Source organism: Bacillus sp. MZGC1 (genome assembly GCF_002998605.1).
Classification (GTDB): Bacteria; Bacillota; Bacilli; order Bacillales; family Bacillaceae; genus Bacillus.
Genome location: NZ_PVRE01000001.1, coordinates 862,782 through 919,989, shown reverse-complemented (window position 1 = coordinate 919,989; position 57,208 = coordinate 862,782). Strand labels below are relative to the sequence as shown.

The following is a 57,208-nucleotide window of genomic DNA, read 5'->3' as shown; positions in this document are numbered from 1 at the left end:
AATAATGTTGATTTTCTGTTCAAAATCATCCCACAATTCCTCTTGGCTCGGCAGCCTATCAGCGGCTGGTCGTGCAGGCAGTCTCTTCTCCCAAAATACCACATCCTCTTTTTTGACTTCAGGAATTGGCTCTGGTACAAATACATTGACCTGAAACAGGCGAGTTGTCAGCTGTTTGACCTGTCTGATCTGCTGCCTCAAATTGTCAGGCTGCACATATCCACTTGCCAAACTGCCAAGTCCCCCGTACTGTGAAACAGCGGCTGCCAGCTGCGATGTCACGGCTCCTCCTGCCATTGGCGCTTGAATAATTCCATATTTGATTTGCAGTAATTTCGTGATATCTCCCATTTATTTCCCCCATCTCTTATTCGTTTGAAGACACCTGTATATAAAAATGGCGATGTCTCGGCCCGTCAAACTCACAGAAATAGATTCCCTGCCATGTGCCAAGTACAAGATCACCATGATTGATGAGAACATGCTGCGTAGCACCCATATAGCTCGCTTTCATATGTGCGGCTGTATTTCCTTCCATATGGCGGTCCTTCGGATGTTCCCACGGAAAGACTTCGTCAAGCCGGCGGAGCATATCTCGTTTCACATCTGGGTCCGCATTTTCATTAATGGTCATCCCTGCTGTCGTGTGAGGACAGTAGATAATGACGGTTCCGTTTTGAATACCTGTTTCCTTGACATATTGATGGATCTCGTTCGTCACGTCGATCATCTCATCGCGTCTGTCTGTTTGTACATTGATTTTTTTCATATGAGCGGCTCCTTTTTGTCATTTCTATAAAACCATACCCTTTTTATGTGAAATAAATCACTGCTTATCGGCAGAAGGCATTCTCTTACCTAAAGTTTACCAACTAAAAAAACCTCGTCAAGTGTTACGAGGTTTTTAGAAAAAGTGAACCTTTTTGATTTCAATGGTCCGAATATGATGGTCTTCTGCATCTATGATGGTAAATTCACAGCCTTCTGCTTCAATCGTATCTCCAATCTCAAAATCAAATTTATGTGTCATCATCCAGCCAGCAATTGTATCAACATCATCATTCTCAATGGCTAAATCCAATAAATCATTTACTTCATCAATCAAGGCTTTCCCATCCATTACATAGTGGAAGTCACCTTTTTTGACGATATGAGGTGTTTCATCTTGATCATATTCATCCCGAATTTCGCCCACGATTTCTTCTAAAATGTCCTCTACTGTGACAAGTCCGGCTGTTCCTCCATATTCGTCTACGAGCACTGACATATGAATTCGTTCCTTTTGCATCAAAATGAGCAATTCTTGAACAGGAGTACTTTCAATCACCCGAATCACCGGACGCATTAAGTCTTCAATCGTCACATCTTGATTCAGGAAGCTCGCCTTAAACACATCTTTGCTATTGATGACACCAATCACATGATCTTTGTCTTCTTTAATAACAGGGTAGCGTGTGTATCTTTCGTTCAGCATATAATGCGTCATGTCTTCAAGCGTCTGTTCAACCTCTATGGCTGAAATTTCTGTACGAGGGATCATGATCTCTCTCGCCACCCGGTTATCAAATTCAAAAATTTTATTCACATATTTGTACTCAGATTGGTTAATTTCGCCCTTCTCATAGCTTTCAGATAAAATGAGACGCAATTCTTCCTCACTGATCGCCACTTCATGTTCTTTGACAGAATGAAAACCGAATAATTTCACAATGCCTCGTGCCGCCCCATTTAATGCTTTAATAAACGGGTACATGACTTTATAGAAAAAGATGAGTGGCTTTGCTGTCACAAGGCTGACGGCCTCTGCCTTTTGAATGGCAATCGTTTTAGGCGCCAGTTCTCCCACAACGACATGTAAAAACGTAATGATCACAAATGCGATGATAAACGATAGGATGTCGGTTAATGCGGAATGAAGCCCTAATTCCTCAAACAGCGGATGCAGAAAATGCTCCACCGTCGGCTCGCCCAGCCACCCTAAGCCTAAAGCGGTGATGGTAATTCCGAGTTGACAGGCGGATAAATATTCGTCGAGATTTGATATGAGCTTTTGTACGTGGATGGCTCTCTTATCACCGCTTTCAATCAGCTGATTGATTTTAGAGCCTCTAATTTTCACAATCGCAAATTCAGTGACAACAAAAAATGCTGTCGCAGCAATGAGTAATATGACTAAAAATACGTTTAAAATATACAAAAAAACCCTTACCTAACAATGGTAAGGGCTCACCTCCTCTGGCATCAATTAATCATTACGGCCATTTAGGAAGATCATTACAAAACGGAGCAATTCAAACAAGGAAACAAGGGCCGCTGCGACGTACGTAAGAGCTGCAGCATTTAACACCTTGTTCACGCCTCTTTCTTCACTGCTTCTAATGATTCCTTCTGAAACAATGATATCTTTTGCACGAGAACTTGCATTAAACTCGACAGGCAATGTCACAAGCTGAAAAAACACAGCCGCTGAGAACAAAATGATCCCAAGCCCGATTAAGTTAAGGCTGCCAAGCAAGATTCCTCCAAGGAAAAGAAGCGGGGCAACACCAGATGCAAAGTTCACGACAGGAAAGATCTTATGTCTCAAAACAAGCGCACCATAGGATTCCTGATGCTGCAAGGCATGTCCAACCTCGTGTGATGCGACTGAAATGGCCGATATGGAATGGCCGTAGTACACAGGTTCAGATAAGCGAACCACACGCTGCGTAGGGTCGTAATGATCAGTCAAAGTTCCTCTTACCGGTTCAACAGGCACGTCGTATAACCCGTTGCGATCTAAAATATATCGAGCGGTTTCCGCACCTGTTTTCATACTGGATGCTTCAACCTTTGAATACTTTTCAAAATTATTCTTTACTTTAAATTGTGCCCAAAATGACAATCCCAATGCGGCAAATGTTAAAAAATAAAAAAACAGCATGCTCATCAGCTTCCTTTTTATTTTATATATTTATTTACAATTTTAATGACTTTTATGTAACGTGTACAGAAAAAAGCACTAGGTCTTTTTAAGGGGAACAACTGCGCCAATAAAAAAGAAGAACACACCTAAGCATGCTGTATAAAAGGTCACCGTTCCGTATAGGTCTTGAAAAAAGTGCAGCCAAGAAAAATCACTCATAAAATGATTCACAGCATTTAAGTCAAACACGAGCAAGATCACAGCTGATGATAAAAAGTGCGCACCGATAAAAAGAAGTACGGTCTTTTGAACGAACGACATTCGCATTCCCTCCTTCTTCTCTCTTATTTTAAGATATGGGATCTGTTTCAATACATGACGAAGATGAAAAAATGTTCCTCAATCGGGCATACTGACATTAGCAGTCTCCTGAAAGGAAGAGTCCGATGAAATCAAATCGTATCTTTATCGCTTGGCTAAGGTGGCCACTCTATCTTCGAATTGCCATCATCATCTGTTTCTTGCTTCTTTTTTTTGGACAATTAATCGTTTTGCTTGAACCGAAGCAGTATCATACGATCTTTGATGGGATCTGGTGGGCGCTCATTACAGTCTCTACGGTAGGCTATGGTGATTTTGTGCCGCAAACCATGCCTGGACAAGTAGCGGGTATGGCTCTGATTTTGATCGGCGCAAGCTTTGTCACAGCTTATTTCGCCACGCTTGCCGCCGCTGTGTTCAGCAAGCAGCACCATTATGTAGAAGGAAAGGTCGCCTTTAAAGGGAAAGGACATCTCATTATCGTCGGCTGGAATGAGAAAACGAACAAACTGCTTCAGTCGTTTCAAACAATTGATCCAACTATGCCGATTGTGCTGATTGATGACTCCTTGAAGGAAGGGCCACTTTTAGAGAATGTTCATTTTATTAAAGGGCATGGCACCGAAGATGTCACACTTCGCAAAGCCAATATTACCGGTGCAGATGCACTGATGATTACCGCAGATCAGCACGAAAATGAAGTGACAGCTGATATGCAGAGTGTTTTAACATTACTTGCAGCAAAAGGATTAAACCCTTCGCTATACTGTTTAATTGAAATCTTAACAGATCGTTACGTAAAAAATGCCGAGCGTGCTGGAGCCAATCAAGTCATTCATACCTCTGACGCAGTCAATCATTTAATGGTCGAACATTTTCTTCTAAAGGAACAGTTCAAAGTGTTAAAGAAAAAAAGCCATATGACCTTGCATAAACACGTCACCATCATACCGGTTCCAGCTTCGTTAGCCGGAGAAACATTCTTAACAGTGCTCCATCACTTTTTAGAGCATCATGTGATCATTGTCGGTGTACAAAAAAAAGAAGGACCCATGATGAATCCTCCCTTTGGATATGAGCTTCATCCAGAGGATGAACTGATCAGCCTTTAAAGCAGTGCGTCTTCTAATTCCTTGACGAGTGAAAAGCCAATCTCAGTATAAGCTTTTGATACATCTCCATCTTTCTCTTTTGGTTCTTGGAATTGATTAAAGGATGCTCCCACATTTCCAACCATCGCATGATCATCTAACTTATCTTGATATACATGCTTTAAGAGAAATGGATCTCCCATTTTCACCACAACGCCTGGCTGATCCAGCTGGCCTTTTTCGGCTGTAAAAGGAACTCTGAGAAAAGTATAGCCATCACGGTTATCAATTTTATAATCAAAGTACCCGTGATCATAATCCCAGTTGCCATTAATGACATAACCGAGCGGCTTCATGGTCTCTTCTAAATGGTAAAGTGAAAAGCTTTCACCGGGCAGCCTGGATGGTACATGAATCATACGAAACCCTCCTTTTTGTATAATAGGGTTCGTTAAAGAGAGGAATTCATACATTGCCCCTCGTGATTTGTACATTGTTTGTAAAAGCAGCATCAAATAAGCTTTGATTGGATAATTGATTCGTCTCGTTCACACTGCCAGCACATTCAGTATCTTTGACAGCACTCATAGAACAAATACGTCCGACATTGCCAAAGTTGACGATTGCCTGGCCAGAAATATCGTGAATGTAAATATGATTCGTTCTCATGTTTCACTCTCCTCTACTCATTATTCTATGTACAGAGCATGAGAAAGCTTGCACAGGAACCATGAGAAAACAAAAAAGGCACACCCTTATCAAAAGGTGTGCTTTTTCATTCTTACGATTGTTTTAGACGGCTTTCAAGCTCGGCTTTTTTCTCTTCGAAGCCTGGTTTTCCTAATAAAGCAAACATATTCACTTTATAAGCTTCTACTCCAGGCTGGTCGAATGGATTGACGCCTAGTAGATATCCAGACATCGCACATGCTTTCTCAAAGAAGTAAACGAGGTATCCGAATGTATAAGCATCCATCTCAGGAATTGTGACGATAAGATTCGGTACTTTTCCATCTGTATGAGCAAGCATCGTTCCTTCAAATGCTTTTTTATTAACGAAATCAACCGTTTTTCCTGCTAGATAGTTCAAGCCATCAAGGTCTTGTTCTTCTGCTTCAATGACAAGCTCATGGCGAGGTTTGTCTACATTGACGATTGTTTCAAACAAGTCTCTTCTTCCTTCTTGAACATATTGACCAAGTGAATGAAGATCTGTTGAGAAGTTCGCAGATGAAGGATAAATTCCTTTTTCATCTTTTCCTTCACTTTCACCGAATAATTGCTTCCACCATTCTGCAAAGTATTGCAGGCCTGGCTCATAGTTAATCAGCATTTCAATCGTTCTGCCTTTATTGTAAAGGACATTACGGACGACAGCATATTGGTATGCCGCATTCTCAGAAAGCTCAGATGAAGCGAAGTCTTCGCTTGCTTTTGCCGCGCCTTCCATCATCTGATCAATGTCTGCACCGCTCACAGCGATTGGCAATAGACCAACTGCTGTTAATACAGAATAGCGTCCACCTACATCATCAGGGATGATAAATGATTCGTAGCCTTCTTCCGTTGCTAATGTTTTCAGTGCACCGCGTGCCTTGTCAGTTGTCGCATAAATACGTTTTTTCGCTTCTTCAGCACCGTATTTTTCAATGAGGAGCTTTTTAAAGATGCGGAACGCAATCGCTGGCTCTGTTGTTGTTCCAGATTTTGAAATGACGTTAATAGAGAAATCTGCATCTTCCAATAGATCCATCACATCTGTTAAATAAGAAGAACTGATGTTGTTTCCAATAAAGATGATTTGCGGCGTCTTGCGTTTGCCTTTTGGCAGCGTGTTATAGAAAGAGTGGTTCAAAAATTCAATCGCCGCACGTGCGCCGAGATAAGAGCCGCCGATTCCGACAACAAGCAAGACATCAGAGTCAGACTTAATTTTATCTGCACTTTTTTTAATGCGGGCAAATTCTTCGCGATCATATTGCTTCGGTAAGTCAACCCAGCCTAAATAATCACTGCCTGCACCCGTTTGTTCATGAATATTATGATGGGCCACCTTCACAAAATCTTTTAAATATGTAAGCTCATGTTCTTGAAAGAAAGGTAACGCTTTCGAGTAGTCAAATTGAATATGTGTCATCGCTTGTAAGCCCTCCATTACGTTAGTTCTGTCCCTTTCACTTTAGCGGAACTAGCTATTGAAATCAAGTGATCGTCACTGGCATAGCAAAAAGCCGTTTCTCTCTATGAGAAACGGCAAGCAGGATTATAAAGAAGCTTTCAAAATAGAAAGAATGTCATCACGACCAAGTTTCATAAAGTTACCAAAACCACCGTATTCCATTTCTTTCGCCGCAATGTCGGCAATTTTGTCCAGCTGATCTTCACCAATGTCATAATCCGCTAAACGACTTGGTGCACCGAGGCTTGTCCAGAAGGCTGACAGCTTGTCGATGCCTTCTAATGCGATATCACGATCTGATTTTCCTTCTGTCTCGATGTCAAACATGTTCAGCATGAGGTTTTTAAAGCGTTCCACATTGTGATCGAGTGTATGACGCATCCAATTTGGGAAGAGGATGGCAAGTCCGCCTGCATGCGGAATGTCATAGACAGCCGATACCGCATGCTCAATCGTATGGGACGCCCAGTCTCCAAAGTAGCCCATTTGCAGCGTGCCATTTAAAGCGATCGTTCCTGCATAAAGGATCGTTTCACGGTGCTCATAGTTTTGTAAGTCTTCAAGCAGTTTTGGTGCTGTCTCGATGACTGTTTGAAGAACAGCAAAACACATTCGATCCTGTAGCGGCGTGTTTTTTACATTATGGAAGTATTGCTCGAAGACGTGGCTCATCATATCGACCATGCCGTACACCGTCTGGTTTTCTGGCACAGAATATGTATGCTCAGGGTCTAGAATGGAAAAAGCAGGATGAGTGACTGAACTGCCCCACACATATTTTTCATTTGTTTCCCAGTTTGTGATGACAGAGTCTGGATTCATTTCTGAACCGGTTGCTGCAAGTGTCAGTACTGTGCCAAATGGCAATGCTTTTTGAGCGGTTGTTTTCTTAGAGATAATGTCCCACACATCTCCGTCATACTCTGCTCCGGCTGCAATCGCTTTTGTACAGTCAATCACACTGCCGCCGCCAACAGCTAATAAGAAATCAATTTTTTCATTTTGGCAGATGTCGATTCCCTTTTCCACTGTGGTAAGGCGCGGGTTTGGTTCAACACCTGACAGCTCAAATACTTCAGCTTCTGCTTCATTTAACGCGCTGATCACATTGTCATAAAGACCATTTTTCTTAATGCTGCCTCCGCCATATACAAGTAACACTCGTTTTCCATAACGAGCGAGTTCGCTCTTTAGTCCTTCTAGTTGTCCTTTTCCAAACATTAATTTCGTTGGATTATAGTAAATAAAATTTTCCATCTGTTGATACATCTCCTTACAGCGTATATATCCAAAAACATGAAAGACTACTTTAACATATGTACACGTCGAACTCAAAAAAAGATAACTGCTCGAAAGCAGCTATCTTTTGGTTGGTCGATTATAAAGAAGCATTCAAAATGGCTAGAACATCTTCTTTGTTTAGCTTTTTAAATTGACCAAATTCACCGCGTGCCATTGCACGGTCTGCAATTAAATCAATTTTCTCATCGTTGATATCATAGTCCGCTAAACGGCTTGGTGCACCAAGACTTGTCCAGAAAGCTGACAATTTGTCGATTCCTTCTAAGCCCACTTCTTCGTCTGTTTTGCCCGCAGGGTCCACATCGAATACACGTACCGCTAATTGTTTAAAGCGGCCTGGGTTTTCCTGAATGACATGCTTCATCCAGTTAGGGAACAAGATCGCAAGTCCGCCGGCATGAGGGATATCATAAACAGCAGATACCGCATGCTCAATGTTATGAGAAGCCCAATCACCGCGTGCCCCCATTGACAGCATTCCATTAAGGGCAATGGTGCCAGTGAATAAGATGGTTTCACGCAGCTCATAGTTCTCTAGATCGTTGATCAGCTTCGGTGCTGTTTCAATGACCGTACGAAGAAGCCCTTCACACATACGGTCTTGATAAGGTGTATTTTCCGTGTGATGGAAATATTGCTCGAACACATGTGACATCATGTCAACCATGCCATAAATCGTATGGTTTTTTGGCACAGTGAATGTGTTCACTGGATCAAGAATAGAGAATTTAGGGAAGACTGCTGGACTTCCCCAGCCATATTTCTCATTTGTTTCCCAGTTTGTGATCACTGATCCAGAGTTCATTTCAGAACCTGTTGCAGCAAGTGTTAACACAGTACCGAACGGAATAGCTTCCATTGGGACATGCTTACGCGTCACGATATCCCAAGCATCTCCATCGTACTTCGCTCCAGCTGCGATCGCTTTCGTTGCATCAATGACACTGCCGCCGCCGACTGCCAAAATAAAATCAACGTTGTTCTCTTTGCAAAGCTCAACCCCTTTTCTTACTGTTGTTAAGCGCGGGTTTGGCTCAACACCAGCAAGTTCAGTGATTGCAGCTCCTGATTCTTTTAGGATGCTGACAACTTGGTCATAAAGGCCGTTTCGTTTAATACTGCCTCCACCATATACAAGTAATACGTTTTTTCCGTAGTGTTTGAGTTCATCTGAAAGGGCTGATACTTCTCCCTTTCCAAACATTAATTTCGTTGGGTTCCAATAAGTAAATCGATCCATTTGATCTCCTCCTCGCGCTACATTATGCGCCTCAATCATTCCAAAAGTAAAGTAATTTGCTTTAATCCATTTTCTTACGCATAGTTTGGCTGAAAATCTGCAAAATATAAATGTATTGATGCTGTAGCGAAAGGAGGAATCACGATGAGTGCTATTCAGCGTATTGCCCTCGTGCTCACGATTATCGGTGCTATTAACTGGGGACTAATCGGCTTTTTTCAATTTGACTTAGTAGCAGCGATCTTTGGCGGACAAGGCTCTGCATTATCACGTATTATTTATGGTCTTGTTGGAATTGCAGGTCTTGTTAACCTTGGTCTATTGTTCAAGCCAAGCGAAGAAGCTGTTCGCCGTGACGAGCCGAATCCAGAGGTTCGCTAAACAAAAAGACATAAAAAAGGCCGCCTATACGAGGCAGCCTAAGGCACCGTTTGAAGCGGTGCTTTTTTTATTTCTTGATAAGATCTTTACGGTTAGATTGCTCAATCCACTCTTCAAGTTTATCTTTAAGTGTATTGAAACCTTGTGGTGCAGCAGCTTCTTCTTTCACTTGCTGTGGTCTTTGTTTCTTTGGTTTGCTTTCTTTTCTTTCAGGTGCATCTTGTGTAGCACGGATAGAAAGGCTGATTTTACCTGCTTTTTCATCAACAGAAAGAACTTTTACTTGTACTTCGTCACCAATTGAAAGGTGCTCGTTGATGTCTTTTACAAAGCCATGTGTTACTTCAGAAATATGCACAAGTCCTTGAGTTTCTTCATCTAATGCAACAAACGCACCATACGCTTGTAATCCTGTTACTTTACCAGTGTAAACACTGCCTACTTCAAACTTTGTCGCCATGATAACAACTCCTAAATAAATGTTTTAATATTCGTTTATACGCAATTAAAAACTATATCATAGAACGGTCAGTTACGCAAAATATTTTTTAATTGGGTTTAGATCAGTTCAAAAGGGGGAATACCTGAAAACAAGAATGCTTTCTAGTATTCCCCCCTAATTTGAGAGGCATGAGTCCTAATGGATTGATGCCTTTTTTTATTTTATGATGACAGGTGCTTCTTCTTTCACTTGTCGTTCCTGCAAAAAGCGCTGGATTCTTGAAAGTGATTCCTGAAGATGGTCAAGAGACGAAGCATATGAACAGCGAATATGACCTTCACCACTCGGCCCGAAGACATTACCAGGGACAACAGCTACTTTTTCACTCAGGAGCAGCTCCTCGGCAAATTGTTCTGACGTCATGCCCGTCGTTTTAATGGACGGGAAAGCGTAAAATGCGCCGTTTGGCTGGTGGCATGTCAGCCCCAGTTCATTCAAAGAGCCGACAAACAAATTACGGCGCCTTCTGTAGCTTTTCTTCATTTTCTCTACATCTTCAAGCCCATTTTTCAAAGCTTCTTCTGCTGCATATTGTGCCATAGCGGGCGCACACATCATAGAATATTGGTGTATTTTCAGCATAGCATCGCGCAGTACAGGTGGTGCTGCCACATATCCTAAGCGCCAGCCTGTCATTGCAAACCCTTTTGAAAAGCCTGAAATCAGGATCGTTCTTTCCTTCATATCTTGAATTGCCGCTACGCTTGTAAAAGCTTCATCATACGTCAGCTCTGCGTAAATCTCATCCGTGATAATGAGAAGGTCATGCTCTTTTGCAAATTGAGCAATATCTTCAAGCTCTTCCTTTGAATAGACAGAGCCAGTTGGATTTGATGGTGAGCAAAGCAGGATCGCTTTTGTCTTAGGCGTCAGCTTCGTGCGTAGATCCGCCGAGTCTGCTTTGAAATCTTTTTCAGCCGAGGTACTTAAATAAACAGGTACTCCGCCTGCAAGTGTCGTAAGGGCCCCATATGCTACGAAACAAGGCTCTGGAATGATCACTTCATCCCCGCTGTTTAAAATCGCACGAAAGGCCAAATCAAGTGCCTGGCTTCCGCCAACTGTGATAATAAGTTCTTCTTCAGGACTGTAGTCAATGTGAAACCGCTTATATAAATAGTGACTCAGTTCTTTTCGCAAAGATAACAACCCTGCGTTCGCCGTATAAGAGGTAAGCCCTTGTTCTAATGACATAATACTTGCTTCTCTGACATTCCAAGCTGTCACGAAATCTGGCTCGCCGACACCAAGGGAAATGACCCCTTCCATTGTAGCTGCCAAATCAAAGAATTTCCGAATACCTGACGGCTGAATGCTTTGTACCGTTTCAGATAAATAAGACTTTTTCATTTAAGGAGACACCACGATTCTTTTGTCATCGTCTCCTGTTTCAAACACTTTCCCATCATGTTTATATCTCTTCAAAATAAAGTGGGTAGTTGTTGAAACCACGGAATCAAGTGTCGATAATTTTTCAGACACGAAGCGGGCAATATCAGACATAGATCTTCCGCGGATCACAACAGATAGATCATAAACACCTGACATGAGATAGACAGACTCCACTTCCTGAAAGCGATAAATACGTTCAGCAATTTCATCAAATCCGACGCCTCTTTTTGGTGTCACTTTTACATCAATCATTGCTGTGACGCCTTCATGACCATCCACTTTACGCCAGTCAATCATGGTTGAATAATCAATAATGACTTTTTGATCTTCTAGTTTTTGAATAATGGCTTCTGCTTCTTCTGTTGTCACGCCTGCCATTTTTGCAATTGTATTTAAATCGGCACGGCTGTTTTCATCTAAAATCTCTAATATTTCAGTTTCTTTTTCTGTTAGTTTCATTTGATTTCACACCTCAGATTGTAAAAGCTAGTTTTAAAAAATCTTCTGAACATTATAGCACGTTTTTCCCATTATGCTAAGCAGGGAAAAGATGCTAACCATAGCTTAAAATCCACTTTTTAGGGTACAATACAGTCACCTAACAGAGAGAGTATCAAGTATCGGAGTGATGAGTGTGGACTTTGTTCAGCCAGCTTATATGAAAAGTAAATTCGGTTTAGATATCTATTATGAGCACTATCCAAATAAGGGGAAGAAAACATTGATCTTAATTCACGGACTCTTCTCTTCTACCTTCAGCTATCGAAAGCTCATCCCGCTTCTGAAACAAGACTTCAATTTAATTGCAATCGATCTGCCGCCGTTTGGACAGTCCGAGAAGTCGAATACGTTTATTTACAGCTATCGCAACATGGGAAAGATCATTATTGAGCTAGCTGGTTACTTGCAGATTCAGCATGCGATCCTAGTGGGTCATTCGATGGGCGGCCAAATTGCTTTATACGCTGCATCTGAACGGCCAGACCTATTTGAAAAGGCGGTACTTTTGTGCAGCTCAGGGTATTTAAATAAATCAAAGAGATCGCTTGTTTACAGCACATATATTCCTTATTTTTATCTCTATCTTAAAAGAAAGCTCTTGAAGCAAGGCATAATGAAAAATTTAACCGCTGTTGTACATGATCATTCCATCATTGATCAAGAGATGGTGGACGGATATTTAAAGCCTTTTTCTGATGATCAAATTTTCCGAGGAATTTTCCGCTTGATTCGGCACCGGGAAGGCGATTTGACCTCGGATGTCCTAAAGAAAATGGAGACACCAGTGCTGCTCATTTGGGGTGAGGAAGATCGGATCGTTCCCATTCAAATAGGAGAAAGACTGCACAAGGATCTGCCAAACTCGACCTTGCATGCATTAAAAAAAACCGGGCACCTCGTTCCTGAGGAAAATCCGGTCTTTGTGTCTGATCAAATCGGACATTTCAGCCTGTCTTAGCGTGTGCAGGAGCTGCTGTCTCGTATGACGAAAAGCTGATTCGCTATATGTTGACAGCTTTCGAAAGGCAGGAGCTGCTCAAATGAGTGATGATAAATGGCTTGAATGTCTTTTGCTAAAGATAAAGAGTCTTCTGCGTCGTATAATGCACTGATGACGTCAGCAGGCTCCGTTTCATAAAAGTCCTCTCCATATTGAAAAGGGTCCCATGCCTTAATAAGTTGAATCATCTCTTCTACAGCTTGACTATCTTTCATCGGTATCACCGCTTATAATAAATTTTGTGATGTTTATTTTAGCACAACCAACAATGGTTGAAAAACGGCTAGAGGTGGGTTTCATGAATTTCGACGAACAGATCATACGTAAAGGTTCAAAATCAGTGAAATGGGACCAAGCAGAGTCTTTGTTCCTGACAACAGATGCGCTGCCGATGTGGGTGGCAGATATGGATTTTAAAGCGCCGCAGGTCGTCCTTGATGCATTGAAAGAGCGATTGGATCATGGCGTATTTGGCTATGCCTTTCAAGACCAGGATACGCAGCAGGCAGTAGCCGAATGGCTCAAAAGAAGACACGGGTGGTCGATTCAGACAGAAGCCGTCACCTTCACACCAGGGATCGTCACGGCACTTAGTTTTGCTGTCCAAGCCTTTACAGCACCGAATGACGAAGTGGTCATACAGTCACCAGTGTATACGCCTTTTTATCAAATGATTGAGCGAAATGGACGTACAGTCTCAACCAACCCTTTAAAAATAGAAAACAACCGCTATCTTATGGATTTTGATGATTTAGAGAAAAAACTGAGCAGACCAGAAGCGAAGCTCATGTTCCTATGTCATCCGCATAATCCGTCCGGAAGAGCGTGGACAAAAGAAGAATTAAAGCGAGTAGGAGACTTATGTGTCAAGCATGGTGTCACAGTCGTTTCAGATGAGATTCATTCTGATTTGATGCTATACGGAAAGCCGCATGTGCCATTTGCTAGTCTTTCTGACGACATAGCACATATCACAGTGACGTGTATTGCACCAAGTAAAACATTTAATTTAGCTGGCCTCCAAGCATCTGCCATTATCATTTCCGATGAAGAAAAAAGAACCCTTTTCACCAATCAATTGCAAAGAAACGGACTAGCCAAACTGAATGCATTTGCGATTCCTGCGATGGAAGCAGCATACCGCCACGGGGATGAGTGGCTCGATGCACTTGTTCTTTATCTCGAAAGCAATATGAAAATGGCGATGGACTATATTGACGAACACCTTCCAAATATGCGTTATATGAAACCAGATGCTTCTTATTTATTGTGGCTGGACATTCGGGATTATCAATTCAGTCAAGCGGAATTGAAACGGAATCTGCTGAAAAAGGGCAAAGTGATCCTAGAGCTTGGTCACGTGTATGGACACGAAGGAGACGGCTTTATTCGGATGAATCTCGGCTGTCCTGCTTCAACAGTCAAAGAAGGATTGAAACGCCTTCATCAAGCGTTCACGCGATCATCTGAATAAGCCCTATACGATCGAAAGAACATCCTAACGGGTGTTCTTTTTAAAGAAAAAAACCCTCCTTTTATCATATCTACTTTGTACATGAGATGATATAATGAGAGGAATTACAATTATTTACGAGGAGAGCATTTAAATGGAAATGTTCAAGGATTTTCTGCTCCATGTATCTTTTATTCTATTTCCAATCTTTTTATATCATGCGCTATGGCTAAGCCGGACCCCTGCTCATTTCCCAAAAACGAATAAACTGCTCATCACAGTATTCGCATCCATCTCTTCAGCACTATGTATTATATATCCAGTTGGTTCGATTTTAGATTTGCAGACTGGGCTTCAATCCATCCCTCTTGTACTTGCCATTTTATACGGAGGGTACACTGCTGGGATCGTCGCCATCTTGATAAGTTCCATGGTCAAATTCGTGATGTATGGCTCCTTCTTATGGGTTGGAATCATTGTTGTTCCGATTTACTTTTTCATCCCATTTCTGTTCTACCGGAAATGGCGTCAATATTCGAAGCTGAAAAAGCTGATGTATGGAGTGCTTATCGGTTTATCCAAAGGATTCTTTATTTACATTGGACTGTTTGCGGTCAGCTTAATGGAATACAGCCCAGCCTTTATTATGCAGCAAAAGTTACTTGAGTTATTTTTCTCAACCCTTTACTACATATTCTTTCTTGTGCTAAGTATCTATTCCATTGAATTCGTCAAAGAAAATGCGCAAATGAGAACACAGCTCGTCCAGTCAGAAAAGCTGACCATTGTAAGTGAACTCGCTGCAAGCGTTGCCCATGAAGTACGCAATCCGCTGACAGTGGTGAGAGGCTTTATCCAATTGCTCTTTTCTAGTGACAATACAAAAGAGCCGTCAACCAATAAAGATTATAAAAATCTCGTTCTGTCAGAGTTAGACCGGGCGCAGGATATTATCACGAGTTATCTTGACATTGCGAAACAAAATTATTATCAAATTGAATCTCTCAATCTATCTAAATTACTAGAGGAATGTGCATCACTGATGACATCCTATGCGAATTTCAAATCGGTCACGATTCATCAATCCATTGAACCAGACTTATACATTCAAGGGGATGAAACGAAGATCAAGCAAGTCATGATTAATTTAATCAAAAATGCGATTGAAGCAGCCCCAGAACACGAAGGGGAAATTGAACTTTTTGCTTCAAAAGAAAATCATAAAATATGCCTTTATTTCGTGGATAACGGTGTAGGAATGACAGAAAGCCAAATGAAAAAGCTTGGCGAACCATATTACACCCTGAAAAATAAAGGGACTGGACTTGGGCTGACAGTGACATTTTCTATCATTGAAAATCACCATGGAACCATTCGTTTCAAAAGCTCGCTGCAGTCTGGTACAACCGTCACCGTGAAGTTTCCTGAAGATACAAGAAGAAAATGATCAATCCATTTTTTTTGTCCTTTTTTCATCTATCCGCTCCTGCTTCTTAGACGCACGAACGATCAGACGAAAGCAAATAAATGCAGCAATAAAGAAAATCACCGTGGTGATTGCCGCTGGGATGTACTCCCTTTTATCTTCAGGAAAATACAGTAGAAAGAGTGCGATGAACGACAGCATTCGCCATTCCCCCTTTTGCTCGTTTACTTCACTATATTGGCTAAAAGAAATGAAATACCTTCCTGCGAGAAGGAAATGGAGGAATTTCACATGACAGACATTCAAATTGGACAAGTTGTGAAAGGATTTTACAAAACAGGTGTTTACGTTGGGGAAGTGACAGCAGTGAAACCATCGACCTTTCTCGTTCAAGTAAAAGCCGTTCTGACACATCCCACTCAAGGCGACCTGCATCACCCAAAAGAAGCAGACGTGCCTTTTTTCCAAGAGAGACGGGCTTTGGCCTATCGTGAACAGACGAATATCCCTCATCATATGGTGAAGCCTTATGATGGCGGTATACCAGATTATCAAGTATCACTAAAAGAAGCTGTAGATAAATTAAAACAAACGCTCCATGCGGATGATTCCAAATGGGCTGAAAAATCAAGAGCATGCCTATCTTCTCTCGAAAAAGATTATTTTCCAGAAGACGCCCGCTAATCAGCCGAATCAAAAAAGTGTGAGAAATCGATCAGCTCACCAATTTTGGTTGTTTGCGGATTTTCCACATAGGCTCTGTCTTTTTCAAAAAGGGTTAACAGCTGATAAGTCGTCATGGCATCATCAAGTGCTTTATGATGCTTACCAGCTTCTTCACTGCCGTATTCCTTTGCCGCTTTGCGAAGCCCTGTCAGTGTACGATCACCAAAAAAGGTTTTATACTCAAAGGCGAGGTCCCTCAGCTTTCCCTTAAAAGGAAAGGCGATGTGATTGAGCATACAGTTTTGCTTCAGCACCTTCATGTCCATATTGCCCCATGTAATAATCTCACAATCCTCTCCCTCATCAAGCGACACGAGCTTCTCGATAAACGCCTCAAAGGAAATTCCGCTCTCTACATCCTGCTGCGTAATGCCGAGGAACGATTTACAGCGTTTCGTCAGCTTCGGAAACTTTTTCGGTTTGACGTAGCTAGAGAACGTGTCTATAATCGTTTCACTTGCCGCTTTCACTACCCCAGCTTCAATAATTTCAGGAAAAAAATTTTGTGGATGATACTTTCCATCAGGCATCGTAAATTCAAAATCGACCACAAGCACCGCCTTCTGTTCCACCAGTCTCACCTCACTTTCTCGTCAGTTTTTCATCCTGATATCATTATATTAAGACGGACCTTGAAATCACTTCATTTTCTTGAAAATAATGCAGATTCACTATGCCCAACCTATCATCAGATGAAAGATCGTTTATTTTCCTTTATAATTATTAAGGAACACGAAATAAATAAAGAAGGTGGTCTCTATCACAAACAGGAAGAAAAACTTGTACATCATGTGGTTTGTGAACTTTTTTGTATCTGCCAGCATTACAATGATCGTCCCTTTTTTATCACTTTACATAGAATCTCTTGATAGCAGCTATTCAAATGAATTTGTCCAAAGGTGGAGCGGCTATGTCTTTGGGGTCACGTTTTTAACGGCCTTTCTGATTTCTCCGATTTGGGGACGGATTGGTGACCGTCATGGTTATAAAAAGATTTTGCTCATTAACGGAATTGGGATTGCAACAAGTATTCTATTAATGGGGCTTGTGCAAACCGTTTATCAGCTATTCGCACTGCGGCTCTTCATGGGGCTTGTCACAGGCTTTATCTCGACTTCAATGGCACTGATCTCTGCACAGACGGAAAAGGCAACTGCAGGTAAAACCCTTGGAACGATGCAGATGAGTAATGTCGCCGGGGGGTTGTTTGGTCCATTAATGGGCGGCTTCATGGCAGACAGCGTCGGATTTATTTATACGTTTTTCCTCACAGCGACTGTCATTTATGTGTCAGCTATTGTGATTATTTTCGGAGTGAAAGAACAGCCCATCCGTTCAAAAGAAGCAAAGCGCGTTTCTTACTCACGGAAGGATGTGCTCGTTCATATTTTCAAACAGCCTTTGCTTGTGGTCACGATGCTTTTAACGTTTATTACACAAGTAGGGAACTTTAGCATTCAGCCACTTTTGGCTTTATACATTCATGATTTACACGGTCCTGTTAATCTCGCATTTTATGCGGGTCTTGCGTTCTCTGCAACTGGACTTGGCAATCTGCTCTTTACACGAAAATGGGGAGATCTCGGAGATCGAATTGGTCACGACAAGGTGCTGCTTGCCCTTCTCATCCTCTCCTCTATTTTATTCATCCCGCAAGCGATGGCGGATTCCTATGTGATGTTAGTACTTTTCCGTTTTCTATATGGGATGGCACTTGGCGGGATTATTCCGTGTACGACGGCGTATATTCGGATCAAAGCACCTGCCTCTATGCAAGGGGAAGTGCTCGGATACAATGTCAGCTTCCGCTTTCTTGGGAATGTCGTCGGTCCGGTGATTGGCGGCATTGTGGCGAGTCATTACGGGATTCCAGCTGTCTTTTATGTCACCGCCGGAATTTTTCTGTTTGGCGCGTTATTTTTATGGGCGGTCCGCTCGCATGCGAAGACAAAAGAAAGGAGTGTCTGATCCAGCATCAGGTACTCTTTTTTCTTGTGTAGAAGCCTTATTCACTAGACTTCAAGCCCATTCTTTTCTAAAAATAACCTTCTCGTATTCGCAAAAGAATGGTACGATATGGCTAGAAAATTGAAGAAAGTGAGTGACCTCATGTTTCGTGCAATCATTGGTTGGTTATTACTTGCTGCCCTCATTCCATTATTTGTTCTGACTTTTTATCTATCAAAGGAAGAAGCTGCAAGTGTCAAGCCTGTTAACGAAGTGCTTGATCAAAAAATCAAGCTGGAAAAGATAGATTTTTCCCAAAACAGTTATATGTATGATCGGGATGGTTCTCTCATCTCCGAGATCGTATCAAACGATGAAAACCGAGTGTTCGTGACGTATGATAAAATTCCTGATTCTGTGAAGGAGCTGTTCCTCCGCTCAGAGGACCGGAACTTTTATGACCATAAAGGCATTGACTTTATGGGGGTTGTTCGTGCCCTTGCCTCAAATGTCAAAAACCATGGCATCAGCCAAGGAGCGAGTACGATCACACAGCAATTATCCCGTAACTTATATTTAAGCCATGAACGTTCGTTCACCCGAAAGTTTACAGAGCTTCTCTATTCCTATGAATTAGAGCGGAAATTCTCGAAAGATGAAATTCTCGAAAGCTATTTAAATACGATTTATTTCAGTAATGGTGTTTACGGTGTCGGTTCTGCGGCTAATTACTATTTTGATAAGCCGCTTAGTTCTTTAACGCTTGCACAGATGGCATTTATCTCTGCGATTCCAAACAACCCAACACTGTATGACCCATTGAAACAATTCAAGCACACGAAGAAACGCCAGGAACGACTGCTTGGTATTTTAAAGAAAGACGGTGTCATCACCAAAAAGCAATACAAAAAAGCCGTCAAAGAAAAAATCAGCCTGTCCTTAAGTGAAAAGAAAAACCTTTACCCTGACTATGTGACATATACCAATGAGGAATTCACCGATCTTGTGTCAGATCAGGAAGGCTTTACAAACCGCTTGAAGAAAGCCAAAACAGATGGAGCAAAAAAAGCCATTCAAAAAGAATTATCTGAAAAAGTTAGTGCCCTGCTTCAGGATGGTATCAAAATTTATACGGCACTTGATCCTTCCTTACAGCAACGAGCCGTCTATCAGCTCAATGCGCAACTCCCTTACCAAGGTGTAGAAGGCGGATCAGCGGTCATTAATCATGAAACGCATCAAATTGTCGCACTTGCTGGCGGAAAAAACTATAAGAAGTTTGATTTCAACTACGCCTATCAAGCGCAAAGACAGCCTGGTTCTGCAATTAAGCCGCTTTTAGACTATGGTCCTTACATCGACCAAACCGGTGCAACAGCTTCAAGCAAAATCAGTGCCGGCAAGTTTTGCAGCAGCGGATACTGTCCGCAGAACTATAATCATAAAACGTATGGAACTGTCACACTTGAAACAGCCTTTAAGAACTCTTACAATACACCTGCGATCCGAATGCTGGATACAGTCGGTGTCAAAAAAGGCTTCAGCTATTTAGAGAAATTCTCATTCGAACATATCGTAGCGGATGATTATCGCCTTCCTTCTGCACTTGGCGGATTTACGAAGGGGTTCTCGCCGCTAGAAATAACAGATGCGTATACCGTCTTTGGCAATCAAGGCAGTTACACACAAAGTCATTCGATCACAAAGGTAACAGACTTAAACGGTAAGACCCTTTACAAGTGGAAAGAGTCACCGAAGCAAGTGTATTCTCAGCGTACAAATGACACAATGCGTAAACTGCTTGCCTCCGTTGTAAAAAGCGGAACAGGGAAAAAAGCGAATTTCAGTTCCCCTTACATTGGTGGTAAAACAGGGACATCCAATGACTACAAAGACATTTGGTTTGTTGGACTGACAGATCAATATACAATGGGTGTATGGGTTGGAAGAGATAGAGGAACGGTTGAATCGATTTACAGCTCCAGCCCGCACTTACGTATTTGGAAAAATACGATGCAATACGCCAGATAAACAGGAGGTTTGATTGCGATGCATTCAACACATCCACCCCATTTAATTTTATTTGACGGTGTCTGCAACGTGTGCAGCGGTGCTGTTCAGTTTGTGATTAAGCGTGATCCAGATGAGCGAATGATGTTTGCTTCATTACAATCAGATACAGGGCAGCGCATTTTAAAAGAAAACGGTTTGCCTTTAGATGAGTTCAATTCATTCATTTATATTGAAAAAGGCACCCTTTATACGAAGTCGACAGGCATCTTAAAAGCCACGCGGCATTTAAAAGGGATCTACAAATGGAGTTATTTACTCATTGCCATTCCCCGCCCTATCCGTGATTGGTTTTATGAGCGGATGGCGAAAAATCGCTACAAATGGTTTGGTCAAAAAACATCTTGTATGATGCCTACACCCGATATTCAAAAACGGTTTCTTTCATAAAAAAGCATCCTCCGATGTTGGAGGATGCTCACATTGTTGACAAAGGGCTAAAATGATTTTTATTTTAGCCCTTTGTCTTCTTTTCAGCGTGACCTGAAAACCTTTGCAGTCTAGGAAGGACGAGTACCGGAGCGGAGCGAATTGAACATTCGTGAGCACCGGAACGCAGCCCTGACACCGAATGCGAGGGTTTGTCTACACGCTGAGCATCCTCCGATGGTGGAGGATGCTTTCTTTGTCTGTTTAAGAAGGCAGACTCGCCATAACACTGTTATAAAGCTTAATAAATAAGTACAAAATGCCGATTAAAAACGTTGCCCAAAACAGAAGAATAAAAATCATAAATCCAATTAAATTCAGCATGGAAAGCGATTGATAAATGCGAACCACAACCCAGATAAAATAGACAAGACTTGCTAAAACAAACAGTCCGACAAGCAGAATCAGCTGCTGCGTCAACAGAAATGCAAGCAAGCTGGCAAATAAATAAACAACGGATGCAATCCGAATTTTCTTTAAGTTCTCCCCTTCAGGATCTTTCGCGAAAAAGAGTAGTGCCAGCTCTAACACCGTATCTGCAATCAGTTTCAAGGCAGATAAAATCATAAAATAAACAAGTGCAAAAGCAGCAAAAAGAGCAAGCCTGATGCCCTGTTCCGAGAAAAATTCCAGCATTCCTTTTAAAATACCTGCTTGAGTCAAGAAATCAGTCGTGATACCTACTGTGAAAATCGAAAAAGCAGAGCTGAATAGTAAAATCGAAATCAGCGGAAAATATCCAGTCAAATATGTATTTTTCATAAATAGATCCTTTCTCATAAGCTCACATTTATTATGGCTCACTTAAAACGGATTGACAAGATGCTTTCAAAGTAAACTGGCAGCAAAATCAAATTTGTGATTTTGCACGTACATTCCTTCACAAACTTACATTTTCCCGTTAAAGTATTACTATTACGAAAAAATCGTGCGTTAGGGGTATACTCGTGAAAAAAACATTAAGACTGCAAACACGGCTGACGATTTTTGTTTGTATCGTTGTCCTGATCTCCCTTTGTATCACATTCTTTACGATCTGGTCGGAAACAGCTAAGAACATTCATCAGCAGGAACGTGACATCGCCCTCTCCACTGCCAAAATGGTCGCAGAGGCTCCGATCACAGCGAAATCATTAGAAGAAAATCGATCATATTCAGCATTGCGTCAATATACAACAAGTGTTCAGCGAATCACCAAAACCGAATTCGTTGTCGTGATGGATATGAACGGTATTCGAAAAACCCATCCAAATCCGCAGAAGATCGGGAAGCGGTTTGCTGGCGGTGATGAAAAACCAGCATTACAGGGTAAAGAACATATTAGTACGGCTTCTGGAACACTTGGCAGATCCATGCGTGCTTTTGTTCCTGTTTATGATCAAGATGGAAAGCAGCTCGGGGCTGTGGCAGTAGGGATTACGTTAAAGGAAATTGACTTGATTATTCATCAAAGCTTACTTCCGCTCTACTTCGTCATATCGCTCAGTCTTCTTTCTGGTATCATCGGAGCACTCATTGTGGCACGAAAAGTGAAGAAGATTATGTTTGGACTAGAGCCAGATGAGATCGCCACACTATTAAAAGAACGAAGCGCCATGCTAGAATCAACAAAAGAAGGGATTCTTGCCGTCGATCAGCACGGTAAAATCAAGCTAGCCAATGCTGAAGCCAAACGGCTCTTTCATAATATGGGCATTATGGTTGACCCTAGAGAACAAGATGTTCAGGCTCTCCTCCCTTCAAGCGGTTTAAAGCAAGTCATTGAAACACGCAAGCCGCTGCTTGACCGCGACGTGAGAATGAACGGACTGGAGCTTGTCTTTAACGAGGTCCCGATTACGGTAAAAGGCGAGATTGTCGGGGCAATCGCCACCTTCCGTGACAAAACAGAAGTCAAACACTTGGCTGAGCAGCTGAGCGGGGTCAAAATGTATGCAAATGCCCTCCGTGCCCAGTCACATGAATTTATGAACAAGCTTCATGTCATTTTAGGATTGGTTCAGCTCAAAAACTACGATGACCTTGGCACCTATATCAAAGATATTGCGATATATCAGCAAACGGAAACAAATGAAATCATCAACCATGTGAAAAACTCTGTTTTAGCAGGATTTTTACTAGGAAAACAAAGCTACATCAGGGAACAAGGCGCGACCTTAGAAGTCATATGCAGCACACAAGTCCCAAATTCAGAGGACCCAGCAGTGACGCATGATCTCATTACCGTGATTGGCAACCTGTTAAATAACGCACTCGATGCTGTTTCTCATACTGAGACGAAAAACATCTCAATCTCATTCCGATACGTCCAGGAGCAGCTTCATATTGAGATTACGGACACAGGTGTTGGTCTCACAAAAGATGAACAAGACATCATGTTTGATCAAGGCTTTTCAACTAAAGGAGAAGACAGAGGATTCGGTCTCTACTTTGTTGACCAAAGCATCAAAAAATTGAACGGACACCTGATTGTCACGAGTGAAAAAGGAGAAGGAACGACCTTTAGTCTCCGCATTCCGTATAAACAAAAGGAGGATTCACATGATTAATGTGTTAATAGTAGAAGATGACCCAATGGTTGGGGAGCTGAACAAACGCTACCTGACCCAAATCGACGGCTTTGAATTAAAAGGGATTGCCACCTCTTTTCAGCAGGCACTGGACATCTTAAAAACAGAAGCCATTCACCTTGTACTGCTCGATATTTATATGCCTGGACAAAATGGACTGGTCCTATTATCAGAAATACGCAAGCAAAATCATTCTGTTGATGTCATTGTCATTTCAGCTGCCAATGAAGTCGACGTGATCCAGCAAACGATGCGAAACGGGGCCGTTGATTATTTAATCAAGCCATTTGAGTTTGAACGTTTCCAATCAGCGCTCTCAGAGTATAAACGTAAACACGCCTTGTACCAAACGATGAACAGCATCTCGCAAAATGATTTAGATGCGAAGCTCTTTCATAAAAAAGCAGAGACAGAAAAAGTCCTTCTGCCAAAAGGCCTGACCAAAAGCACACTCAAACTCATCTGGACAAGTATTCAATCATTCGGTCATCAAGCTTTCACGACCGAAGACCTAGCGAATCATACAGAAATCTCTCAAGTCTCCATTAGAAAATACTTGAAATTCCTTGAGGACATCGAAGTAGTTGATGTCGAAATGGCATACGGGACAATTGGACGTCCTGTTTTCCAATATAAACTCAGTACAACAAATATGAATTTGATTCAGCAATATCTATAATTTGACACATCTGACCTTTTACAGAGGCCAGATGTTTTTTTATGGCACACGATGTCACAAACCCCTTGATATCAGCGGTTCCACTGTAGTAGAGCACATCACAAAAGCGGCATTATATCATATTTCAGCAGATAAAAAGACATCGAATTTAGCCTTTTAACATTTTTTTAAAAATAAAACAAATTTCTATTTATTTATTCGATTGGAAATGATAAATTATGATTGATTAGTTCAACGAGATATAAGTCTGATGTCTTACATCTTCTCTCCTTCCCTCCATAAGTTTCAGGAGAAAGCAGGATAAAATACCCTATTCAGAAGGGTGAGAAGAGGTAGAACGGTCTTTTTTCGCGAGACTTTTCTGAAACTTTTAAATTTTATAGGGGGTTATGTTTTGAAGAAGCGCAAAATTGGACTAGCATTGTCCTTAGTCGTAGCAGCAGGAACCATCCTTGGAGCATGCGGCAACTCTGGCTCAAACAGCGGTGAAAGCAAAAAAGATAAAGATCAATTCACTGTTGCAATGGTAACTGATGTCGGTGGTGTCGATGACAAATCGTTTAACCAATCAGCTTGGGAAGGTTTACAAGCTTTTGGGAAAGACAACAATTTAAAAAAAGGTAAAAACGGCTTTGATTACTTACAATCTAAATCAGACGCTGACTATACAACGAACTTAAACACACTTGCTCGTGAGAAATTCGACCTGATTTATGGAATTGGTTTCTTAATGCAAGATTCTATTAGTGAAATCGCAGATCAACGTAAAAATAATCACTTTGGTATTGTTGATGCAGTTGTGAAAAAAGACAACGTAGCCAGCATTATGTTTAACGAAAATGAAGGATCATTCCTTGTAGGTGTTGCGGCTGCTCTTTCTACAAAATCGAACAAAATCGGTTTTGTTGGCGGCGTTGACTCTGAATTAATCAGAAAATTCGAAGTTGGATTCCGCGCAGGCGTTGAAGCAGCTAACCCGAAAGCAAAAGTGGAAGTGAAATATGCTGGTGCATTCGATAAAGCAGACATCGGTAAAGCAACAGCTGAAAGCATGTACAAATCTGGCGTCGACATCATTTATCACGCAGCTGGCGGTACTGGAACTGGTGTCTTCACAGAAGCAAAAAACCTGAAAAAAGCTGATCCTAACCGTAAAGTTTGGGTTATTGGTGTAGATAAAGACCAGTATGACGAAGGAAAAGTACCTGGAACAAAACAAAGTGTCACTCTTACTTCTATGATTAAGAAAGTAGACACAGCGGTACAAGACTTAACGACGAAAGCAAAAGAAGGTAAATTCCCTGGCGGCGAAGTGATCACATACGGTCTGAAAGAAGGCGCTGTTGACATTTCTCCATCTCAGGACAACCTTGACAAAGATGTATTGAAGAAAGTAGAAGAATGGAAACAAAAAATCATCAAGGGTGAAGTCAAAATCCCTGCAACACGTGATGAACTAAAAGATTTTAAAGCTTAATTTGAGCATCGGGATAAGCGCGCCTTATCCCCTTGCCTCTCCTTTACCTCCTCTTTATTCGTAAAAGGTGGTAAAAGAAAAGCTGCAGCCTCGTTTTGCAGCTTTTCTTTTGCTAGTTTTTATCTTCATCAGCACCCTAAAAAAGGAGCGGTTAAACCTGTGGATTATGTCATTGAAATGTTGAATATACGCAAAGAATTCCCTGGCATTGTAGCAAACGACAACATTACGCTGCAGCTGAAAAAGGGCGAAATTCATGCGCTGCTTGGTGAAAACGGCGCTGGAAAATCAACGCTTATGAACGTGCTTTTCGGTCTTTACCAGCCTGAAAAAGGTGAAATCAAGGTTCACGGAAAACCTGTAACCATTTCTAGCCCAAATGATGCAAGTGATTTAGGCATCGGTATGGTGCATCAACACTTTATGCTTGTCGATACATTCACCGTCGCTGAAAACATCATCTTAGGAAAAGAGCCTAAGAAGTTTGGAAAGATCGACAAAGAACAAGCCATACAGCAAGTACAAGAGCTTTCTGACCGCTATGGTTTAAAAATAGACCCTGCCGCAAAAGTATCTGACATCTCTGTCGGCATGCAGCAGCGTGCAGAAATCTTAAAAACACTTTACCGCGGCGCTGACATTTTGATCTTCGACGAACCAACAGCCGTCTTAACACCTCAAGAAATCAAAGAACTCATACAAATTATGAAAAACTTAATCAATGAAGGCAAATCCATTATTTTAATTACCCATAAGCTGAAAGAAATTATGGATGCCTGTCACCGTGTGACCATTATCCGAAAAGGCCAAGGCATTCGTACACTTGATGTGGAAAGCACAAATAAAGATGAACTTGCGAGCCTCATGGTCGGTCGTGAAGTTTCATTTAAAACAGACAAAAAAGACGCCTCCCCTGCTGAGGAAGTGCTTCAAATTCAAGACCTTACGGTAAAAGACGCGCGAGGAATTGAGGCAGTCAAACATCTCAACCTCTCAGTGAAGGCTGGCGAAATTGTCGGAATTGCTGGAGTAGATGGCAATGGTCAATCTGAATTAATTGAAGCCATTACTGGTCTAAAAAAATCAGAGTCTGGCACGATCATGCTAAACGGGAAAGCCATTCAAAACCTTCCGCCTCGGAAGGTGACCGAATCTGGAATTGGACATATTCCTCAAGACCGTCATAAACACGGACTGGTGCTTGATTTTTCAATTGGAGAAAATATTTCCTTACAAACGTATTATCAGCGCCCATACTCAAAATTTGGCTTGATGAATATGAAAAATATTTACCAAAAAGCAAAACGAATCATTGCGGAGTATGACGTAAGAACACCGAGTGAATATACAGAGGCACGCGCCCTGTCAGGCGGGAACCAGCAAAAAGCCATTATTGGCCGAGAAGTTGACCGCAATCCTGATTTATTAATTGCCGCTCAGCCGACACGAGGACTTGATGTTGGTGCAATTGAATTTGTTCATAAGCGTCTGATTGAGCAAAGGGACTCAGGGAAAGCCGTCCTGCTCATCTCCTTTGAGCTTGATGAAATTATCAATGTCAGTGATAAGATCGCTGTTATTTTCGAAGGCAGCATTATTGCCATCGTTGATCCAAAAGAAACAACAGAGCAAGAGCTTGGTCTATTAATGGCTGGAAGTACGCAACAGGAAGTGGGGAACGAAGCAAATGTCTAATCGCTTAACAAATCTGCTAATTCCGCTTATAGCCATTGTACTTGGTCTTTTTGTTGGGGCCATTATTATGCTGGCAAGCGGTTATAGTGTCATCGAAGGCTATGGCGCCCTTTGGAATGGCGTCTTCGGTGAAACCTATTATATGGGAGAAACCATCAGACAAGTTACACCTTACATTTTATCAGGACTTGCTGTTGCTTTTGCATTTCGGACTGGTCTCTTTAATATCGGTGTAGAAGGTCAAATGCTGATTGGCTGGGTAGCTGCTGTATGGATCGGTACAACTGTCCATGCACCTATGTATATCCATCTGCCGCTTGCCCTCATCACCGCAGCTGCTGCTGGTGCATTATGGGGCTTTATTCCTGGGTTTTTAAAGGCTCGTTTTTATGTTCATGAAGTGATTGTCACGATCATGATGAACTACATTGCCCTTCATGTTACAAATTATCTGATCTCAAATGTCTTAACAAATAATAAAGATAAAACAGAAAAAATCGATGCCACTGCCTCGCTTCGCTCTGGTTTTTTTGAACAAATCACCGATTTCTCCCGGATGCATAATGGTATTTTTGTTGCCATTATTGCTGCGGTCGTGATGTGGGTCATTATTCAAAAAACCTCTAAAGGCTTTGAATTGCGGGCTGTTGGAATGAACCAGCAGGCCTCCCATTATGCCGGTATGAACGTTCGCCGCAATATCATTTATGCGATGCTCATTTCAGGTGCTTTTGCAGGTCTTGCAGGCGCAATGGAAGGTCTTGGTACATTTGAATATGCTTCAATTAAAGGCTCTTTTACCGGTGTAGGTTTTGATGGAATCGCCGTCGCTTTATTAGGTGGAAATACTGCTGTTGGTGTTGTTCTTGCTGCGCTGCTGCTTGGTGGATTGAAGGTCGGTGCTTTAAATATGCCGCTTGAATCTGGCGTACCGACTGAGGTCGTTGATATTGTCATAGCGATCATTATTCTTTTCGTCGCCTCAAGCTATATTATCCGTCTTGTGATGAACCAAATGAAGAAAAAGGGGGGAAAATAAGTGGGATTTCTGCAAATTCTTGAAATCATCGTCCCAGCAACACTTGTCTATGCTGCACCACTTATTTTAACCGCTCTTGGAGGCGTCTTTTCAGAAAGATCAGGTGTTGTGAATATCGGTCTTGAAGGTTTGATGGTCGTCGGAGCATTTTCTAGTATTATCTTTAACTTATTTTATGCTGATACGTTTGGGGCCTTGACCCCGTGGCTTGGGCTCCTCGTCGGTATGGCAATTGGCGGATTGTTCTCTTTGATTCATGCAGTTGCGACCATTACATTCCGGGCTGATCAAACGGTCAGTGGTGTTGCTATTAACATGCTGGCACTTGGCGCTACACTGTTTGTCGTGAAACTCATTTACGGGAAAGCACAAACAGATAAAATTACAGAGCCTTTCTATAAAGGTGATATTCCCCTTTTAAGTGACATTCCGATAATTGGCGATATATTCTTTAAAGATGTTTATTATACGTCCATACTGGCATTAGCGCTTGCGGTTGTTGCTTGGTTTGTTTTATTTAAAATGCCGTTTGGTCTTCGTCTTCGTGCAGTCGGAGAACATCCAATGGCTGCTGATACAATGGGAATCAAAGTGTACCGGATGCGCTATATCGGCGTCTTTATTAGTGGACTGTTTGGTGGTCTTGGCGGAGCTGTTTATGCGTCGACCATCGCACTTGATTTCTCACATGCTACCATTACTGGACAAGGCTTCATCGCACTAGCTGCGCTTGTCTTCGGTAAATGGCACCCATTCGGCGCAATGGGCGCTGCTTTATTCTTTGGATTTGCTCAAAGTTTAAGCATCATTGGCTCTCTCCTGCCGCTATTCCAAGATATACCGAACGTGTATATGCTTATTGCACCATATGTGCTTACCATCCTAGCACTCACTGGCTTCATCGGCCGGGCAGATGCACCGAAAGCACTTGGGACCCCTTATTTAAAAGGAAAACGATAAATACGATGTATGATCAATCCTCTGAAGGACAAACTACCTTCAGGGGATTTTTGTATGATAAAAACATAAAAACTCCTGTTTATTTTACTTTTATTATACTTAATTTAGTTTAATAAATAGATGAGTGTCACAGAATCTTCTACAATTGAGTCAAATAGCATTTGGGGGTGTTTATGTGGCTAATACACAACAATTGAAATCGATTACAGACGATTCTGACAATAATAAAAGCGTTTTCCGTAAGATCATGTCTTGGAAAATTGGTGTTATTGACTTACCTGTGTATTTAGTACTTGCAGCGATTATTTTAACTGCCGCTTATTTTAATAAAATTCCAGCAAATATGCTTGGTGGTTTCGCTGTTATTATGATTTTGGGGATTTTCCTTGGAGATATAGGACAACGTATTCCGATCTTAAAAGATATTGGTGGACCGGCGATTCTTTCTTTATTCGTACCATCGTTCCTGGTCTTTTTTCATGTTCTGAATCCGAACTCGTTGGAAGCGGTTACGTCTCTTATGAAAACGTCAAACTTCCTTTACTTCTATATTTCTGCTCTTGTAGTAGGTAGTATTCTTGGGATGCAGCGAACTGTTTTAGTACAAGGCCTTATTCGTATGTTTGTTCCTCTTGTTGCAGGTACAATTGCAGCTGTGACTGCTGGAATTCTTGTTGGTCTTTTAGTTGGTTACACACCGCATCATTCGTTCTTCTTTATTATTGTTCCGATTATTGCCGGTGGTGTTGGTGAAGGAATTTTGCCATTATCTATTGCTTATTCACAAATTCTTGGTGTATCAGCAGAGTCATTAATTTCTCAATTAATTCCTGCTGCCGTCATTGGGAACGTCATTGCCATTATCTGTGCTGGCGCAATGAAGAAGCTTGGTGAAAAACGTCCTGAACTAAACGGGAATGGCCGTCTTGTAAAATCAAAAGAGGCAAATGAAATTTTTGAACAGCCTGATATGGATCCAAAAGTTGATTTCGGGTTAATGGGTGCTGGTGTACTCGTTGCTTGTACAACGTTCATTTTTGGTGGTTTGTTAGAAAGCTTTGTTCATATTCCAGGTCCAATCTTAATGATTGTTCTTGCCGCTTTAATCAAATACTTAAACGTGATGCCTCAGCATCTGCAAGATGGCTCACAGCAGTTCTACAAGTTTGTATCAAGAAGCTTTACATGGCCGCTTATGGTCGGTCTAGGGATTCTATACATTCCACTTGATGATGTTGCAACAGTGATTTCTATTCCATTTGTTTGTGTATGTATCGCTGTCGTTCTTGGAATGGTTGGTTCAGGTTACTTCGTTGGGAAATTGATGAACATGTACCCAGTAGAATCTGCGATTGTGACAGGCTGTCACAGCGGACTTGGCGGTACTGGTGACGTTGCGATCCTTTCAGCTTCTGGAAGAATGGGTCTGATGCCTTTCGCACAAGTATCTACACGTCTTGGCGGAGCAGCAACTGTGATCTGCGCAACAATCTTACTTAGAATGTTTACTTAATCAAACAATAAAAAGCATGGGCTCTATTACGGGCACATGCTTTTTTTATATTTCTTTTCTCCTATAAGGGTTTTATTCTTCGGCAGAGACCACGCGTATATATTCTCTTGGCTGGAATGGATATTGTCTTGCCTCTTGATAGGTCATATAGAGAAGATGTTCTGAAAACAACGGCCATTCACTTTCCGCCTGCCACCTTTTTTGATCATTTCGTTCTATGAAGAATGCTCCTCCTAAAATCGTGCAGAATATGCTTAAGCTGATGCCCGCTTTTAGTTTCATGTAATCAGCTCCTTTAAGAAAAGCATGTACGAAATACAAAACAATATACAATGAGTTTCATTTTTGATAAAATATTTTTTGTGGTCAAAAGAACTCAAAACAAATACAGTTTACTGTAAATCAGTTCAAACCAATGCACTATGTCTGTATTTACGCTATAATTTTATTTACCAGTTCTTTAGAACGTGAATTTATATTGATTGAAGGAGGTTTATTTTCTTGCAGCTTATTCACTTCGCCATCCTATCGCCTTTTTTGCTTGCGTTTGTTGTGCCTTTTCTTTTTAAATACGTAAAGCGTATACATACAGGGTGGTTTGTTCTTATCTTGCCTATTCTATTATTTAGCTATTTTGTCCAGATGATTACGATGACATCAAATGGACGAACGTTATTTTCACAGGTCGAATGGATTCCTTCTCTAGGAATGAATTTCACTGTGTATGTAGACGGTCTTAGTTTGTTATTTGCGCTATTGATTACAGGTATTGGCGCACTTGTCGTCTTGTACAGTATTTTCTACTTATCAAAAGAAAAAGAACAGCTTGGCTCTTTCTATACGTATTTGTTAATGTTTATGACCGCTATGCTCGGTGTCGTTCTATCTGACAACATGGTGGTTCTTTACTTGTTTTGGGAGCTGACGAGTATTTCTTCCTTCCTCTTAATTGGGTATTGGTATAAGCGGGAACGCTCTAGATATGGAGCAACCAAATCACTGCTGATTACCGTTTTTGGCGGATTAGCTATGCTCGGTGGTTTTATCCTCCTCTATTTGATTACTGATTCATTTAGTATTCGTGAAGCAGTCAATCAGCTTCAGCTCATTATGGCATCACCTTACTTTATCCCTGCCATGATTCTGATCTTACTTGGTGCCTTTACGAAATCAGCGCAGTTCCCATTTTATATCTGGCTGCCTGATGCAATGGAAGCACCTACCCCTGTGAGCAGTTATCTGCATTCTGCTACGATGGTGAAAGCTGGTATTTATCTTGTTGCCCGCTTCAGTCCAATCTTTGCTATTTCAGAGGTGTGGTTTTGGACCATATCCATCGTTGGACTTGTGACATTATTTTGGGGATCATTCCACGCCGTTCGTCAAAACGATTTAAAAGCCATTCTTGCCTTTTCTACCGTTAGTCAGCTCGGGATGATTATGCTTATGCTGGGTGTAGGAGCAGCTGCAATCCATGAAAACAACTCCGCCTTTTTCGGCGCGGCCGTTCTCGCTGCGATCTTCCATTTAATTAATCATGCCACGTTTAAAGGCAGTCTCTTTATGGCGGCTGGTATCATTGATCACGAAACAGGCACTCGTGACATTCGGAAATTAGGCGGTTTAATGACCATCATGCCGATTACCTTTACGATTACGTTAATCGGTACATTCTCAATGGCTGGACTCCCGCCATTTAACGGCTTCTTAAGTAAAGAGCTGTTTTTCACAAGTATGCTGCGCATTTCTGAGTTCAGCTTTACTGACATTTCAACATGGGGCGCTATTTTCCCAGCGATTGCTTGGCTCGCTAGTGTCTTTACGTTCATTTACAGTATGATGCTTCTCTTTAAAACATTTAGAGGCAATCTTCAGTTAGATCAATTAGAAAAAAAGCCGCATGAAGCACCGATTGGTATGCTCATCCCGCCAATTATCCTTGCTGCACTTGTGGTCACCTTTTTCTTCTTCCCAAATATTCTAGCTTATTCTGTCATTGAACCTGCGATTGCAGCCATTATTCCCGATGCGATTGATCCAGGAAAACGGTTTGTTGTCAAAATTGAAGCATGGCACGGCTTTCAGCCAGAGCTTTATATGACAATAGGTGTTGTAGCTTTAGGGATTATCGGATATTTGACGTTGTCGAAATGGCGTCCAATGTACAACATATTTAAGGAGAAATGGTCATTTAACTCCTTATATGACCGTTCACTGATCGGCTTAGAAAAAGGCTCCTATCGCCTGACGAACAGTTATATGACCGGTTTCCTTCGTGATTACCTTGTCTATGTGTTTGGGTTCATGATTATCGTGCTTGGGAGTGTCATGTTTTATCAGAATGCCTTCTCATTTAATATGGAGCATGCTGCTCCAATCGGCACGTACGAGGTCATTCTGTCATTAGTGATGATAGCAGCAACCCTCACGACTGTGTTTGCTCGTTCTCGCTTAACAGCCATTATCGGGCTAGGTGTCATGGGGTATACGCTGTCACTATTTTTTGTTATTTTCAGGGCACCTGACCTTGCCCTCACCCAGTTAATTATTGAAACAATTTCTGTGGCACTGTTTTTACTTTGCTTCTATCACTTGCCAAAGCTGAGCATGAAGCAAAAAACAAGGAAATTTAAAATGACCAATCTCATTATTTCAGTAGGTGTTGGTGTCATTGTGACATGCCTTGCTTTCGCTTCAACAAGCAATCAGTCACTTGATACGATTGCGTCTTACTTTATTGAAAACAGCTACAAGCTTGCAGGCGGAGACAACATTGTCAATGTCATCCTTGTTGATTTTAGGGGCTTTGATACACTCTTTGAAATTACCGTACTTGCCATTGCGGCACTCGGTATTTATGGATTATTAAAGGCACAAGGAAAACGGAAGAGAGGCGTGCGGCGATGAGGAAGATTGATACGAATGATATGCTCTTACAAGTCACAACAAAAATCACAGCATTCATCATCCTGCTTTTTTCCCTTCACTTATTTCTTGCGGGACATAACAATCCTGGCGGGGGGTTCATTGGCGGCCTGATGAGTGCTGGGGCTGTCGTTCTTCTGCTTTTAGCCTATGATCTGAAAACAGTGAGACGTATTCTGCCCTTTAACTTTATTTATGTTGCAGCGACCGGGCTGCTCGTCGCGATCCTGACGGGTATGGGATCATTTCTATTCGGTGCACCTTTTCTATCCCATGCATTTGATTATTTCCAACTGCCGTTTTTAGGGAAAACAGAACTGGCGACAGCCGTACTGTTTGATATCGGTGTGTATTTGGTTGTTGTCGGTGTCACCATGACCATTATTCAAACGATTGGAGAGAAGGAATAATGGAATTTCTAATGTCTATTATCGTCGGTATAATTTTTATGGCGGCGACCTATTTAATGCTTTCAAAAAGCCTTCTGCGGGTCATCGTCGGTACTGCTGTTTTGAGTCACGGCGTCCATTTGCTTCTTTTAACAATGGGCGGCTTAAAAAAAGGAGCTCCTCCTATTTTAAAAGAGGGGCTCACATCCTATGTAGATCCATTACCACAAGCATTAATTTTAACAGCCATTGTCATTGCTTTTGGTGTGACATCCTTTTTACTTGTCATGGCCTTCCGTGCCTTCCAAGAGCTGCGAACAGATGACATGGATCAAATGAGAGGAAATGATCAGCATGAATAATCTCGTGATCCTGCCTATTTTAATTCCATTATTAGCTGCTACACTATTGATCTTTATGAATAAGAACATCATGCTGTCAAGAGGCTTTAGTGTGTTTGCTTCGCTCTCAGCCATTGTCTGTAATGTGTATTTAGTCCAAACCATTTTTACAAATGGGATTCAAACCCTCTATTTAGGAGGCTGGAAAGCACCATTTGGGATTGCCCTTGTGGCCGATCAGTTTGCTGCGCTCCTTGTGCTGACCGCTTCCGTCGTTGGGCTAGTGACAGTTCTTTTCTCCTTTCAAACGATTGGGAAGGAAAAGGAGCGGCTGTTCTATTACTCTGGCGTGCAGTTTTTGTTAGCTGGCGTAAGTGGGGCCTTTTTAACAGGCGATATTTTCAACCTGTTTGTATTTTTTGAGTTACTGCTAATGGCGTCTTACATGCTCATTGTGTTAGGCGGTTCAAAGCCTCAGCTTCGTGAATCACTCAAATACATTGTGTTTAACATCATCTCATCGGCTTTATTTATCGTCGGTGTCGCTTGTTTATATGCAGTCACTGGTACACTGAATATGGCTGATTTAAGTGTGAAGATCGCTGAATCAGGGCAAACAGGATTAATCACTGTCATTTCCATTCTGTTCCTCATTGTATTTGGCTTAAAAGCTGGGATCTTCCCGCTTTATTTCTGGCTGCCAGGATCATATCATGCACCGCCAGCGGCTATTTCTGCTCTATTTGGCGCACTGCTGACAAAGGTTGGTTTATATGCGATTGCCAGAGTCTTTACGTTAATTTTTATACATGATACAGGGTTTACACATACACTCATGGCTTGGTTTGCCGCTCTAACAGTGATATTCGGTGTGATTGGCTCTATTGCTTATTCTGATGTGCAAAAGATCGTGATCTATAACATTGTCACAGCCGTGGGGGTCATTTTGTTTGGGATTGCTGCCAATACACCTGCCTCACTCCAAGGGGCCATTTATTATCTCATTCATGACATGGTGATTAAAGGCGCTTTATTTATGCTGGCAGGTGCACTCTTCGTGTACGCTGGCACAAACCACTTGAAAAAGATGGGCGGGCTGATTCAATCTCAGCCTTTACTAGGGTGGATGTTTTTCATTTCGGCTTTATCACTGGCAGGAATTCCGCCGCTGAGTGGCTTTGTTGGAAAGCTAAAGATTGTAGAAGGTGGTTTTTCTGCTGGACACATGACCTTTTCTATCCTTGTCTTACTGTCCAGCCTTCTTGTCCTTTATTCGATTATGAGAATCTTCATGCTCGCATTTTGGGGCGAGGAACAAGATATGCGAAGAAGGAAACCGTCGATTAAAGGAATGGTGTACCCTGGCGTACTGCTTGTGATCTTGTCGCTTGCCATTGGGTTAGGGACAGAGTTCATTGCCCCTTATATCAATCAAGCAGCGGAAATGCTATCAACACCAGAAAAATATATTCAAGCTGTGCTGAAGGAGTAGATAAACATGGCCTTTCAAATATTACTAAACGCTCTCCTCGCCTTTACATGGATGTTTATGAATGATACTTACAGAGCCGCAGACTTTGTATCAGGCTTTGTACTAGGGATGGTCGCCATTTTTATGTTTCGGCGATTTTTCCCGCAGCGTTTTTACGGCTATGCCCTTTTTGCGATTTTCAAGCTCGTATTGATTTTTATTCGGGAGCTGCTTCTTGCCAATTTAAGTGTATTAAAGACCGTATTATCTCCAAAGCTCACAATTAAGCCCGGTATTTTCGCCTTTCGTACGGACTTGAAAACGGATTGGGAAATCACCATACTGGCTAACATGATTACATTGACACCAGGTACACTCGTCATTGATATTTCTGATGATCGTTCAATTTTGTACATTCATGCGATGGATATTGAAGATGCAGAAAAAGCCATTCACGATATCCGGGTTTCATTTGAAAAAGCGATTCAGGAGGTGAGTGGTAAGTAATGGAGCTCATATTACAAATGTCACTTGGCATTCTTGCACTGTCCACCCTTCTTTTTGTTATACGGGTTATCAAAGGTCCCTCTATTCCTGATCGTGTAAGTGCACTTGATGCGATAGGAATCAATTTAATTGGGATGACAGCCATCGTTTCCATTTTGCTGAAAACGACAACGTTCTTTGAAATTATTTTACTGCTCGGTATCCTTGCCTTTATCGGCACTGTCGCTTTTTCCAAATTCCTTGAGAAAGGGGAAGTGATTGAAAATGATCGTCATCGCTAAAGCTATTGTCATTTTCTTTATCCTGCTTGGCGCCATCCTTTGTCTCATTTCAGCCATTGGCGTTCTTCGCCTGCCAGATGTTTATACACGAATGCATGCTGCATCAAAAGCATCGACACTTGGTGTTGTCCTCATATTAGTTGGGGTATTCTTTCACGAATGGTTTCTTGCAGGCATTATTTCTGCGAAGATTCTACTTGGGATTGTCTTTATCTTTTTAACAGCTCCGGTCGGCGCACACTTGATCGGAAGAGCCGCCTACAATACTGGAGTCAAGATGGACAAACGAAGTGTACAAGATGATTATGGTGGTTTTCGTAACTTCGTGATTAAACGAAAAGAAGACTCGTACTTATAAACCGAAAGAAGGACCTCACATGTGAGGTCCTTCTTTTATTTCTATAAAAAAACATTTTATGGATCAATCCAACCTAAAAAAAGCTTCCGCTGCACCGGGAGCTTTTTTATATGCGATCAATGACAGCAAGTGTGCATCTTGACGTACAGATGTGCCGGTCCCGATCATCTTTAATATCAATTTGAAATACCATTGTACGGCGCCCTACATGTACAGGAACAGCCGTCGCTGTCACTACTCCATCACGTACAGATTTTAAATGATTGGCATTGATTTCAATCCCTGAGCAAACTTGCTGAGTTAAGTCTAAATGAGCTGCAGCCCCCATGCTTGCCACTGTTTCTGCTAGAGCAGCAGATGCTCCTCCGTGCAGCAGTCCAAATGGCTGTTTTGTTCTGTGATCGACTGGCATTGTCGCCACGCATCGTGACTTATTACACTCTACAATCTCAATCCCAAGTGCCTCAAGCAGTGTATTTGATCCACTCACTTCCATCAGGGTTCTCTCCCTTCACACGTTTACAGCACACTTTCAGATTTTGCAATTAACACCGCTTCGGTTCGAGAGCCAACATTCAGCTTATTAAAGATGGACGTCAAGCTGTATTCAATCGAGCGTTTGCTCAAATGAAGCACATCGGCAATCTCTTGGTTCGTGTATCCTTTTTCCACTTCTCTGAGGATCAAACACTCTCGCTCTGTTAACAGCTCATGATCGGTCTGCTGCGCCTGTTCTGGCTTTTCTTGCTGCTGTGAAATTAATTTCTTTAAATAGGATAGCTGAATGACAACTTCTCCTTGCAATGTGCGGTGTATGTATTCAATAATTTTGTCTTTTGTCTCTGTTTTACTAATTGCACCGTGCAATCCAGCCCGAATGGCCTCTTCAAAATAATCATCTACTTCATACCCTGTATAAATGATAATTTTCACTTGCTGGTTGGTTTCTAGAATTTGTTTCGCAATGTCCATTCCATTGATATCCCCGAGATTTAAATCCATCAAAATCACATCATAGATGGAAAAGTCATGCGTCTTTAAAAAGGCGGCTTCTGCATCAGGACTTAAACAATCGACTGATAGCTGCTGATCTGATTCTAATATGCTTTTTGTCCCTTCCATGACAGCCGGATGATCATCAATGACCAATATCTTCTTCATGTCTTCCTCCCTTTAAATCACTCACTTCCATTTTATATAAAAGACTTGGCAGATGCCAAGTCTTATTCCTTAATAAATCGTTACAATTCCATTTCAATTTTCACCTTCAGTCCTTTTTCTGGGGCTGTGTGAATGTGAAGCTTCCCATTTAACGCCTTGACTCGTTCTCTGATTCCCGAGAGGCCCATGCTCATGGTGTGCTGATCAAGATGGCTTGCATCAAAACCGACTCCATCATCCTCGTAGTGAAGAACAACCTGATCTTTAATACAAATCAGCATCACTAACACTTGAGTGGCTTGGGAGTGCTTCAGGGCATTGGATAACAGCTCCTGAACAATTCGGTAAATATTCAGCTGTGAATCAATATCAATGTCCAGTTCTTTATCAAAGCGTGTTGTATTCAGCCGGATATGAAACGGTGCTTCCTCCTGAATTTGAGAAGTCAGCTTCGACATCGCCTTGACTAAACCTAAATCGTACAGCAGCTGCGGCCGAAGTTCATGACATGTTTCTCTCGTGGTTTGAATCACCTTAGACATTTGTTCATTCCATGAGATAAGCGATTGTTCAATAGACGTTGGGCATTGATCGTTTTGGAAATTCGTTAAAAACATCTCTGACTGTCTTTTCAGTGATATCAAATCCTGCAGCACGGAATCATGAAGATCCCTTGCTAAATCGGAGCGCTGTTTTTCTTCCATCGCAAACATGACTTTTTTCAGCCAAGCAGGATTCGCTTCACGCTGCTTCAAATCTTCAAGATGCTCCATCAATTCTTCGATCTTGACGACATTTTCTAAACTGACACTTGTATAAAAAGCCAATGTTTTCAGCCAAGAAATCTCATCACGCGTCAATTTCGGTGTCTGTAAATTGGATAAACAGCAAATCATAAACGAGTGACCGCCCCGCTCGCCAATTTTCATCATAAACCCTTTATCAAGCTCAATGATTTTCCCGACTTCCCCTAAAATATCCTGAAATTGATCCACATACTCTTTCCATAGATTGCTATCACCTGAAGATTCATCAATCTCTTCAATCTGTCCATCTGGCTTCACTTCAAGCACAAAGGCTTTATTAACAACAAGCACTTCTAAAATGGTGTATTTCAAATGATACAGCACTTGATGAAGTGATGACGCCTCACGAATAAGCTGCGTAAATTTAAACACGCTGTCCTGGTAATTATGCTTCTCTGAAAAACGCTTCAGACGAAAACGGAAATCTAGAATTTCTTTGAAATAGAAAACAGCCAGCATGAGCGCGTAGGTGATTAATGCGAGCTTCAGCGTGTACTTCAAATCTTCTGGTTTTTGCAGAATATAAAACGTGACAACAACAAAAATGGTCGGTGTGATGGCTAGAAAGCCATAGTATTTCAGTCTACTAATCAAAAAATCCATATTGTAAAGCTTGTTTGTCATGAATTGATACACGAGTGAAAAAGGAATGAGCAAGACAAAAGAAGTTAAGAAAAAGGGATCTACCACATAAATACGAAATAAAACATATGGAATTGCAAATAAAAATATAAATGGACAAAAGGCTATGATATTAATCATGACAAAAAACTTTAAAACAGATCCCTGCTCTGTCTCTTTATATTTCCGCATTCCATTGATAATCACTTTGAATGACATGATAATAGAAGCGAAAAAGAATAAAAGATTTAAACTTGGCATGTATCTTGCTATCGCTGAATCTATTGGAACTGCTAGCTCTATCACCAGATTAATTAGTGGAAGACTGTATAAAATACGTATCATATTTTTAGTCGTTATACGCAGGTCAAATTCTTTGAAATATTGATAAATGAAATGAATATAAAAGATAAATACACTTGATAAACAAAATGTGATCACATAATGGCTAAATCTATCACCAATACCTGAAGTACCTGCACTAAGATATCCGATACAAATCGTTAATAAAAATAAAACTAAAAGAAATGCTGATTTTCGTTGGACCTCTTTGTTAATTCTAATGATAAAGAAGATACAAAATAAACAAATTGAATACAGGACGAGAGGAATTAAATAGACAAATAAACTTTCTTGACCAATCAATGTCTTATTTTTAAGGGTGATCATTTGGTTGCCTCTTTGAATATCAATTCTTTGCACATTCCTAAGCTCACCATTGATCAAATGATCTTTGTTGTTAGCAGGTTCCCCATTGATTTTAAGTATAATATCTCCTTCTTCTAATCCTGATGTGTAGGCTAAAGAAAGATATTCAACTTTGACAACTTCTGCTTGACCGTTCTTGTTCTCCGCTACATGTGCTCCATTAAAAATATCAAATACATAAATATATGAAACATAGATCACAAATAAAAAAGACAGAAAAACCAAAAAAGCAGATAGTTTCGTATAAGTTATCTTCATGTATAAAACATCCTTAACTGGAGAACTTTTAAATCATTTTTAAATGAATAGTATCATTTATAGTACCATATATAATCTGCAGACATTTGCCCTTTTTTAATGCCCTGAATGATTGCTTTCATGGTTTGCTCATCTGTGTGAATTAAACTTGCATTCCCTAAGTCCAATTCATTCACAACACTAGGATTATTCATTAAATATGCAATAACATTTTGAATGTTCAATCATTGCCCTCCTTTGTCATAAATGCATACAATTGTTCCTTATTTGTTTTAGGTAAATCAAGTTGTTCAATCCCTTGCCTCATTTTTAACAGCATAATCTCTCTCATTGATACCATGTACTGAGTCAAACCAGCTTCAAGTAATTTCTGCTTCAGCTGAAATGACTTTTGTTCTGACTCATCTAAACGACCGGAAAAGAACGTAAGAAGCTCTTGACTGGCATCGTTAAAACCTCTTTGTAAATAGCTAAATGCCAGCGTTTGTTTTTTTAGAAAATCTCCGTTTGTTTTCGAAAATAACGCAAAAAAATCGTTACTGATCTGTTCAGCAACACCATAACATATTGAATATGATTCCACAGTTGAGTTGATTTTTCTCGTCGCTAAATAAACACCCAGTACACTAGAAAGAGCTGTTAATGATCCTGATTTTTTCCTTAACACCTCTACACACTCTTCTTCTGTTTCATGCATATGACGCAAATCCTCATGTTGTCCTTCCATTGACCATTTGATGAGTTGGAACAGTTTCTCAATTAGTTGAGAATCATTTTCACCTATTGATATGATGAATTGGGTACTCAGCGTATACAAATACGTAGAAGCATTGATGGCCACTCCTTGGTCGACGTTCATCCAAGGATACGAATCATTGTCCTGATCTTCAATATCATCTAATATATCGGCTGATAAGATGAGAAGTTCAATCCCTGCTGACAATTGTGTAATCGCTTGCTTGTCTTGTCCGCCAAATGCCTCATAATGCTTGTAAGCCAATTGCCCAAAGGGAAATTCATTCTTTCTATCTGTAAATTCTAGAAGCAGTTGTTGTAAATCCTTCTGCCTGACTGCATGTTGAATAAAATCAGACATATTCTGCTTGATTTTTGTATTCTCTAGATAGTTTAGCATACTCGCTCTTGTACCTCACCCTTCCGCCTTTTATTTTACTAAAAAGACATGAGCAAATGTCCACTGACATCACTATTTAACAATTATATAATAATATATCCTTTTTTTGTATGTATTTGGATAAAAAAAAGACTTGATGATTATCAAGTCTTTAAGAAATTTTCACATATTCATATTTGTCGTATTGATCAATGCTTTTGTTAATGTTATGAAGAGAAGCCGTTGTTTCTCTAATTTCGTTTTCAAGTTTCCATAATAATTGTTTAAGTTCTTCGATTTCATACTTTTCCATCGATTCCACTCTCCTTTTTTGGAAGATCAATGTATTTGTGTATGGTGATTGGGTCATAAGTATTTGATCTGCTACTAACAGTGTAAATGTAATTGAGTATTTTTTCACCGAAAAGTATGCACAAAATGTGTGCGTGATACCGCAAAATTCAATAGGTCTTTTTTCATCATTTTCTGACTTTTCAAATCATACTTTTATCTCAATTTCAAAGGAACTGCGTCATTTTTGCGACAAGAATAGGCATCATTCGTCACACTTTTCTCACATCAGAACGTATGATCCCTTCCATATCCTCGGTTTTGCGTGTTATAGGTCAGACGACAGACCCTATTGTGGACACCGCAATTTTTTGGCGACATTCACCGAAATTGACCGCAAAAGTACCTATTTTTATGTTGGATTTATAAAGATAGAAAGATCATTTTGATTCTTTATTCTGATTTTCTACATACATTTAAAACAGATATCCGTCCAATTTCACGTCAATGAGAGAAGAGGTGACCATATGTTTTACTATGTTCCTTATCCTGCTTTGCAGGTCCCCGCAATGAGCCATGCATCCCCGCGCACACCTATGACTTTTCCTCCAGTAGATGCCCACTCGTTTCAACGAGCCGCAAAAGAATCAGCCCGACTTGTTGCTGATGCTTCACTCATTACACAGCAGATTTCCAGCTCGCTTTCATTTGCACAGCGCATCATGGAGGCTGCTGAGCGCTCTGATTCGACAAGTGTCATCCGAATGCTGAAGCAAATCGGTGTGAAAAGTGGCATTGACATCCGCTTTAGTCCAGAAGGCATTCGTATCTACTTGTCTCTCGCCTCTAGCAGACTTTTTCTTCTTTTACAGTGGGCATAACAAAAAAAGCCGCTCTGACGTGAGCGGCTTTTCTTAAGATTCAAACATTTTATGACACCATTCAATGGCTTCTATATAACAGCCGTAGGCTTCTTGCTTCGGGAGTTCCCCATTTAACATCTCATCATCCCATTCATTTCGTTCAATCCGTTTGGCTACATCTAGCACAAATGAATAATCATTTTCATAGCCAAGCAGTGCCTCGCCAACTTCATCAGAAAGCGGCAGCTCTTTCACAAGTTCTGTAATATCTGCCCTGACAAGCGTATCAATGAGAGAAAACATACCTGTCAGCATATAAGAGGCTGGGTGCTCTCGTTCAGTACGACTCGCAATCAGTTCACACGTTTTCGCCCGAATGAATGACATTTTGATAATTTCTTTTTGGCTTGAGTTGGCTTGGACATTCAGTTCTTTAAATGAAAGAATAAAGATCCAGCGCCGAATTTCATTAAACCCAAGCAGGATAATCGCCTGCCGGATACTTTTGATTTGATAAAGACGTCTCATGCCGCCTGAATTCAGCATTTTTAATAATTGATATGACAGCGAAAGGTCACTTTCAATAAAATGGGTCACGACCTGGATATTCGGCTGTTCCTTGCTCAGCTCATTTAAGAGCTGGTGGTACGCATGGAAGCTGGTCGATAATGCTCGTCCTGATATGACACGAGGCTCGCTAAAGAAATACCCTTGAAACAAATGGAAGCCGGCTTCTAGCGCTTCTTCATACTCTCTTCGCGTTTCCACCTTTTCTGCAAGGAAGCGAAGTCGATATTTTTTATACGTATGTAGAATATTTCTTCGTTCTTCCGATGTGGTCTTCAGAAAGTCAATTTTTAAAATATCAATGCAATAGAGGAGTTCGTCAAGCAACTTGTCACTAAAATGTGTTCCGCTTAGAAAAAAATCATCAAGTGCAATCGTATATCCCCATTTTTTTAACTGCTTACATCTCATAATAAGTGCCGGGGTAATCGGTACATTTTCTAATATCTCGATCACAAGCTGATGCGGATCAAAATAGGTGAGCAGATCAGACGAAAGTAAGCTTTCGGTGAAATTAATGTAGCATCGTTTGCCCTCTGTCAATGTTTCGATACCGATATTTAAAAAGCTATTTATAATGAGGTCCGTTGTCGCTTGGTCACCGTCTTCAGCGCTATATGTATTGGTTTCACTATCTCTATAAAGCAGCTCATATGATACGACTTGTTCTTTTCTGTTAAAAATAGGCTGTCTCGCAACAAACACCCTCAACTGCTCCAATCCTCCTTTATGCAATGACAAACAAGATGTGCTTTCAGTATACCAAATGATTGTGCTTATGGTTCACTTTGAATCGGTCAAAAAATAAAAAAAGAGATCACCCGGCTTGATGATCTCCTTTTCTTCCAATTAGCTTTCATAAAGCTCTTTTTTAATTTTATTTTTCACGTCATGGATAAACTGCATCTTGTTATCCCAGCATTTTTGACTCAAATCGACTGGATATTCTTCTGGTTTGCTGATTCGTTTATATTCCTCCCAGAAAAGTCCGAGGCTATCCTGCACATAGGCTTGAATCGTTTGAATATCCGGATTGTCATATACAAGTTTTCCTTGTTCGAAAATAGGGACATGAAGATCCTTAGCCACAAAGTTTGTAACAAATTTGCTGATAAATGTATGCACAGGGTGGAACATTTTCAGTTTATCCTCACTATGAACATCTTCCTCTTCGAGCGCAATGTAGTCACCCTCAGAATGATGATTCAATTGATTGATGATGCGGTACACACGTTTACGTCCTGGTGTTGTCACTTTCTCTGGGTTAGACGAAATTTTAATGGTATCGTTCATTTTTCCATTTTCTTCAATAGATACGAGTTTATACACTGCACCAAGAGCTGGCTGATCAAATGCTGTGATCAGCTTTGTCCCAACACCCCACACATCAATTTTGGCACCCTGTGCTTTTAAATTCATGATGGTATGTTCATCAAGATCGCTCGATGCAATGACTTTTGCATCATGGAATCCTGCATCATCCAGCATCGTTCTAGCTTTTTTAGACAAGTATGCAAGGTCACCGCTATCAAGTCTGACACCAATAAAGTTGATTTTGTCTCCGAATTCTTTCGCTACCTTAATGGCATTCGGAATACCGGATCTCACGGTATCATACGTATCGACTAAAAAGACACAGTCTGTATGGGTTTCAGCATATTTTTTAAATGCCGTATATTCATCGCGGTATGCTTGTACAAGCGCATGGGCATGAGTTCCTGACACTGGAATGTTGAAGCGCTTCCCAGCACGAACATTACTTGTCGCCTGGAAGCCGCCGATGAGTGCCGCTCTTGCTCCCCACATCGCTGCATCCATTTCATGCGCACGTCTTGTTCCGAATTCTAGTGCTGTCTCATCTTCAATGATTCCTTTAATCCGAGCCGCCTTTGTTGCGATCAGTGTTTGGAAATTCACGATATTCAGCAAGGCTGTTTCGATTAGCTGCGCTTCTACAAGCGTTGCCTCGATGCGCATAATCGGTTCATTTGCAAAGACAATTTCGCCTTCACGCATTGAATGAAGTGTTCCTGTAAAGGACAACCCGCTTAAATAATCAATGAAATCGCTTTTATAACCGAGTTCATCTTTTAAATACGCTAGATCACTTTCGGTGAAGGAGAAGTCCGATAAATATTCAATCGCTTTCTCTAAACCAGCAAATACAGCGAAGCCATTGTCAAATGGAAGCTTTCTGAAGAAGAGTTCAAAAACTGCCTTCTTCTCATGAATGCCGTCTCTCCAATACGTTTCTGCCATGTTAATTTGATAAAGATCTGTATGTAGTGATAAACTGTCGTCAATAAACCGATGCTCCAACTTCCATTCTCCTTCCCTTACTTAACCACTTTCGCACCAAGCGACTGCTCAAAGTGAGAAAGTGCCCACTCGTGCCCCGCTTCATTAAAACTCGCTACAGCATTCTGGTGAATCACAAGTTCGAAGCCTTTATTGTACGCATCAACAGCTGTATGAAGTACACAAATATCGGTACATACGCCGGCTAAATGAAGTTCAGTGATGCCGCGTTCGCGCAGTTTCATTTCTAATTGAGTGCCTGCAAAAGCAGAGTATCTTGTTTTTTCCATATAGTAGACATGCTTTAAATGTTTTGACGTGTGAAATAGTGAACTTAGTTTGCCATAAAGTTCAATTCCCTTTGTCCCGCGAATATTATGGGGCGGAAATAACTTTGTCTCTGGATGATAAGGGTCCTGCTCTTCATGATGATCGACTGCAAAGACGACAAAGTGTCCTTCATCAATAAACGAAGAAGTGATCTCTGTGACCTTAGGCTCAATCGCCTGTCCAGGCTTTCCGCATGTCAATTTTCCATCGTCTGCAACAAAATCAACGGTATAATCAATACAAACCAATGCTTTGCCCATCCGCATCTCTCCCATATGCTCTTTTGACTCATTATAGCCTATTCATTTCACTAGGGAAACCTATTCAACAGATTCGTGAGAAAAAGCCTTCTGAAACAGCTCATCTTCTATATAGATGTGCTCTTGATTGACCGCATTTGATAGCTCTATCACAAGACCAAAAGGAGAATGCGCCTCATAATGATTCACCACTTTAAAGGAACAACCAGCGGCATTAGCCATTTTCACATATTGAGAATAAGATGCATAGGACAACTCACCATTTAAAAGAACAGTGGCCTGACGGTTGGACTTTAAGACTTGTTCTACCTCTTGATACGGTTTATTTCGTAATACCTGTCCCTTTGTCAGGGCGAGAAGCGCTCGTTCCCTTAATGAACCGAGAAACATTCTTCGTTCATCGGGTTTTGTTTCAGCATGTCCAAATATTCCTTGCTGCAAATAAAAGTCTACGGATTCTTCTTTCATCGCTGTTTTCACTCCTGGTTTTAAAATTTACATTTCTGTGACCCAGTGCACAATCTTTAGTGCAAGCTCACGGGCTTCGTCTGTTTCTGCTCTTTCCATTAAGGATTGCTCGAGCGTATGGATCAGCTGCTCTTTTTCGTCCTCGTACGCAATGGATATACTCCATTCAATGTCAGGTACGGCAACAAGCGTTTTATATTCTTTTTTATTTTCATGTAAATATACATTGTAGGTCTTTGGTTGCCGGCTTGTGATGTGTGCTTTTCTAATTTTCATTTGACTCTGTTCACACCTCTTTTTTCTTCTTACATCCATATCCATTGTACCATAAAAAAAGACAGCTTCTGAAAAGGAAATCCCTTTCAAAGCTGGCTACGCATTGAAGCTCTTTGCTGACTAATAAGATTTAAATCCCAAACAAATGTGACGTTTGGACTGTTAAAAAATTGGACGAGGTCCCCTGCATGATAGGTACCTGAACCACCGGCGGAGTAATCAACACTTTTTGGCGAAATGGGAAAAACACCGCCGAAATGTGCCGCCCCATTTCCGTACACACGATCTATATGAATAGGTCCAACAATCGCTGGCATTGTCCACCACCTTTTCTATCCACATCATTTGCCCAGCTCAACAATACGTGTATCACAAATAAAAAAAGACAGCTGATATTTGATCACCAGCTGTCTTTCTATGCATTAAATGATTGAGGCTGGTCAAACAATGTGAAGTCCCAAAGCATCGTCGCATTAGGATCACTTGTAAGAGACATATAATCACCTGAATTAAAGGCTCCCGCCCCGCCAGTGGAGTGGTTTACAGCCAAAGGGGCAATGGCCAGTACATCACCGAAAGTAGCTGCACCGTTTCCTCCTAATGACTCGATATGAATAGGTCCAACGATTGCAGGCATCAGAATCTCCCCCTATCTGCTTATGTCAACCATCTTATGCAAAAAGGGAAAAGTTGTGCATCTGCCCTATACGTTTAAATGCTGTTCTTTACGAGACCGCTGACGCAGCTGAACCAATCTGACAATATTCAAGGTGATCGCTTTGAGCAGTGCATAGACAGGAACCGCAAAGATCATGCCAAGGATGCCGCCAAAGCTTCCTGCCCCAATTAACAGCAGGATAATGGTCAAAGGGTGTGTGTTAAGGCGTTTCCCAATGATCAATGGAGAAATGACATTTCCGTCAATTTGCTGAACGACAAGAATCACAATCACTGTCACCACTGCTTTTCCAGGCGAATCAAGAAAGGCAATCAGCACAGCTGGTGCCGCGCCAAGATATGGTCCAAGGTACGGGATCACATTTGTGACCGCAATGATAATACCGAGAATAAGCGCATATTTCACACCAATTAATAAGTATCCGATAAAACAAGCCACTCCAACAAATAAACAGACAACAATCTGCCCCTGTATGTAAGCCGCAAGTGTGTCGTTTAATTCTTTAAAAATTTTCAACCCTTCCTTACGGTAAGGCATTGGCAAAAATTGAACGAGCTTGTCCGGAAACTTATGCCCGTCTTTCAGCATATAAAACAAAATGAACGGAACTGTGATGACGGCTAAAGCGATATTGGCAATCACGCCAAACACAGCAGACATACTTGAAGCGATATTTTCCGGCAAATCTTTTAATGTCGAAACGATCGTCTGTTCAAATTTTGAGACAGACACATAATCTTGGTTCATCATCCAAGTAAATGTTTTAGAATGCGAAAAGTCATTGATAAACTTCTGCATGTCCGTCACATAACCAGGGAAGCTTTTGACAAGTCCACCGACCTGCGAGACAATCACCGGTCCAGCAGCATTGACGATGAACGTGATGAGTCCAATGAACAGGAGATAAATGATCAGGATAGCGAGTGTCCTAGGAATTTTCTTGGACAAAAATCGAACAATTGGATTAAAGATGAAAAAGAGAATACCCGCCAGTAAGATGGGGACAAACAGTGTTGATGCAAATAAAATAATCGGCTGAAATAAAAACGAAACCTTAGTTGATACATAGACAATGAGTAAAACAAGTAATATTTGGAATGTCCAAAAATGAACTTTAGATTTTAACAAAGATGCTCCTCCTGTTACGTATTGATCTTATTAAAAAACTACTATTCAACCCACCTTCTGTCAACTGCTTCTTGTTTTAGAACCTCATTTTTTGAAAAAAAAAGAACAATTGGTATATCATGCACTTTTTCCAGATATACATTCTATAAGCATGAAAAAAAGCAGACATCTATGCGTCTGCTTGTTACACTCTTTCACTGTGATCAGGCATCACCGACACGATTTGCTGGATCCGCACATAAAAAACTGATTTCGCCCCCGCTTCAATCACAATATGATCCGGCATAACTTCCTTCAATTTCCCACGCACCGTATCTTTCACTGTTTGCACAATTAATCTCATACCGACCACTTTCTGCAATGTTTGATAAACATATGGATCAACTAATGAAACAAGCTGTGGACTTCCTTGTTGTGCCATCCTACCTGCCCCTTTACTTGTGTATTTACCCACAGCGTATGCATGAACCCATGTGAATGTCACTCAGGGCAAACCCACAACATTAATACCATATTTTTACAAATAGTGCGTTTTTACATTTTTTAGAAGTATAATAGATTGGTGCTGCCAACAATTTAAATCATTCGAAGAGGTGAATTGTCTTGAAAAAACTCATCTGTATTGTTGCTGTCATGCTCTTTCTATCCTCTGCAAGTTATGCGTATGCAGGCACAATTGGAGATCCACCTGGGACGCCGGGGAAGTGGTTTAAAGGAGAAGAGCCCGTTCAAAAAGACGAATCAAAACCACCACTTGTTTTTGTTCATGGCATTAACAGCTCCTCCTCCACTTGGTCCGATCGAAACGATATGGCAAAGCAGGCTGTTCTGAACGGATACGAAAGCGCATTCATAGATTTGCATCCAGATCAGGACATGAAAAAGAACGGCAAACTATTAGCAGAAAAGCTCAAAGAAATCTATGATGCGTTTGGTAGAAAACTCATTGTGATTGGTCATAGTAAAGGCGGGGTCGATACACAGTCCGCACTGGTGTATTTCAAAGCCCATCCCTATGTGGAAAAGGTCATTACTCTCGGCTCTCCTCATAACGGGACACCGCTTGCGGATCTAGCGTATAGCAAGGGCGGAAGCTGGCTCGCGCAAATTCTTGGACAAAAAAGCGACGCGCTTTATTCTTTGCAAACCGGTCTGATGGCGGCTTTTCGAAGTGAAACCGACCAGCTGGAGGCGTTTCCCAATAAATATGTCACCTACTCTGGCTCGGAATGGGGAACATTTGGCGGTGTGCTGTATTTAGGCGGCATGTATTTAAAGAGCTTTGGTGCAAATGATGGCGCCGTCACGGTAAACAGCACAAGACTATCGTATGCAAACAATATTTTAACAGGAAAATGGGATCATCATTCAATCAAAAACGGCACAAGTATGTTTCCTGTGTTCCAGCATCAGCTTATGGCAAATGTCGCAAGCGCTGAAAATGAAAATAAAGAGGAACAAGAGCCCGTTTCTGCTGAGCTGAATACAGATGTTTATGTGAAAGGTGGAGAAAGTGAAAAGGATAAAACAGAAGCGTTCTATGTAGAGGAAGGAACGAATGGCTTATCGATTCAGTGGTTAAATGAAAGGCAGGAGACGCGGCCAGAAATCATCGCCCCAAATGGAGACGTCTTAACAAACCTTAAGACATCGGAAGCATCTTTCCCATATGAAGGCGCATATTCACACCATGTGCAAATCAATAAGCCCGTTCCTGGAAAATGGACGATTCGATCGAATTCAGGAAAAAAGGCTCCTTATCTGCTGCTTGTATCCTTTGATTCACCATTAAATGAAGAAATTAAAGCAGCTGCATCGAAGTCAGGGGATGCATCGACCCATTCAAGCGGTCTGATTAAACGGTTAAGCAAATCAGTGGAAACCAATTACTTTAAAGATGCACAAAAGGATCATCCACTGAAAACAAGTACCTCATCAGCCATTCAATTGAAAAAAGAAGGTGCTTATTCCGTCACGGTGCATTACACCGGACTCACTACGTCAGGAACATCTGCGTTTAACCGTACCGTTATTCGCACGTTGTATGTCGATCAGCACGGAACGATTCATGGAGACATTCCATACTAAACAGAGCGTTTCATGGGCTGGAGTGCCTGCTGCACTTTCTGATCCAAATCGGCAATCTTTTTCATTGCCAATGATTCGTCTATTTGTCTGTAATGGTGGTGTCCGCCAGGCTCTTCATCCATTTCATCTGCTTTCTTCACAATTTGCTGGAGTGTGTCCTTATGGAGGTCGCCCTCTGGCAAATATGAATCCGTATGAAGCAGAATCGCAAGTGCAATATCTTTGGCTGCTTTTGGTTCCTCCCCGAGCCGTATGAGCAGTTTGTGTGCCCGCTCTGCACCTTTAATGGCATGAATATCATTTCTTCTATATGTCTCGTAATCCCATTCTCCGCCGGCTGTATACCATTCATAGTGGCCGATATCATGCAAGAGTGCTGCTTTCACAGCCAGATCTGGGTTAATTCCCGCCTGCATCGCCAGCTTGAATGCGTGATAAGCACAAGCAATCGCATGGGCTTTTCCTGAACGATTTAAATACTTTTGAGCAACTGGATGGGTGTAAACATCCATTAATGTAACCTTTCTCATGGAAACCCCTCCTTATCTATATTTTTAGCATCCTAACATATTCTGAAAAGAAACTCAAATGTTCTGTTATATTTTCTATGAGTCTCAAGATTAGCTTATGTCAAATCAGCTGGTTTTGCTTGTACAAGACGAAAAAAAGCAGTCGTGATGACTGCTTTTTTCTTCTTTACAGTGTGATATGAAAACCCTTGAAGTCTAGCTGGCGCGGAGCGAATTTGAGATTCGTGAGCACCGGCATGCAGGACTGACACCGAATGCGAGGGTTTGTCTTCACGCTGCTACAGTCGTTATGACTGCTTTTTCACATACTCACGTGCATCGTATACGCATCCGCCAGCTGGATCATCCGCTAAAAGATCGAGCAAAATACCTGCGACTTCATCTGGACTCTTCAGCGTGCCTGTTTCATATAATTGCTGAAAACGGTCAATTTGTTCGAAGTCCTGTTTTGATGACTTCCGAATCTCCCCCTGCATATCTGTATCAATGGTGCCGGGGGAAAATGAAAACGTGTTGATTGGATACGCCTCGTCCTGCTGTTCCTCATGCAAAGTCCTCATAAACATATCAAGTCCTGCCTTTGAGCTGCAATACGCACTCCAGCCTTTATAAGGGTTTTTCGCCGCTCCAGAAGAAAGGTGAACGATCGTTTTCTTTCCGCTATATGATTGAGTCTGCTTGGTAAAAACATGGCTCAGCAAAACAGGGATGACAAGATTCAACGTATAATGCTGATGAAGCGTATCCTGTCCGCCTTGCCCCACACGTTTGATAGGTGTCACCATGCCTGCATTATTGACGAATAAGATGTCATCAGCAGCTGCCAGTGTTTGCGGCGTGAGACTATCTTGAAGCCATTTGGCTGCTGCTTTCTCATCTGTCAGGTCGACCTGTGTATGTGTGAGCTCCGGATGGTAAATCGGCGATGCACTTCTTGCTGCCGTATACACATGGTCCCCGCGTGAAAGCAGCCGGTTCACAAGTGCTAGACCAAATCCTTTTGATCCGCCTGTAACGATTGAAATTCGAATGACAATCTCCTCCCTTGATAACACTATTTTACGTAGTGGAACGGTATGACATCAAGCAATCTGCATAAGAAAAGCCTGCCTCTTTTCAAAGAGACAGGCTATTTCTTTTCAGCCTTCACATTCACCTTAGGAATCAGAATGAACATCACGACAATGCCAAAGACGATTAAGAAACCAAAGATGATCGGAAGCAGTGCTGATGTCTGCTTCTTGTGATCATCGCCAGAAGGTGCTGATACAGCGGCATCACGAAAAGAGATATTCATCTCTTCCATCATGTGAGCTGATGTTTTGGGCGGGTTCTCTTTTAGATCACTGAAAAGCTGCGGAGAAAGAGACCCTCCCGGAGTTTTAGGCGGTTCAGCAAAATGAATGTCTGTTTTGACTGTTGATGTCTTTTTGCTTTGTTCGTATTTCGTTTGATCCCTCAATATACTTGAGTTAATATTGAGTTCTTTTTCCTGATATTCATTCGGCTTGACATTTGTATCCGTATCTTCACCAGCAGCGAAAGCAGCAGGAATGAGGAGAAAAAGAGACATGACACCAAGTGCCACCCCTTTCACGAACAGATTAAGCCTCATGAGTCATATCACGTTCCTCCGTTTTATCTTTCCATAGCTTTGTCACAAGCGGGATGGCCATGAAGAGGACAGTTAAAATCACTAATCCTATAACACCCATTCCAAAGTGATCTCCATTTCCATATTGGATGGACAGGTACACGTCTGTCACTGGATTTATGAAATGGAAATTCGGCATCACCAAATCAATTAATGGTGCGACAAAGAAGAAAATAAGCGCCGTTGCTGCCATCCATCCGGCAATAGAGCCGAAAAGGAACGCCGTGCGAATAAAGGCGGAACAAGCCACTAATAGTAAAATCGTGAAAATGGACCACTGAATCGCTTGATCATCTGCAAGCTTGTAAATGTTCAGTCCAAACAAGCTGATCATGAGTCCGACTAATAGATTTAAGATGCCAAACAGTGCACCTTTAACCAGCATCGGAGCTGCCGCATAATACGAGCTGAAAAAGCCAATTAACAAACTGCTGATCATCACAATGACCAAAATGACCACTGGCGGTACAGTCTGCGTTTTTTCTTCCGGCACATCACCGCTGATTTTCAGCGGATTGGCTAAGTGGTTATACACATAGTTGCTGTTGCCTTGATCACTCAATGTGTTTCCTAAAATACCCTTCAAATCTTGCTGAACAAGCTTCGTAGAGTTGACATTCTTGCTCCAGTTTTCATTCAGCGTATCCGCTTTTTCTTGAACTGTTGTCACACTCTCTTCAATGTTATTCGTATAATCCGCCACCCCTTTTTGGCGGTCGGTTAACGAACTCATATTTTCAGAAAGACGAAGCACTTCCTGACCAATTGAATCCTGTGCACTGACAACAATTGAACTGCCTGCAAGGTCTGCCGTATACACTGCATCTCCTTGATCAGCCATTTGCTCCGCAACATTGTCCGCACTTTCAGAGATTGTATTTAATTCCTGTTCCATGCTTGCCTGCTGAGTCGAAATGTATTCTGCATAGCCATCTGAAAACTTCTGCATCTCATCAATAAAAGTAGACACATCATCGTTTGACGTCAGCATTTGTTTTTTGAGCGTATCCCAGTTTTCTGTTTCCTCTTTTTTGATGGAGAGGATGGATTCGATTTCATCTGATTTGGTATCGACCAAAGATGATGGCTCCTTCTTTGGATAGAAGCTGTTAAGTAATGCTTCATACTGCGCTAATTCATTTGAATACTTTAATAACTCAGATGCATTTTCTGAATTTGTATTAAAATCCTCAAGTTTATCCATTTTCGATGTATATTGATTTAATGGAGATTTAGTTGTATCTATTCGTTCTAATTTTCTTGTAATAGCAGATTCTTGTTTGTTAATGGTTTTCTTTATATCGCTTATGTTTTTATTGTTGCTAGTTTCTATTCTTATTATTTTTTCTTCTAGTTTGTCTATTTTACCTGTTAAAGATTTTAATTCTTTACTCAAAAGATCGACTTTTCCTTGTAATTGATCATTATGAGCTGTAGTTTTCTCCTCAATATTCTTTTTCACTTCTTCTAATTTTAGGGATAGTGCTTTTAGTTGCTCTTTTGATTGAACTGACGTTGATTTGGTTTCCCCAGTTTGTTTTGGATTTTCTTCACTATTTTCTGGAGTAGGTGTTATCGTTTCTTCATTTTCTGACAACTCATCTGCCACTTGATTTATTTCTGTTGAGATTTCAGTTAATTTCATAGTCTCTTCTTCAAGATCTATTTTCAAATCGTCTGTCGAGTCTTGAGGGTCTTCATCTTGATTATTCGAATCCTCATTCGGATCCTCTGAAGGTTTCTCTGCATTAAGCAGTGCATTTCTTGAAGCTTTCAATTGCTCTTGCAACGGAGTAATTTTATTCCCTATGTATGCAAGATATTGAGCTTCATAATTAATAATCAGTTCTTCCTGAGACGTCTTCACAAGTTCCGTTAATCCCGTTGATTGCTTAGGAATAGCGTCTTCTCTCGACTTTTGAACAGATTGAATGGCGCTGTCAGTTGTGTTCAGCTGACTTTGTACCCCGTTGATGTCTGTTTTTAGTCCACCCATTTGATCACTAAAGCGGCGGGCATTTTGGTTTTGAATATCAGCAAGCTGTTTGAGCCCTTGCTGGATTTGTTTTTGACTTGTCGATTGCGCTTTGATCAAGAGATCCTTTTGTTTGTCTTGATACTGCTGGTATTGATCGACTGCTTTCACAAAGTCCTTTAACTGGTTCTTTGCTTCTTCTGTTGTACTCAAACCGTCTTTATACTGTTTCTGTGAATCGGTCATCGCATTTTTTAATTCTTCTATTTGTTTCTTCTGCTGCTGAACGGCATCTGATAGTTTGTTTGAGTTCGGCTTATAGAAATTATACATTGTGTTTTGGAATTCGACTTCTTTGCCGACAATATGCTCAAACTCTTCTCTAACATTGCCGATTTCCTGTGATACAAAACTCCAGTATAACGTTGACATCTGTTCATTCATTTTCTTTTGCGCATTTTCCAGCTCTCTTTGCACTTTCTCTTTATTGACTGAATTGAGCTGGTCTTGAATAGAAAATTGAATGGATGCCTTTTCAGGGTGGTCTTTATCATAGCTGAGCACATTTTTAGAGAAATCAGACGGAATATAGAGGACAGCGTCATACTTTCTGTTTTTCAGTCCATTTTCCGCCGCACTGCGATTCACTACGGTCCATGTATAATCTGGACGCTCTGATAATGCTGCCACGACATCCTGTCCGAAACGAGCGGTGTTTTCACTTTCGCTCGCTCCCATATCTTCATTGACCACAGCAATATTACGTGTGGCATTCTTTTTCTGTTTTGCCGGGTCATCTCCAATGAGGTGGAAAAATAAAACCGGCAGAACAAGAATCAATATCATGGTCGATACGATTTTGATGGAGCTTTTTTGCTGCTCTGTCATTGAACACTCTTCCTTTCTACCGCACATAAAGGAACCTGGATTTTCTTCTCTTTCCCGTTTTCAACCAAATACCCGAACCCTGGCTGAATATCTGGTTCTTGTCTTGCATATGGAAGCGGTATGATGTTTTGCTCTGATTTTTTCATGAGTAACATGGCATGACGAACTTGTTTAATTTCGTTTGTGAGTGCATCATAGCCTTTACTGAATTCGGTATGATTCCCTGATGCGATCAGGCTAAAGCCTAGGTGTGCATATGACTTCATGAAATCAGCCAATTGATCTTGAAGACGCGGATCGATCGTCTGCTGAAAACGCGTAATGCCATCAATCACAAGCACAATTTGAGGGAACGACAACTGATCGGTCTCTCCCCTGCGTACAGCTTCGACGTACATCTCTTCCCGCACCTTGAATAAACGGTCTATTTCCTCTGCCCATTCAGTGATATCATCTTTTGTTTCAAGGTAATCGATATTCTCTTCCTTTGCATAATGGGAAAGACCCCGATCAATCGAATCAAACACGGCCAGCTTCTCAGGTCTTGCTGCTAAAAGCTGATCAAGCATCAGTTTTGTCACATTTGTTTTCCCTCGCTGCGTTTGACCGATGATGAGGCAGTGTTTATTCTTTTTCAAGTCAAAGTAAACAGGTGCAACAGATTCCTCATCTAGTCCGACTGGAATGTCATACGGCTGTTTTTGTTCTTCTAAACGACTCTCCAGCTCCCAAATGGTCAGTTTATCAGGAAGCATTGGCACAGGCTTTGGTTTTTCAGCTGATTCAAAGCGATCATGAAGAAGCTGTATCTCTTCTTTCAAATGCTCAAACAGTTCGAGATCGTTCTCTCCTTCAACTGGCAGGAACATTTGCGCAAAGTAAAGCTCTTCTTTATTGATAATGACTCGTCCTGGAATCGGTTCTAAGCTGAATTTCGGTCTGCCAATAATCGAATACGCCTCTCCTTGATCCATTAAGTAATGAACAACCTTTGTTTTCAGGTTATTCATAAGAGATTGGCGGACTGCGTTTACCCGAGTCGCTGTAATCAAGAAGTAAATTCCTAATGATTGTCCATCACGGCTCAGCTGGATAAATTCAGATTCAAGTTCATGCATTTCGTCTTTGACAATGTCAAAGTTGTCGATCACGATGAAAATGAACGGGAGCTTTTT

The 57,208-nt window shown here is 41.3% G+C and carries 63 protein-coding genes (2 of these 63 only partly in view); 25 read left to right on the top strand and 38 right to left on the bottom strand.

From position 1 onward, the window contains the following. The 5 genes from C6Y06_RS04635 to C6Y06_RS04615 form a co-directional block, all read right to left on the bottom strand. Positions 1-351, bottom strand: partial view of a nitronate monooxygenase gene (locus tag C6Y06_RS04635; protein ID WP_034659772.1) — the beginning only. 681 nt of this gene lie to the left of the window's left edge; 351 of the gene's 1,032 nt are visible here — the first part of the coding sequence; its start codon is at positions 349-351; the stop codon falls past the left edge of the window. A gap of 16 nt (positions 352-367) precedes the next feature. After that, a complete protein-coding gene (locus tag C6Y06_RS04630) occupies positions 368-769 on the bottom strand; it encodes a secondary thiamine-phosphate synthase enzyme YjbQ (RefSeq protein WP_034659774.1) in 402 nt (133 codons plus the stop codon). Between the two features lie 135 nt (positions 770-904). Further along, on the bottom strand, positions 905-2,197 hold the full coding sequence (locus C6Y06_RS04625; protein ID WP_034659775.1) for a hemolysin family protein: 1,293 nt from the start codon (positions 2,195-2,197) through the stop codon (positions 905-907). A 48-nt stretch (positions 2,198-2,245) separates the two neighbouring features. Beyond that, positions 2,246-2,920: a zinc metallopeptidase gene (locus C6Y06_RS04620; protein WP_034660681.1), complete on the bottom strand. Its 675-nt coding sequence runs from the start codon at positions 2,918-2,920 to the stop codon at positions 2,246-2,248. An 81-nt stretch (positions 2,921-3,001) separates the two neighbouring features. Then, positions 3,002-3,226, bottom strand: coding sequence for a YuzI family membrane protein (locus C6Y06_RS04615; RefSeq protein ID WP_095285849.1), 225 nt, complete (start codon positions 3,224-3,226; stop codon positions 3,002-3,004). 125 nt (positions 3,227-3,351) lie between these two features. On the opposite strand from C6Y06_RS04615, the gene C6Y06_RS04610 reads away from it, so the two are divergent. Next, positions 3,352-4,338, top strand: a complete 987-nt coding sequence (locus C6Y06_RS04610; RefSeq protein WP_106036555.1) for a potassium channel family protein — start codon at positions 3,352-3,354, stop codon at positions 4,336-4,338. Here C6Y06_RS04610 and C6Y06_RS04605 read toward each other — a convergent pair. The 5 genes from C6Y06_RS04605 to C6Y06_RS04585 all read right to left on the bottom strand — a co-directional run bounded on the left by C6Y06_RS04605 (position 4,335) and on the right by C6Y06_RS04585 (position 9,038). Next, positions 4,335-4,736: a YugN-like family protein gene (locus C6Y06_RS04605; protein ID WP_034659780.1), complete on the bottom strand. Its 402-nt coding sequence runs from the start codon at positions 4,734-4,736 to the stop codon at positions 4,335-4,337. The two genes, C6Y06_RS04610 and C6Y06_RS04605, sit on opposite strands and share 4 nt — an antisense overlap. 46 nt (positions 4,737-4,782) lie before the next feature. Then, positions 4,783-4,986 carry a hypothetical protein gene (locus C6Y06_RS04600; RefSeq protein WP_223249910.1) on the bottom strand — a complete coding sequence of 68 codons (204 nt, stop codon included), beginning with the start codon at positions 4,984-4,986 and terminating at the stop codon, positions 4,783-4,785. A 112-nt stretch (positions 4,987-5,098) separates the two neighbouring features. Continuing rightward, positions 5,099-6,454, bottom strand: a complete 1,356-nt coding sequence (locus C6Y06_RS04595) for a glucose-6-phosphate isomerase (RefSeq protein WP_024423293.1) — start codon at positions 6,452-6,454, stop codon at positions 5,099-5,101. Positions 6,455-6,580: 126 nt separating this feature from the next. Then, on the bottom strand, positions 6,581-7,753 hold the full coding sequence (locus C6Y06_RS04590; protein ID WP_034659782.1) for an iron-containing alcohol dehydrogenase: 1,173 nt from the start codon (positions 7,751-7,753) through the stop codon (positions 6,581-6,583). Positions 7,754-7,874: 121 nt separating this feature from the next. Beyond that, positions 7,875-9,038, bottom strand: a complete 1,164-nt coding sequence (locus tag C6Y06_RS04585) for an iron-containing alcohol dehydrogenase (RefSeq protein WP_034659783.1) — start codon at positions 9,036-9,038, stop codon at positions 7,875-7,877. A 144-nt stretch (positions 9,039-9,182) separates the two neighbouring features. On the opposite strand from C6Y06_RS04585, the gene C6Y06_RS04580 reads away from it, so the two are divergent. Continuing rightward, a complete protein-coding gene (locus C6Y06_RS04580) occupies positions 9,183-9,419 on the top strand; it encodes a DUF378 domain-containing protein (RefSeq protein ID WP_003212952.1) in 237 nt (78 codons plus the stop codon). Positions 9,420-9,486: 67 nt separating this feature from the next. Here C6Y06_RS04580 and yugI read toward each other — a convergent pair whose 3' ends face one another. The 3 genes from yugI to C6Y06_RS04565 form a co-directional block, all read right to left on the bottom strand. Further along, entirely contained in the window at positions 9,487-9,879 is a 393-nt protein-coding gene (gene yugI / locus C6Y06_RS04575; RefSeq protein ID WP_034659784.1) for a S1 domain-containing post-transcriptional regulator GSP13, read from the bottom strand. A 198-nt stretch (positions 9,880-10,077) separates the two neighbouring features. Further along, complete coding sequence (locus tag C6Y06_RS04570; protein WP_034659785.1) at positions 10,078-11,271, bottom strand: aminotransferase; 1,194 nt, start codon at positions 11,269-11,271, stop codon at positions 10,078-10,080. Continuing rightward, on the bottom strand, positions 11,272-11,772 hold the full coding sequence (locus C6Y06_RS04565; protein ID WP_003213765.1) for an Lrp/AsnC family transcriptional regulator: 501 nt from the start codon (positions 11,770-11,772) through the stop codon (positions 11,272-11,274). A gap of 175 nt (positions 11,773-11,947) precedes the next feature. Between C6Y06_RS04565 and C6Y06_RS04560 the strand changes: the two genes are divergently transcribed. Then, positions 11,948-12,772 (top strand): alpha/beta fold hydrolase, encoded by an 825-nt coding sequence (locus tag C6Y06_RS04560; RefSeq protein WP_034659788.1) that lies wholly within the window; start codon positions 11,948-11,950, stop codon positions 12,770-12,772. Here C6Y06_RS04560 and C6Y06_RS04555 read toward each other — a convergent pair. Then, complete coding sequence (locus tag C6Y06_RS04555; protein ID WP_003213422.1) at positions 12,769-13,029, bottom strand: YugE family protein; 261 nt, start codon at positions 13,027-13,029, stop codon at positions 12,769-12,771. The two genes, C6Y06_RS04560 and C6Y06_RS04555, sit on opposite strands and share 4 nt — an antisense overlap. 83 nt (positions 13,030-13,112) lie before the next feature. Here C6Y06_RS04555 and C6Y06_RS04550 point away from each other — a divergent pair, with 83 nt between their 5' ends. After that, the gene (locus C6Y06_RS04550; RefSeq protein WP_106036554.1) at positions 13,113-14,288 is read left to right on the top strand and encodes a MalY/PatB family protein; all 1,176 of its coding nucleotides are present in this window, start codon (positions 13,113-13,115) and stop codon (positions 14,286-14,288) included. A 133-nt stretch (positions 14,289-14,421) separates the two neighbouring features. Further along, positions 14,422-15,714: an ATP-binding protein gene (locus C6Y06_RS04545; RefSeq protein ID WP_034659793.1), complete on the top strand. Its 1,293-nt coding sequence runs from the start codon at positions 14,422-14,424 to the stop codon at positions 15,712-15,714. On the opposite strand, the gene C6Y06_RS04540 is transcribed toward C6Y06_RS04545, so the two are convergent. Next, positions 15,715-15,894: a hypothetical protein gene (locus C6Y06_RS04540; RefSeq protein WP_034659795.1), complete on the bottom strand. Its 180-nt coding sequence runs from the start codon at positions 15,892-15,894 to the stop codon at positions 15,715-15,717. It lies immediately after the preceding gene. Positions 15,895-15,984: 90 nt separating this feature from the next. Between C6Y06_RS04540 and kapB the strand changes: the two genes are divergently transcribed. Next, the gene (gene kapB / locus C6Y06_RS04535) at positions 15,985-16,377 is read left to right on the top strand and encodes a kinase-associated lipoprotein KapB (protein ID WP_060597203.1); all 393 of its coding nucleotides are present in this window, start codon (positions 15,985-15,987) and stop codon (positions 16,375-16,377) included. Here the strand turns inward: kapB and kapD are convergent. Then, positions 16,374-16,991, bottom strand: a complete 618-nt coding sequence (kapD, locus tag C6Y06_RS04530; protein ID WP_034659799.1) for a 3'-5' exonuclease KapD — start codon at positions 16,989-16,991, stop codon at positions 16,374-16,376. The genes kapB and kapD overlap by 4 nt on opposite strands. 217 nt (positions 16,992-17,208) lie before the next feature. On the opposite strand from kapD, the gene C6Y06_RS04525 reads away from it, so the two are divergent. The 3 genes from C6Y06_RS04525 (at position 17,209) to C6Y06_RS04515 (ending at position 20,826) form a co-directional block, all read left to right on the top strand. Continuing rightward, complete coding sequence (locus C6Y06_RS04525) at positions 17,209-18,387, top strand: MFS transporter (protein ID WP_249114944.1); 1,179 nt, start codon at positions 17,209-17,211, stop codon at positions 18,385-18,387. A gap of 108 nt (positions 18,388-18,495) precedes the next feature. Then, positions 18,496-20,397, top strand: coding sequence for a transglycosylase domain-containing protein (locus C6Y06_RS04520; RefSeq protein ID WP_095285842.1), 1,902 nt, complete (start codon positions 18,496-18,498; stop codon positions 20,395-20,397). Positions 20,398-20,415: 18 nt separating this feature from the next. Then, complete coding sequence (locus tag C6Y06_RS04515) at positions 20,416-20,826, top strand: thiol-disulfide oxidoreductase DCC family protein (RefSeq protein WP_034659802.1); 411 nt, start codon at positions 20,416-20,418, stop codon at positions 20,824-20,826. Between the two features lie 243 nt (positions 20,827-21,069). On the opposite strand, the gene C6Y06_RS04505 is transcribed toward C6Y06_RS04515, so the two are convergent. Continuing rightward, on the bottom strand, positions 21,070-21,627 hold the full coding sequence (locus C6Y06_RS04505; RefSeq protein WP_095285841.1) for a DUF5366 family protein: 558 nt from the start codon (positions 21,625-21,627) through the stop codon (positions 21,070-21,072). A 185-nt stretch (positions 21,628-21,812) separates the two neighbouring features. Here C6Y06_RS04505 and malK point away from each other — a divergent pair, with 185 nt between their 5' ends. From malK to C6Y06_RS04470, 7 genes are all read left to right on the top strand, one after another. After that, positions 21,813-23,414, top strand: coding sequence for a malate sensor histidine kinase MalK (gene malK / locus C6Y06_RS04500; RefSeq protein WP_095285840.1), 1,602 nt, complete (start codon positions 21,813-21,815; stop codon positions 23,412-23,414). Then, positions 23,407-24,114 carry a response regulator gene (locus C6Y06_RS04495; RefSeq protein ID WP_034659808.1) on the top strand — a complete coding sequence of 236 codons (708 nt, stop codon included), beginning with the start codon at positions 23,407-23,409 and terminating at the stop codon, positions 24,112-24,114. The genes malK and C6Y06_RS04495 overlap by 8 nt, the downstream gene beginning before the upstream one ends. 394 nt (positions 24,115-24,508) lie before the next feature. Next, complete coding sequence (locus C6Y06_RS04490; RefSeq protein ID WP_034659810.1) at positions 24,509-25,591, top strand: BMP family lipoprotein; 1,083 nt, start codon at positions 24,509-24,511, stop codon at positions 25,589-25,591. Between the two features lie 159 nt (positions 25,592-25,750). Beyond that, a complete protein-coding gene (locus tag C6Y06_RS04485) occupies positions 25,751-27,286 on the top strand; it encodes an ABC transporter ATP-binding protein (RefSeq protein ID WP_034659811.1) in 1,536 nt (511 codons plus the stop codon). Next, positions 27,279-28,325 carry an ABC transporter permease gene (locus C6Y06_RS04480; protein ID WP_003212654.1) on the top strand — a complete coding sequence of 349 codons (1,047 nt, stop codon included), beginning with the start codon at positions 27,279-27,281 and terminating at the stop codon, positions 28,323-28,325. The genes C6Y06_RS04485 and C6Y06_RS04480 overlap by 8 nt, the downstream gene beginning before the upstream one ends. Continuing rightward, the gene (locus C6Y06_RS04475; RefSeq protein ID WP_060597207.1) at positions 28,326-29,285 is read left to right on the top strand and encodes an ABC transporter permease; all 960 of its coding nucleotides are present in this window, start codon (positions 28,326-28,328) and stop codon (positions 29,283-29,285) included. Positions 29,286-29,460: 175 nt separating this feature from the next. Continuing rightward, entirely contained in the window at positions 29,461-30,798 is a 1,338-nt protein-coding gene (locus tag C6Y06_RS04470) for a 2-hydroxycarboxylate transporter family protein (RefSeq protein ID WP_003213451.1), read from the top strand. A gap of 72 nt (positions 30,799-30,870) precedes the next feature. On the opposite strand, the gene C6Y06_RS04465 is transcribed toward C6Y06_RS04470, so the two are convergent. Further along, on the bottom strand, positions 30,871-31,080 hold the full coding sequence (locus C6Y06_RS04465; protein WP_012011099.1) for a hypothetical protein: 210 nt from the start codon (positions 31,078-31,080) through the stop codon (positions 30,871-30,873). A gap of 219 nt (positions 31,081-31,299) precedes the next feature. On the opposite strand from C6Y06_RS04465, the gene C6Y06_RS04460 reads away from it, so the two are divergent. The 7 genes from C6Y06_RS04460 to mnhG are packed head-to-tail and all read left to right on the top strand — an operon-like array spanning position 31,300 to position 37,070. Continuing rightward, positions 31,300-33,705, top strand: coding sequence for a Na+/H+ antiporter subunit A (locus C6Y06_RS04460; protein ID WP_106036553.1), 2,406 nt, complete (start codon positions 31,300-31,302; stop codon positions 33,703-33,705). Next, positions 33,702-34,133 carry a Na(+)/H(+) antiporter subunit B gene (locus C6Y06_RS04455; RefSeq protein WP_034317176.1) on the top strand — a complete coding sequence of 144 codons (432 nt, stop codon included), beginning with the start codon at positions 33,702-33,704 and terminating at the stop codon, positions 34,131-34,133. Before C6Y06_RS04460 ends, C6Y06_RS04455 begins: the two co-directional genes overlap by 4 nt. Further along, positions 34,133-34,474: a Na(+)/H(+) antiporter subunit C gene (locus C6Y06_RS04450; RefSeq protein ID WP_003213576.1), complete on the top strand. Its 342-nt coding sequence runs from the start codon at positions 34,133-34,135 to the stop codon at positions 34,472-34,474. Before C6Y06_RS04455 ends, C6Y06_RS04450 begins: the two co-directional genes overlap by 1 nt. After that, positions 34,467-35,945, top strand: coding sequence for a Na+/H+ antiporter subunit D (locus C6Y06_RS04445; protein WP_034659818.1), 1,479 nt, complete (start codon positions 34,467-34,469; stop codon positions 35,943-35,945). The genes C6Y06_RS04450 and C6Y06_RS04445 overlap by 8 nt, the downstream gene beginning before the upstream one ends. A 6-nt stretch (positions 35,946-35,951) precedes the next feature. After that, positions 35,952-36,431 carry a Na+/H+ antiporter subunit E gene (locus C6Y06_RS04440; protein ID WP_034659819.1) on the top strand — a complete coding sequence of 160 codons (480 nt, stop codon included), beginning with the start codon at positions 35,952-35,954 and terminating at the stop codon, positions 36,429-36,431. Continuing rightward, positions 36,431-36,712 (top strand): Na(+)/H(+) antiporter subunit F1, encoded by a 282-nt coding sequence (locus C6Y06_RS04435; protein ID WP_008345849.1) that lies wholly within the window; start codon positions 36,431-36,433, stop codon positions 36,710-36,712. Before C6Y06_RS04440 ends, C6Y06_RS04435 begins: the two co-directional genes overlap by 1 nt. Beyond that, positions 36,696-37,070, top strand: coding sequence for a monovalent cation/H(+) antiporter subunit G (gene mnhG, locus C6Y06_RS04430; protein ID WP_003213369.1), 375 nt, complete (start codon positions 36,696-36,698; stop codon positions 37,068-37,070). The genes C6Y06_RS04435 and mnhG overlap by 17 nt, the downstream gene beginning before the upstream one ends. 106 nt (positions 37,071-37,176) lie before the next feature. Here the strand turns inward: mnhG and C6Y06_RS04425 are convergent, their stop codons facing one another. The 6 genes from C6Y06_RS04425 to degQ form a co-directional block, all read right to left on the bottom strand. Further along, positions 37,177-37,566: a hotdog fold thioesterase gene (locus C6Y06_RS04425; protein ID WP_034659822.1), complete on the bottom strand. Its 390-nt coding sequence runs from the start codon at positions 37,564-37,566 to the stop codon at positions 37,177-37,179. Between the two features lie 23 nt (positions 37,567-37,589). After that, positions 37,590-38,231 carry a two-component system response regulator ComA gene (comA, locus tag C6Y06_RS04420; RefSeq protein ID WP_058013793.1) on the bottom strand — a complete coding sequence of 214 codons (642 nt, stop codon included), beginning with the start codon at positions 38,229-38,231 and terminating at the stop codon, positions 37,590-37,592. A gap of 80 nt (positions 38,232-38,311) precedes the next feature. Then, positions 38,312-40,624 (bottom strand): ATP-binding protein, encoded by a 2,313-nt coding sequence (locus tag C6Y06_RS04415; RefSeq protein WP_034659826.1) that lies wholly within the window; start codon positions 40,622-40,624, stop codon positions 38,312-38,314. 53 nt (positions 40,625-40,677) lie between these two features. Continuing rightward, positions 40,678-40,848, bottom strand: coding sequence for a competence pheromone ComX (locus tag C6Y06_RS04410; protein WP_080869541.1), 171 nt, complete (start codon positions 40,846-40,848; stop codon positions 40,678-40,680). Then, the gene (locus tag C6Y06_RS04405; protein ID WP_034659828.1) at positions 40,845-41,759 is read right to left on the bottom strand and encodes a polyprenyl synthetase family protein; all 915 of its coding nucleotides are present in this window, start codon (positions 41,757-41,759) and stop codon (positions 40,845-40,847) included. The genes C6Y06_RS04410 and C6Y06_RS04405 overlap by 4 nt, the downstream gene beginning before the upstream one ends. Before the next feature lie 151 nt (positions 41,760-41,910). Next, positions 41,911-42,051, bottom strand: coding sequence for a degradation enzyme regulation protein DegQ (degQ, locus tag C6Y06_RS04400; protein ID WP_003213123.1), 141 nt, complete (start codon positions 42,049-42,051; stop codon positions 41,911-41,913). A 505-nt stretch (positions 42,052-42,556) separates the two neighbouring features. Here degQ and C6Y06_RS04395 point away from each other — a divergent pair. Beyond that, entirely contained in the window at positions 42,557-42,910 is a 354-nt protein-coding gene (locus tag C6Y06_RS04395; RefSeq protein WP_095285836.1) for a YuzC family spore coat inner layer protein, read from the top strand. Between the two features lie 33 nt (positions 42,911-42,943). Here the strand turns inward: C6Y06_RS04395 and C6Y06_RS04390 are convergent, their stop codons facing one another. From C6Y06_RS04390 to C6Y06_RS04350, 9 genes are all read right to left on the bottom strand, one after another. Next, positions 42,944-44,170 (bottom strand): EAL and HDOD domain-containing protein, encoded by a 1,227-nt coding sequence (locus C6Y06_RS04390; RefSeq protein WP_106036552.1) that lies wholly within the window; start codon positions 44,168-44,170, stop codon positions 42,944-42,946. Positions 44,171-44,308: 138 nt separating this feature from the next. Beyond that, the gene (locus C6Y06_RS04385) at positions 44,309-45,778 is read right to left on the bottom strand and encodes a nicotinate phosphoribosyltransferase (protein WP_034659831.1); all 1,470 of its coding nucleotides are present in this window, start codon (positions 45,776-45,778) and stop codon (positions 44,309-44,311) included. A 17-nt stretch (positions 45,779-45,795) separates the two neighbouring features. Next, positions 45,796-46,347: a cysteine hydrolase family protein gene (locus C6Y06_RS04380; RefSeq protein WP_034659832.1), complete on the bottom strand. Its 552-nt coding sequence runs from the start codon at positions 46,345-46,347 to the stop codon at positions 45,796-45,798. A 60-nt stretch (positions 46,348-46,407) separates the two neighbouring features. Further along, on the bottom strand, positions 46,408-46,815 hold the full coding sequence (locus C6Y06_RS04375; RefSeq protein ID WP_034659833.1) for a YueI family protein: 408 nt from the start codon (positions 46,813-46,815) through the stop codon (positions 46,408-46,410). 27 nt (positions 46,816-46,842) lie between these two features. After that, a complete protein-coding gene (locus C6Y06_RS04370) occupies positions 46,843-47,091 on the bottom strand; it encodes a YueH family protein (protein ID WP_034660684.1) in 249 nt (82 codons plus the stop codon). A gap of 86 nt (positions 47,092-47,177) precedes the next feature. After that, positions 47,178-47,408, bottom strand: a complete 231-nt coding sequence (locus tag C6Y06_RS04365) for a spore germination protein (RefSeq protein ID WP_106036551.1) — start codon at positions 47,406-47,408, stop codon at positions 47,178-47,180. A 98-nt stretch (positions 47,409-47,506) separates the two neighbouring features. Then, positions 47,507-47,728, bottom strand: a complete 222-nt coding sequence (locus tag C6Y06_RS04360) for a spore germination protein (protein ID WP_034659837.1) — start codon at positions 47,726-47,728, stop codon at positions 47,507-47,509. 66 nt (positions 47,729-47,794) lie between these two features. Further along, positions 47,795-48,898 (bottom strand): AI-2E family transporter, encoded by a 1,104-nt coding sequence (locus tag C6Y06_RS04355; protein ID WP_034659839.1) that lies wholly within the window; start codon positions 48,896-48,898, stop codon positions 47,795-47,797. A gap of 184 nt (positions 48,899-49,082) precedes the next feature. Further along, on the bottom strand, positions 49,083-49,319 hold the full coding sequence (locus C6Y06_RS04350) for a YuzF family protein (protein ID WP_003213721.1): 237 nt from the start codon (positions 49,317-49,319) through the stop codon (positions 49,083-49,085). 182 nt (positions 49,320-49,501) lie between these two features. Here C6Y06_RS04350 and C6Y06_RS04345 point away from each other — a divergent pair, with 182 nt between their 5' ends. Then, positions 49,502-50,986, top strand: coding sequence for an esterase/lipase family protein (locus tag C6Y06_RS04345; protein WP_034659840.1), 1,485 nt, complete (start codon positions 49,502-49,504; stop codon positions 50,984-50,986). Here C6Y06_RS04345 and C6Y06_RS04340 read toward each other — a convergent pair. The 5 genes from C6Y06_RS04340 to essC all read right to left on the bottom strand — a co-directional run. After that, a complete protein-coding gene (locus C6Y06_RS04340; RefSeq protein WP_060597222.1) occupies positions 50,983-51,516 on the bottom strand; it encodes an HD domain-containing protein in 534 nt (177 codons plus the stop codon). The two genes, C6Y06_RS04345 and C6Y06_RS04340, sit on opposite strands and share 4 nt — an antisense overlap. 287 nt (positions 51,517-51,803) lie before the next feature. Continuing rightward, a complete protein-coding gene (locus C6Y06_RS04335) occupies positions 51,804-52,547 on the bottom strand; it encodes a (S)-benzoin forming benzil reductase (RefSeq protein ID WP_034660685.1) in 744 nt (247 codons plus the stop codon). Positions 52,548-52,645: 98 nt separating this feature from the next. Further along, entirely contained in the window at positions 52,646-53,131 is a 486-nt protein-coding gene (essA, locus tag C6Y06_RS04330; RefSeq protein WP_034659843.1) for a type VII secretion protein EssA, read from the bottom strand. Beyond that, entirely contained in the window at positions 53,121-56,033 is a 2,913-nt protein-coding gene (gene esaA, locus C6Y06_RS04325) for a type VII secretion protein EsaA (protein WP_106036550.1), read from the bottom strand. Before esaA ends, essA begins: the two co-directional genes overlap by 11 nt. Continuing rightward, a protein-coding gene (gene essC / locus C6Y06_RS04320; RefSeq protein WP_106036549.1) for a type VII secretion protein EssC crosses the window boundary here: on the bottom strand, positions 56,030-57,208 show its 3' end. The gene runs 3,297 nt beyond the window's last position; only the last 1,179 of its 4,476 coding nucleotides appear in the window; the start codon falls outside the window, past its right edge; it ends in the stop codon at positions 56,030-56,032. Before essC ends, esaA begins: the two co-directional genes overlap by 4 nt.

What these genes read in the sequence shown, in the direction of transcription:
- C6Y06_RS04630 (WP_034659774.1), bottom strand. Translation starts at nt 769, where the DNA reads ATGAAAAAAATCAATGTACAAACAGACAGACGCGATGAGATGATCGAC.
- C6Y06_RS04615 (WP_095285849.1), bottom strand. Translation starts at nt 3,226, where the DNA reads ATGTCGTTCGTTCAAAAGACCGTACTTCTTTTTATCGGTGCGCACTTT.
- C6Y06_RS04610 (WP_106036555.1), top strand. Translation starts at nt 3,352, where the DNA reads ATGAAATCAAATCGTATCTTTATCGCTTGGCTAAGGTGGCCACTCTAT.
- C6Y06_RS04605 (WP_034659780.1), bottom strand. Translation starts at nt 4,736, where the DNA reads ATGATTCATGTACCATCCAGGCTGCCCGGTGAAAGCTTTTCACTTTAC.
- C6Y06_RS04600 (WP_223249910.1), bottom strand. Translation starts at nt 4,986, where the DNA reads ATGAGAACGAATCATATTTACATTCACGATATTTCTGGCCAGGCAATC.
- C6Y06_RS04595 (WP_024423293.1), bottom strand. Translation starts at nt 6,454, where the DNA reads ATGACACATATTCAATTTGACTACTCGAAAGCGTTACCTTTCTTTCAA.
- C6Y06_RS04590 (WP_034659782.1), bottom strand. Translation starts at nt 7,753, where the DNA reads ATGGAAAATTTTATTTACTATAATCCAACGAAATTAATGTTTGGAAAA.
- C6Y06_RS04585 (WP_034659783.1), bottom strand. Translation starts at nt 9,038, where the DNA reads ATGGATCGATTTACTTATTGGAACCCAACGAAATTAATGTTTGGAAAG.
- C6Y06_RS04580 (WP_003212952.1), top strand. Translation starts at nt 9,183, where the DNA reads ATGAGTGCTATTCAGCGTATTGCCCTCGTGCTCACGATTATCGGTGCT.
- yugI (WP_034659784.1), bottom strand. Translation starts at nt 9,879, where the DNA reads ATGGCGACAAAGTTTGAAGTAGGCAGTGTTTACACTGGTAAAGTAACA.
- C6Y06_RS04570 (WP_034659785.1), bottom strand. Translation starts at nt 11,271, where the DNA reads ATGAAAAAGTCTTATTTATCTGAAACGGTACAAAGCATTCAGCCGTCA.
- C6Y06_RS04565 (WP_003213765.1), bottom strand. Translation starts at nt 11,772, where the DNA reads ATGAAACTAACAGAAAAAGAAACTGAAATATTAGAGATTTTAGATGAA.
- C6Y06_RS04555 (WP_003213422.1), bottom strand. Translation starts at nt 13,029, where the DNA reads ATGAAAGATAGTCAAGCTGTAGAAGAGATGATTCAACTTATTAAGGCA.
- C6Y06_RS04550 (WP_106036554.1), top strand. Translation starts at nt 13,113, where the DNA reads ATGAATTTCGACGAACAGATCATACGTAAAGGTTCAAAATCAGTGAAA.
- C6Y06_RS04545 (WP_034659793.1), top strand. Translation starts at nt 14,422, where the DNA reads ATGGAAATGTTCAAGGATTTTCTGCTCCATGTATCTTTTATTCTATTT.
- C6Y06_RS04540 (WP_034659795.1), bottom strand. Translation starts at nt 15,894, where the DNA reads ATGCTGTCGTTCATCGCACTCTTTCTACTGTATTTTCCTGAAGATAAA.
- kapB (WP_060597203.1), top strand. Translation starts at nt 15,985, where the DNA reads ATGACAGACATTCAAATTGGACAAGTTGTGAAAGGATTTTACAAAACA.
- C6Y06_RS04525 (WP_249114944.1), top strand. Translation starts at nt 17,209, where the DNA reads ATGTGGTTTGTGAACTTTTTTGTATCTGCCAGCATTACAATGATCGTC.
- C6Y06_RS04520 (WP_095285842.1), top strand. Translation starts at nt 18,496, where the DNA reads ATGGCTAGAAAATTGAAGAAAGTGAGTGACCTCATGTTTCGTGCAATC.
- C6Y06_RS04515 (WP_034659802.1), top strand. Translation starts at nt 20,416, where the DNA reads ATGCATTCAACACATCCACCCCATTTAATTTTATTTGACGGTGTCTGC.
- C6Y06_RS04505 (WP_095285841.1), bottom strand. Translation starts at nt 21,627, where the DNA reads ATGAAAAATACATATTTGACTGGATATTTTCCGCTGATTTCGATTTTA.
- C6Y06_RS04495 (WP_034659808.1), top strand. Translation starts at nt 23,407, where the DNA reads ATGATTAATGTGTTAATAGTAGAAGATGACCCAATGGTTGGGGAGCTG.
- C6Y06_RS04480 (WP_003212654.1), top strand. Translation starts at nt 27,279, where the DNA reads ATGTCTAATCGCTTAACAAATCTGCTAATTCCGCTTATAGCCATTGTA.
- C6Y06_RS04465 (WP_012011099.1), bottom strand. Translation starts at nt 31,080, where the DNA reads ATGAAACTAAAAGCGGGCATCAGCTTAAGCATATTCTGCACGATTTTA.
- C6Y06_RS04455 (WP_034317176.1), top strand. Translation starts at nt 33,702, where the DNA reads ATGAGGAAGATTGATACGAATGATATGCTCTTACAAGTCACAACAAAA.
- C6Y06_RS04450 (WP_003213576.1), top strand. Translation starts at nt 34,133, where the DNA reads ATGGAATTTCTAATGTCTATTATCGTCGGTATAATTTTTATGGCGGCG.
- C6Y06_RS04445 (WP_034659818.1), top strand. Translation starts at nt 34,467, where the DNA reads ATGAATAATCTCGTGATCCTGCCTATTTTAATTCCATTATTAGCTGCT.
- C6Y06_RS04440 (WP_034659819.1), top strand. Translation starts at nt 35,952, where the DNA reads ATGGCCTTTCAAATATTACTAAACGCTCTCCTCGCCTTTACATGGATG.
- C6Y06_RS04435 (WP_008345849.1), top strand. Translation starts at nt 36,431, where the DNA reads ATGGAGCTCATATTACAAATGTCACTTGGCATTCTTGCACTGTCCACC.
- mnhG (WP_003213369.1), top strand. Translation starts at nt 36,696, where the DNA reads ATGATCGTCATCGCTAAAGCTATTGTCATTTTCTTTATCCTGCTTGGC.
- C6Y06_RS04425 (WP_034659822.1), bottom strand. Translation starts at nt 37,566, where the DNA reads ATGGAAGTGAGTGGATCAAATACACTGCTTGAGGCACTTGGGATTGAG.
- comA (WP_058013793.1), bottom strand. Translation starts at nt 38,231, where the DNA reads ATGAAGAAGATATTGGTCATTGATGATCATCCGGCTGTCATGGAAGGG.
- C6Y06_RS04415 (WP_034659826.1), bottom strand. Translation starts at nt 40,624, where the DNA reads ATGAAGATAACTTATACGAAACTATCTGCTTTTTTGGTTTTTCTGTCT.
- C6Y06_RS04405 (WP_034659828.1), bottom strand. Translation starts at nt 41,759, where the DNA reads ATGCTAAACTATCTAGAGAATACAAAAATCAAGCAGAATATGTCTGAT.
- degQ (WP_003213123.1), bottom strand. Translation starts at nt 42,051, where the DNA reads ATGGAAAAGTATGAAATCGAAGAACTTAAACAATTATTATGGAAACTT.
- C6Y06_RS04395 (WP_095285836.1), top strand. Translation starts at nt 42,557, where the DNA reads ATGTTTTACTATGTTCCTTATCCTGCTTTGCAGGTCCCCGCAATGAGC.
- C6Y06_RS04380 (WP_034659832.1), bottom strand. Translation starts at nt 46,347, where the DNA reads ATGGGCAAAGCATTGGTTTGTATTGATTATACCGTTGATTTTGTTGCA.
- C6Y06_RS04375 (WP_034659833.1), bottom strand. Translation starts at nt 46,815, where the DNA reads ATGAAAGAAGAATCCGTAGACTTTTATTTGCAGCAAGGAATATTTGGA.
- C6Y06_RS04370 (WP_034660684.1), bottom strand. Translation starts at nt 47,091, where the DNA reads ATGAAAATTAGAAAAGCACACATCACAAGCCGGCAACCAAAGACCTAC.
- C6Y06_RS04365 (WP_106036551.1), bottom strand. Translation starts at nt 47,408, where the DNA reads ATGCCAGCGATTGTTGGACCTATTCATATAGATCGTGTGTACGGAAAT.
- C6Y06_RS04360 (WP_034659837.1), bottom strand. Translation starts at nt 47,728, where the DNA reads ATGCCTGCAATCGTTGGACCTATTCATATCGAGTCATTAGGAGGAAAC.
- C6Y06_RS04350 (WP_003213721.1), bottom strand. Translation starts at nt 49,319, where the DNA reads ATGGCACAACAAGGAAGTCCACAGCTTGTTTCATTAGTTGATCCATAT.
- C6Y06_RS04340 (WP_060597222.1), bottom strand. Translation starts at nt 51,516, where the DNA reads ATGAGAAAGGTTACATTAATGGATGTTTACACCCATCCAGTTGCTCAA.
- essA (WP_034659843.1), bottom strand. Translation starts at nt 53,131, where the DNA reads ATGAGGCTTAATCTGTTCGTGAAAGGGGTGGCACTTGGTGTCATGTCT.
- esaA (WP_106036550.1), bottom strand. Translation starts at nt 56,033, where the DNA reads ATGACAGAGCAGCAAAAAAGCTCCATCAAAATCGTATCGACCATGATA.